Origin of the sequence: Simiduia aestuariiviva (genome assembly GCF_014192475.1) — a bacterium.
Taxonomy (GTDB): Bacteria; Pseudomonadota; Gammaproteobacteria; order Pseudomonadales; family Cellvibrionaceae; genus Simiduia; species Simiduia aestuariiviva.
The window spans coordinates 44,152-101,822 of record NZ_JACHXZ010000002.1 but is presented as its reverse complement, the minus strand read 5'-3'; the positions used below and the strand labels follow the sequence as shown (position 1 = coordinate 101,822).

General features: G+C 53.4%; 36 protein-coding genes and 4 tRNA genes (1 of these 40 running past the window's edge). 12 read left to right on the top strand and 28 right to left on the bottom strand.

Annotated features, from left to right (window positions below):
- From FHS30_RS06000 to FHS30_RS05975, 6 genes are all read right to left on the bottom strand, one after another.
- A protein-coding gene (locus FHS30_RS06000; protein ID WP_343048929.1) for a transglycosylase SLT domain-containing protein crosses the window boundary here: on the bottom strand, positions 1-192 show its 5' end (the start). The gene continues 432 nt to the left of window position 1, outside the view; only the first 192 of its 624 coding nucleotides appear in the window; its start codon is at positions 190-192; the stop codon falls past the left edge of the window.
- The gene (ligA, locus tag FHS30_RS05995) at positions 189-2,222 is read right to left on the bottom strand and encodes an NAD-dependent DNA ligase LigA (protein WP_183909431.1); all 2,034 of its coding nucleotides are present in this window, start codon (positions 2,220-2,222) and stop codon (positions 189-191) included. The genes FHS30_RS06000 and ligA overlap by 4 nt, the downstream gene beginning before the upstream one ends.
- An 86-nt stretch (positions 2,223-2,308) precedes the next feature.
- Positions 2,309-3,355, bottom strand: a complete 1,047-nt coding sequence (gene zipA / locus FHS30_RS05990) for a cell division protein ZipA (protein WP_183909429.1) — start codon at positions 3,353-3,355, stop codon at positions 2,309-2,311.
- Between the two features lie 85 nt (positions 3,356-3,440).
- Positions 3,441-6,950 carry a chromosome segregation protein SMC gene (gene smc / locus FHS30_RS05985; protein ID WP_183909427.1) on the bottom strand — a complete coding sequence of 1,170 codons (3,510 nt, stop codon included), beginning with the start codon at positions 6,948-6,950 and terminating at the stop codon, positions 3,441-3,443.
- Positions 6,951-7,130: 180 nt separating this feature from the next.
- On the bottom strand, positions 7,131-8,342 hold the full coding sequence (gene ccmI / locus FHS30_RS05980) for a c-type cytochrome biogenesis protein CcmI (RefSeq protein ID WP_183909425.1): 1,212 nt from the start codon (positions 8,340-8,342) through the stop codon (positions 7,131-7,133).
- A gap of 3 nt (positions 8,343-8,345) precedes the next feature.
- On the bottom strand, positions 8,346-8,813 hold the full coding sequence (locus tag FHS30_RS05975; RefSeq protein ID WP_343048928.1) for a cytochrome c-type biogenesis protein: 468 nt from the start codon (positions 8,811-8,813) through the stop codon (positions 8,346-8,348).
- Positions 8,814-8,991: 178 nt separating this feature from the next.
- On the opposite strand from FHS30_RS05975, the gene FHS30_RS05970 reads away from it, so the two are divergent.
- The 4 genes from FHS30_RS05970 to FHS30_RS05955 all read left to right on the top strand — a co-directional run bounded on the left by FHS30_RS05970 (position 8,992) and on the right by FHS30_RS05955 (position 10,649).
- Positions 8,992-9,067: transfer RNA gene (locus tag FHS30_RS05970), tRNA-Val, on the top strand.
- 46 nt (positions 9,068-9,113) lie between these two features.
- Positions 9,114-9,190: transfer RNA gene (locus FHS30_RS05965), tRNA-Asp, on the top strand.
- A gap of 404 nt (positions 9,191-9,594) precedes the next feature.
- Entirely contained in the window at positions 9,595-10,086 is a 492-nt protein-coding gene (locus FHS30_RS05960; RefSeq protein WP_183909423.1) for a Spy/CpxP family protein refolding chaperone, read from the top strand.
- A gap of 107 nt (positions 10,087-10,193) precedes the next feature.
- Entirely contained in the window at positions 10,194-10,649 is a 456-nt protein-coding gene (locus FHS30_RS05955; protein WP_183909420.1) for a DUF6491 family protein, read from the top strand.
- 363 nt (positions 10,650-11,012) lie between these two features.
- Here FHS30_RS05955 and FHS30_RS05950 read toward each other — a convergent pair whose 3' ends face one another.
- The 6 genes from FHS30_RS05950 to FHS30_RS05925 all read right to left on the bottom strand — a co-directional run bounded on the left by FHS30_RS05950 (position 11,013) and on the right by FHS30_RS05925 (position 21,132).
- Complete coding sequence (locus FHS30_RS05950; RefSeq protein ID WP_183909418.1) at positions 11,013-11,633, bottom strand: PEP-CTERM sorting domain-containing protein; 621 nt, start codon at positions 11,631-11,633, stop codon at positions 11,013-11,015.
- Positions 11,634-12,021: 388 nt separating this feature from the next.
- Complete coding sequence (locus FHS30_RS05945) at positions 12,022-12,780, bottom strand: PP2C family protein-serine/threonine phosphatase (RefSeq protein WP_183909416.1); 759 nt, start codon at positions 12,778-12,780, stop codon at positions 12,022-12,024.
- A gap of 1 nt (position 12,781) precedes the next feature.
- Complete coding sequence (locus tag FHS30_RS05940) at positions 12,782-14,314, bottom strand: Hsp70 family protein (protein WP_183909414.1); 1,533 nt, start codon at positions 14,312-14,314, stop codon at positions 12,782-12,784.
- A 273-nt stretch (positions 14,315-14,587) separates the two neighbouring features.
- Positions 14,588-17,416, bottom strand: coding sequence for a bifunctional serine/threonine-protein kinase/formylglycine-generating enzyme family protein (locus FHS30_RS05935; RefSeq protein WP_183909412.1), 2,829 nt, complete (start codon positions 17,414-17,416; stop codon positions 14,588-14,590).
- Between the two features lie 143 nt (positions 17,417-17,559).
- Positions 17,560-19,539 (bottom strand): bifunctional serine/threonine-protein kinase/formylglycine-generating enzyme family protein, encoded by a 1,980-nt coding sequence (locus FHS30_RS05930; RefSeq protein WP_183909410.1) that lies wholly within the window; start codon positions 19,537-19,539, stop codon positions 17,560-17,562.
- 15 nt (positions 19,540-19,554) lie between these two features.
- The gene (locus FHS30_RS05925) at positions 19,555-21,132 is read right to left on the bottom strand and encodes a hypothetical protein (protein WP_183909403.1); all 1,578 of its coding nucleotides are present in this window, start codon (positions 21,130-21,132) and stop codon (positions 19,555-19,557) included.
- Between the two features lie 111 nt (positions 21,133-21,243).
- On the opposite strand from FHS30_RS05925, the gene FHS30_RS05920 reads away from it, so the two are divergent.
- The 3 genes from FHS30_RS05920 to FHS30_RS05910 all read left to right on the top strand — a co-directional run bounded on the left by FHS30_RS05920 (position 21,244) and on the right by FHS30_RS05910 (position 23,632).
- Positions 21,244-22,119 (top strand): hypothetical protein, encoded by an 876-nt coding sequence (locus tag FHS30_RS05920; RefSeq protein ID WP_183909401.1) that lies wholly within the window; start codon positions 21,244-21,246, stop codon positions 22,117-22,119.
- Positions 22,116-22,967, top strand: a complete 852-nt coding sequence (locus FHS30_RS05915; protein ID WP_183909399.1) for a hypothetical protein — start codon at positions 22,116-22,118, stop codon at positions 22,965-22,967. Before FHS30_RS05920 ends, FHS30_RS05915 begins: the two co-directional genes overlap by 4 nt.
- Before the next feature lie 101 nt (positions 22,968-23,068).
- Positions 23,069-23,632, top strand: coding sequence for an LPP20 family lipoprotein (locus FHS30_RS05910; RefSeq protein WP_183909397.1), 564 nt, complete (start codon positions 23,069-23,071; stop codon positions 23,630-23,632).
- Positions 23,633-24,014: 382 nt separating this feature from the next.
- On the opposite strand, the gene FHS30_RS05905 is transcribed toward FHS30_RS05910, so the two are convergent.
- Positions 24,015-27,239 (bottom strand): bifunctional serine/threonine-protein kinase/formylglycine-generating enzyme family protein, encoded by a 3,225-nt coding sequence (locus FHS30_RS05905; RefSeq protein ID WP_183909395.1) that lies wholly within the window; start codon positions 27,237-27,239, stop codon positions 24,015-24,017.
- Between the two features lie 193 nt (positions 27,240-27,432).
- Here FHS30_RS05905 and FHS30_RS05900 point away from each other — a divergent pair, with 193 nt between their 5' ends.
- Together FHS30_RS05900 and FHS30_RS05895 are read left to right on the top strand one after the other, a co-directional pair.
- Positions 27,433-29,304 (top strand): coiled-coil domain-containing protein, encoded by a 1,872-nt coding sequence (locus FHS30_RS05900; RefSeq protein WP_183909386.1) that lies wholly within the window; start codon positions 27,433-27,435, stop codon positions 29,302-29,304.
- An 83-nt stretch (positions 29,305-29,387) separates the two neighbouring features.
- Positions 29,388-30,512 carry an LPP20 family lipoprotein gene (locus tag FHS30_RS05895; RefSeq protein ID WP_183909384.1) on the top strand — a complete coding sequence of 375 codons (1,125 nt, stop codon included), beginning with the start codon at positions 29,388-29,390 and terminating at the stop codon, positions 30,510-30,512.
- 26 nt (positions 30,513-30,538) lie between these two features.
- Here the strand turns inward: FHS30_RS05895 and FHS30_RS05890 are convergent, their stop codons facing one another.
- The 5 genes from FHS30_RS05890 to gltX all read right to left on the bottom strand — a co-directional run bounded on the left by FHS30_RS05890 (position 30,539) and on the right by gltX (position 38,568).
- Complete coding sequence (locus tag FHS30_RS05890; RefSeq protein WP_183909382.1) at positions 30,539-31,555, bottom strand: toxin-antitoxin system YwqK family antitoxin; 1,017 nt, start codon at positions 31,553-31,555, stop codon at positions 30,539-30,541.
- 195 nt (positions 31,556-31,750) lie between these two features.
- The gene (locus tag FHS30_RS05885) at positions 31,751-34,381 is read right to left on the bottom strand and encodes a bifunctional serine/threonine-protein kinase/formylglycine-generating enzyme family protein (RefSeq protein ID WP_183909380.1); all 2,631 of its coding nucleotides are present in this window, start codon (positions 34,379-34,381) and stop codon (positions 31,751-31,753) included.
- Between the two features lie 66 nt (positions 34,382-34,447).
- The gene (locus FHS30_RS05880; RefSeq protein WP_183909372.1) at positions 34,448-36,358 is read right to left on the bottom strand and encodes a hypothetical protein; all 1,911 of its coding nucleotides are present in this window, start codon (positions 36,356-36,358) and stop codon (positions 34,448-34,450) included.
- A 515-nt stretch (positions 36,359-36,873) separates the two neighbouring features.
- Positions 36,874-36,949: transfer RNA gene (locus tag FHS30_RS05875), tRNA-Ala, on the bottom strand.
- 119 nt (positions 36,950-37,068) lie between these two features.
- Complete coding sequence (gltX, locus tag FHS30_RS05870; RefSeq protein ID WP_183909370.1) at positions 37,069-38,568, bottom strand: glutamate--tRNA ligase; 1,500 nt, start codon at positions 38,566-38,568, stop codon at positions 37,069-37,071.
- Between the two features lie 351 nt (positions 38,569-38,919).
- Here gltX and FHS30_RS05865 point away from each other — a divergent pair, with 351 nt between their 5' ends.
- Together FHS30_RS05865 and FHS30_RS05860 are read left to right on the top strand one after the other, a co-directional pair.
- The gene (locus tag FHS30_RS05865; protein ID WP_183909368.1) at positions 38,920-40,131 is read left to right on the top strand and encodes a porin; all 1,212 of its coding nucleotides are present in this window, start codon (positions 38,920-38,922) and stop codon (positions 40,129-40,131) included.
- Between the two features lie 12 nt (positions 40,132-40,143).
- A complete protein-coding gene (locus FHS30_RS05860) occupies positions 40,144-40,578 on the top strand; it encodes a type 2 periplasmic-binding domain-containing protein (RefSeq protein ID WP_183909366.1) in 435 nt (144 codons plus the stop codon).
- Positions 40,579-40,806: 228 nt separating this feature from the next.
- On the opposite strand, the gene FHS30_RS17360 is transcribed toward FHS30_RS05860, so the two are convergent.
- Complete coding sequence (locus tag FHS30_RS17360; RefSeq protein WP_183909364.1) at positions 40,807-42,159, bottom strand: ATP-binding protein; 1,353 nt, start codon at positions 42,157-42,159, stop codon at positions 40,807-40,809.
- 113 nt (positions 42,160-42,272) lie between these two features.
- Here FHS30_RS17360 and FHS30_RS05850 point away from each other — a divergent pair, with 113 nt between their 5' ends.
- On the top strand, positions 42,273-43,112 hold the full coding sequence (locus tag FHS30_RS05850; protein ID WP_183909362.1) for a 6-carboxytetrahydropterin synthase: 840 nt from the start codon (positions 42,273-42,275) through the stop codon (positions 43,110-43,112).
- 45 nt (positions 43,113-43,157) lie between these two features.
- On the opposite strand, the gene FHS30_RS05845 is transcribed toward FHS30_RS05850, so the two are convergent.
- The 9 genes from FHS30_RS05845 to FHS30_RS05805 form a co-directional block, all read right to left on the bottom strand.
- Positions 43,158-44,405: a dicarboxylate/amino acid:cation symporter gene (locus FHS30_RS05845; RefSeq protein ID WP_183909360.1), complete on the bottom strand. Its 1,248-nt coding sequence runs from the start codon at positions 44,403-44,405 to the stop codon at positions 43,158-43,160.
- Between the two features lie 1,119 nt (positions 44,406-45,524).
- Positions 45,525-45,615: transfer RNA gene (locus FHS30_RS05840), tRNA-Ser, on the bottom strand.
- Between the two features lie 144 nt (positions 45,616-45,759).
- Positions 45,760-45,942, bottom strand: a complete 183-nt coding sequence (csrA, locus tag FHS30_RS05835; RefSeq protein WP_183909358.1) for a carbon storage regulator CsrA — start codon at positions 45,940-45,942, stop codon at positions 45,760-45,762.
- 223 nt (positions 45,943-46,165) lie between these two features.
- Positions 46,166-47,407: an aspartate kinase gene (locus FHS30_RS05830; protein ID WP_183909356.1), complete on the bottom strand. Its 1,242-nt coding sequence runs from the start codon at positions 47,405-47,407 to the stop codon at positions 46,166-46,168.
- Between the two features lie 135 nt (positions 47,408-47,542).
- Positions 47,543-50,170, bottom strand: coding sequence for an alanine--tRNA ligase (gene alaS / locus FHS30_RS05825; protein WP_183909354.1), 2,628 nt, complete (start codon positions 50,168-50,170; stop codon positions 47,543-47,545).
- Positions 50,171-50,227: 57 nt separating this feature from the next.
- The gene (locus tag FHS30_RS05820; RefSeq protein WP_183909352.1) at positions 50,228-50,578 is read right to left on the bottom strand and encodes a histidine triad nucleotide-binding protein; all 351 of its coding nucleotides are present in this window, start codon (positions 50,576-50,578) and stop codon (positions 50,228-50,230) included.
- 20 nt (positions 50,579-50,598) lie between these two features.
- Positions 50,599-50,793 (bottom strand): Trm112 family protein, encoded by a 195-nt coding sequence (locus tag FHS30_RS05815; protein WP_183909351.1) that lies wholly within the window; start codon positions 50,791-50,793, stop codon positions 50,599-50,601.
- Between the two features lie 92 nt (positions 50,794-50,885).
- Positions 50,886-51,743 (bottom strand): M23 family metallopeptidase, encoded by an 858-nt coding sequence (locus FHS30_RS05810; protein WP_246341205.1) that lies wholly within the window; start codon positions 51,741-51,743, stop codon positions 50,886-50,888.
- 125 nt (positions 51,744-51,868) lie between these two features.
- On the bottom strand, positions 51,869-57,670 hold the full coding sequence (locus FHS30_RS05805) for a VCBS domain-containing protein (RefSeq protein WP_281368212.1): 5,802 nt from the start codon (positions 57,668-57,670) through the stop codon (positions 51,869-51,871).
- Between the last annotated feature and the right edge of the window lies 1 nt (position 57,671).

The following is a 57,671-nucleotide window of genomic DNA, read 5'->3' as shown; positions in this document are numbered from 1 at the left end:
CAAGGTGGGAATGGGCGATCGCCAACGCTTTTCTGCCGACTTCGCCTCGTCGTACCAGTCGTCTTTTTCGTAAAAAATATCACACAGGTTATCTGGATTTCTTGGCGGCGATGTCGTGCACCCGACTAGCAGCAGCAATAGGCCGAGCGTCAATGCCCTGCCCGTCACAGCCAGATGTTGTTTGCATTTCACTCAGCTTCTCCCCACGCCGCCAATTGAACTAAAAACTCCGACTCATTCAACACCGGAATATCCAGTGACTGGGCTTTCGCAAGTTTTGACCCCGCGCCTGGGCCCGCCACAACACAATGCGTTTTAGCTGAGACACTGCCTGACACTTTGGCCCCGAGTGCCAACAATTTTTCTTTCGCTTCGTCTCGAGTCATCTGCTCGAGTGTGCCGGTGAGCACCCAGGTTTGCCCCTGTAGCGGCAATGCGCTCTGCAGTGCGGGCTCCTGTTCCGGCCAGTGCATACCAGCACGCTGCAAATCTTCTATTAACGAGGTATTGCGAGGCTCTGCAAAAAATTGCGCGATACTGGCCGCAGACACCGGGCCGATATCATTTAGCGCGAGCAAATCCGCCTCTGTGGCCTGCACTAATGCAGTCAACTTGCCAAAATGACTGGCCAGCGCCCTCGCCGTTGTTTCGCCCACTTCGCGAATACCTAAGCCAAACAAAAATTTTGCCAAGGTGGTGGATTTGCTCGCCTCAATTGACTCCAATAAATTGTCAGCAGATTTTTCACCCATTCGCTCGAGCGCCAACAGGGCTTCGCGTTTTTCTGACAACCTATAGAGGTCAGCAATGGAGGCCACCAATCCTTCATCAACCAATTGCTCGACCAATTTATCGCCCAGCCCATCGATATCGACGGCTTTGCGCGATACAAAATGCTTAATGCCTTCCTTCACCTGAGCCGGACACAAAAGCCCACCAGTACAACGTACTGCGGCCTCCCCCTCAGCCTGCATCACTGGTGACTCGCAGACCGGACAACTATCGGGAAATGCCACGTCACGCGCATCATCCGGGCGACGATTTGCAATCACCGATACTATTTGCGGGATCACATCACCCGCGCGCCTGACGATAACCGTGTCGCCAATTTTTACCCCCAAGCGCTGAATTTCATCGCGATTATGCAGGGTGGCGTTCGATACCGTGACTCCGCCCACAAAGACCGGCTCCAAGCGCGCCACCGGCGTAATAGCGCCAGTACGGCCTACTTGAAACTCAACATCGAGCAGGCGAGTCATTTCTTCTTGCGCAGGGAATTTGTGGGCGATGGCCCAGCGCGGCGCCCGCGCAACGAAGCCCAAGGTGTTTTGCAGCGCGCGGCTATTGACTTTGAAAACGATACCATCGATGTCATAAGGCAATTGACTGCGCTTTTCGCCCAGTGCTGAGAAATAATCCAGGCATGCGTCAATTCCCGTCACCGCACGCATTTCAGGGTTGATCAAAAAGCCCCACTCACGCAACGCAAACAACACATCGGTATGCCGATCTGGCAGCGCGCCCTCAACCTGGCCAACGTTATAACAACAAAATTCCAGTGGGCGCGACGCGGTAATCTTAGGGTCCAGTTGGCGCAAGCTGCCCGCTGCGGCATTGCGTGGATTGACGAAGAGTTTTTCATCCCTACTGCGGGCCAGATCATTCAGTCGCTCGAATCCCACCTTGGGCATGTAAATTTCTCCACGCACCTCGAGCAGCGGGGGATATTGTTCGCCCAACAATTTTAACGGTACCGAACCGATGGTGCGCACGTTGGCGGTAATGTCCTCGCCAGTGGCGCCGTCACCGCGCGTCGCGGCCTGAACCAACACACCGTCGCGGTACAGGATACTCACGGCGATGCCATCCAGCTTTGGCTCGCAGGCAAATTCAATGGGTGCATCTGATTTCAAACGGTCTTGCAAGCGCCTATAAAAATCGCGCATATCCTGCGCATCAAAGGCGTTATCCAAGCTCAGCATGGGTAATGCATGAGTCACTTGGGCAAAAGCGCTCATGGGCTTGGCGCCCACTCGTTGCGAGGGGGAGTCTGGCGTAACCCATGTTGGATTGGCCGCTTCGATGTCCTGCAGCTTGCGCATCAAGCGATCGTATTCTGCATCGGGCAGCGCGGGATCATCTAAGACGTAGTAGCGGTAATTGTGATAATTCAGTTGGGACTTTAAGGCTTCGTAGTCCGCAAATAACTTGTCAGAGGCCATAGTGCTCTTGTCATTGTTGTGGGCGTGAGCAAAACCGCACCGCCGGTGCGGCTGCTGTCATCGTAACCGGGTGCGCGCAAAGCGCATTATGACCGCGCGCGCTCCAATTGCCGCTTGCGCTCAAATTCTGCAACGCGTGCGCGATTGTGTTCGATAGTCTGCTGCGTAAGGGTACTGAGCTGATCGTCGCGCAACTCGCCGCCCAATTCCTGCGACAGCTTACGCGCGGTTTTCACCATGGCCTCGTAGGCTGGCAAGCTATCAGCATCGCTCGGAAGCGTCATGAACAGACTTAACCCGGGGGTATCGGTGTCATCCATTCGGTGTAAATCGAAAACGCCAGGCTGCACCATATTGACCAAACTAAACTGGATGGGCCCCTCCCCAGCGGCGTCCTGATGCATGTGAAAAATCTTCCTTGAACCAAAGCGCATGCCGGCACCCAAAATCGCCTCTTTTATGGCTTTGCCCACAAACACTTCGCCTTTCGGCGCCATCACCCGCACCACAAAAACCTCTTCAGGTTCGTCGGCATCTTTAACTGTCGGCTCGCGCGGATCGCGCGACACTGACTCAGGGCGGCCGGAAAACAGCACGCGATCGTAGGCGTCGTCATCAATGTCGCCATCGCCGGCCAGCTCCTCGGTGACGGCTCCCAACTGAGGCTCACGACGCTCCGTGACATCGTCTGACGTCAAGTCACTGTGGTCGTCGGCGGGCACCGACTGAAAATCTTGCTCAGAAATATCAGCGCTTGACTTTGCACTTGGCGCCTCATCCACATCCATCAACAAGGGCACTTGCTGATTCAAATCCAACTCTTCCTGTTTGGCCGGTACAACCTTCGCCGACTTAACGGGGGCTGATTTTGGCGGCGCCTTGGCGACTGTTGCGCGCGGCTCAGCTTTTGGCTTGCTCACCTTGGCGCTGGCAACGTCACGCTTACTCACCACGCGCGCCCCACCATTGGGCAACTCACTGCCGTAGGCTTCTAGATCGTCTTTCTGTATGCCTTTGTGCATAGACAATGACATACGCATATCATTGCGTTTAGCCGCGCGCATACGGCGCAGGCCGTCGAGTAGCACACCTATTATCAAGCAGGCAATAATGACTGTTAACCATTCACGCATAGCGAAATTCCTTCCTCGCGTTGGCAGTGAGTGTAAGCATACTGGCTGTCATTCAATTCACCAAACCCGCACCTATAGTCCGACATTAAGACGCCGCCAATTCTGCAGCTTCTTCGACGTCCACCGTTACCAAGCGAGATACACCGGGCTCATGCATGGTCACGCCCAACAGCTGATGAGCCATCTCCATCGCAATTTTGTTGTGGGTAATATAGATAAATTGCACGTGTGCCGACATCTCTTCAACCATGCGGGCGTAGCGGCCCACGTTGGCGTCATCGAGTGGCGCATCAACCTCGTCCAGCATACAAAATGGTGCTGGATTAAGGCGGAAGATGGAGAATACCAAGGCAATCGCCGTAAGCGCCTTTTCACCCCCACTGAGCAGGTGAATCGTACTGTTTCGTTTGCCCGGTGGTCGCGCCATGATGGCAATACCGGTGTCTAAGAGATCTTCGCCCGTCAGCTCCAAGTAGGCATGACCGCCGCCAAAAACTTTGGGGAACAACTCTTGTAAACCGCTATTGACCTGATCAAAGGTTTCTTTAAAGCGAGTACGCGTTTCACGATCAATTTTGCGGATGGCATTTTCGAGGGTCTCGAGGGCCTCCATGAGATCGCCGTTCTGGGCATCCAAATAGTTTTTGCGCTCAGACTCGGTTTTGTATTCATCGATGGCCGCCAAGTTGATTGGACCAAGGCGCGTAATACGATTGCCAATTGTTTCCAACTGAGCCACCATCGGCGCCTCTTCTGCATCACTTGGCAGCTCGGCCAGCAGCGTTTCTAAATCAAAGTCTTCTTCTTTCAGCTGGTTTTCAAAGCCTTGTTTTTGCACTTCCAGCGTTTGCGCCTGAATGCGCTCCTGCTCCAAGTTTCCACGCACTTTCTGCACATCCTGCTCGGCGCGATTGCGCTGCTGCTCCACTTCGCGCAGTGAATGCTCCACCGTTTCAACGGCTTTGCGCGCATCACCTAACTCAGCTTCGATGGTTACGCGCTTTTCAAGCAACGCTTCCAATTCGAGTTTGTATTCTTCTATGGGGTCGTGGTTGTCGGCAAGCGCGGCTTCCAATTGCTCACGGCGCTCAACCAATCGAGCAGACTGTTCCTGCAGACGCCCCATACCCGCCTGAATCGCACTCAACTGGGTGCGTAAACTTTGCACGCGCATGGCCAACTCATGGCTGCGGTCTTTATCGTGCCGGGCTTTTTGACGCGCTTCATCAAGGCGGGCTCGAATGGCGTCGCGGCGCGTCATCAACTCTTCGCGCTTGCCGGTGTCGCGCTCCATGGCATCGATGGCCTCTTCCAAGGTCATACGCGCCTCGGACAAATGCTCGGCCTCTAGCTCCATTTGTTCGCGGGCTTCAGCCACTTCGCCAGCAATGCGTTTTTTGCGCTCGAGAATTTGCTCAACGCGCACCTGTTTCGCCGACAACTGGGCCTTTAATTCACTGAACTTGCGGCTGTGCTCGTCCAAGCTGCGGCGCAATTGTTCGCGCGTTTGCTCTAGTTCTTTTAACCGCTCTCGCCCAAGTTGCTGCTGCTCGGCCTCAGTGGAGACGGCAGTTTCCAGCGCTTCGATATCGGCCGCCAGGGTTTCTAGCTCTTGCTTGCGAGCGATCACACCGGCTGTGGCGTCGTTATCGCGCACCACACGCAACCAATTGGGGCCAATCCAGATGGCATCTTTAGTAATTACCGACTCGCTGGCAGACAAGCTAGCGCGCAACGACAACGCCTCAGCCAAGGTCTCTACGGCGTAAACCTGCCCAACCAATGAGGCGATAGACACTTCGGCTTCGATAAAGCTGTCGAGCGAGACAGCTTTATCGCCCGATACTGGCTGCACCTTGGCACCGCTATCCACTAGCAGCAGCTGCCCCTGTGTTAAACCATCCAGCACCTCGGCCACGGAATCCAGGCCTTGCGCGCACACAGCCTGTAAATTGTTGCCCAGCACGGTTTCGACGGCTTTGTCCCAACCGTCTCGCACGCGCAGACCTTCCGCCAAACGCGGCTTGTCTGCCAAGTCGTGATTTTCGAGCCAGCGGGTCACGGCTTTATTCTGCTCACCCAAGGCTGCCTGCTGCAGCGCCTCTAGTGAGGCGTGGCGACCGCGCAGGGTTTGCAGCTTGCTCTTCTTTTCATCCAAGCTGTTATTGAGCTGGTTACTGGTCTCGCGCAAGCTGTTGATGTCTTCGCTGACCTGCTCATTGCGATCGCGCGCCTCTTCACCTTGCAATTCGAGTTCGGCCAACTGCTCGGTTAAGGTTTCAATCTCTTCTTCTACATCACCGGCTGTGAGCTGTGACTTTTCATCTTCCAGCTTGCGGATGCGTTCCAACAGCCGGGTCTGCACCTGCTCTAAATGTTGGATGCGCGACTGCTGAACCTCTGCGCGCTGGCGTGGCTCAGACGCCTTGTGGTTAAACTCATCCCACTCCATTTGCCATTGCTGCATCTGCTCTTCGGCTTCCATCAGCATTTCACTGGAGTTGTCGCCCGCAGATTGAACCAAGTCTAATTCGGGTTCGATTTCCAGCAGCTCGGCCTGCCAGCCCTCGGCCTTTTCCGCATCCAAGCGCAAGTGCTCTTCTGCTTCTTTGCAGTCGCGGCGGGTTTGATCCAGATCCACGGTGAGTTGACGCACCCGATCTTGGGCGTGACTGATGCTCTGCTCAATGCGGGCAATATCGGAGCCGATCGCATAGTAACGGCCCTGCACTTCGTTGAACTTATCGCCCAGCTCAGTGTATTGAGCGCGGTATTTTTCAATTTGGGTGTCTTTGTTGACCTGCTCGGAAACAAAGGCTTCAACCTGAACTTCTAACTCTCGAATAGCGCTGCGTTTGACGGTGACTTGCTCCGCCAACACGCGATAGCGCAACGCCTGCAGCTGGGCTTTGAGTTCGCGCTCTTCCTTTTTGAATTCCCCGTATTTTTCCGCCGCTTGGGCCTGGCGTTCAAGGCGTGCGATCTGGCGCTCTAGCTCATCGCGAATATCGGTCAAACGTTCGAGGTTTTCATGGGTCCGGCGAATCCGGTTCTCGGTATCGCGTCGACGCTCTTTGTACTTAGAGATACCCGCCGCCTCTTCGATGAAGATCCGCAAGTCCTCTGGGCGCGCTTCAATCAAGCGCGAAATCATACCCTGCTCGATAATGGCGTAAGAGCGAGGCCCTAAACCGGTGCCTAAAAAGATGTCGGTGATGTCGCGACGGCGGCACTTGTTGCCATTGAGGTAATAGAAGTTTTGCCCTTCGCGGGTCACTTTACGGCGAATTGAGATTTCAGCGTAACTCGCGTACTCCCCCACCAACTTGCCTTCAGAGTTATCGAATACCAGCTCAATGGAGGCCTGCCCAACAGGCTTGCGGCCACCAGAGCCGTTAAAGATGACATCGGTCATGTTCTCGCCGCGCAGATTCTTCGCGGAGGACTCGCCCATTACCCAGCGCACGGCATCAATAATGTTGGATTTACCGCAGCCATTGGGGCCCACGACGGCACCGAGATTCGATGGGAAGTTAACGGTGGTTGGGTCTACAAAGGATTTAAACCCAGCCAGCTTGATACATTTGAGCCGCATGCAACAGTTTCACTCTTGGTCTCAGTGTCAGTAAGTCACTGATTTTTTTAATATTTATGAACGCTTCACCGGTGGAGCCCAGGCGCGCTTGAGGCGTGTAAGTGGCGCTCCCTGCCGGTCGTATGTGACGCCCGAAGATGGGGCGATTCTACACAGATGTAGGCCCCTTTTCACCCTGCCTTAGCGGACTTGCTCACGCACCGTAAGCGCCAATGACACAGGCCCCTCGGAAAGTGAAACCGGCCCCTCTGCTACCTGCCAGTCACCCGCGCTGGCCACGGGATTGCCCGATGCAGAAACCCGCACGACCACCTCTAGCTGACCGGCTTTGGCGAGCGAAGTACCGGCCATCATCGCCTTGCTGTCATCGAGCACCACCGAAGTAGGCAGCTGATCGATGCTCAGCCGCTCAATGGCCAGCGGCATCTTGGCCCCCTGCCATGCGCGCACATACACAAACACGGTTTGTCCCTGTCTGGGAACAGCATCCGCGAGCGCCACACTTACCTTAATAGATTCGGGCCCAGCGGCTTGCTCGGCAGCATCTGTCGTCGCAGGCGCCGATTCACCCAGCGCCGCACGAGCCCGCTCAACGCCGCCCTGCAACGCCTGATACCCAGGGCTCTCTGGCTGAGTCGCCGCCAGCGCCAGCTGCCAATGGTCAATGGCAGCCTGATATTGCCGCTGTTCAAAGGCCGCGATACCGGCCAAGCCCAACGCGGTGGTATTGTTGGGTGCCAAGCTGAGGGCTCGCTCCGTTATTCGCTGCACCTCGGGTGTCATTTGATTGTTTGACGCCAAAAACAAAGCCTGCGCCATTTCGGCAATCACTGAGCCGGCTTCGGGTTCGCGGTTAACCACTTCCAAATAGGCCATAGTGGCATCGGCATAGCGGCCCATATCCATATAGAGGCGCGCCAAGGTAAACCAATTTTGAGCGTTGTCTGGCTTCTCATCCAACCTGGCCCTCAGTAAATCGGCTACCGCCTGCGCATCTTCAGGGCCCTGCATGGCCTGCATCTGGTCGCGCAACAGGACATCCTGACTGGCCCCCTGCGACCAGTACCAAGCACCTCCCACCAACGGCACTAACACCGCGCAAACTAACAGCAGCCGCTGTCCACCAGGGACAGTGGTAGCCTGGAGCGCGTCACCGTCGGTATCGCTCAGCAGGGACAATTTCAATTCGTCTTGCATTGCGCGATGCGCCTCGACGTCCAGCTCACCGGCCTGTAACTGAGCATCCAATTCCGCCATGCGCTCGTTAAAAATATCGATATTCGTGGCACCGCGGGCACGGCCCATATCGGCGCGATGTACCCAAAGAGGCCAGAGCACGCACCCTGCAGCCACCAACGCCAAACCTGTGGCGGCAATCCATAAACCTGTCATTGACTACTTTTCCTGATTAGAATCGTGAATGAGTGCATCCAAGCGCGCGCGCTCTTCATCACTGAGGGCGACCGTTTTGCGGCTACTTCCGCGGGCAATTAAAATCACAATGATTGCACCGAGCAGCAATAACCCGATAGGTGCGAGCCACAACAACAAGGTGCTGCGCTGCATGCGGGGCTTATAGAGAATAAAATCGCCATAGCGCTCCACCATAAACGCCACCACTTCGTCATCGGTTTTACCTTCCTGCAACAGACGGTGTAGCTCCCGCCGAAGGTCGGTGGCAATTAGCGAGTCTGAACCCGCTAAATTTTGATTTTGACACTTGGGGCAACGCATTTCTTCGACAAATGTTTGATAGCGCGCACGCAACTGCTCGTCTTCAAACTCATAAACGTCAATCGCCGCCTGCGCAGAGCACATAAATATCAACCCGAAGGTCAATACCTGAACCACCTTATTAATCACGTCAACGCCTCTATTGGATCGCAGTGGGCGGGGAGTATAACAACGCCCCCGCCACGCGCCTACGCCTGCTGCGGACATTACAACAGGCACGCAGCAAGCCGTTACCCTGCCCGAAAAAGCTTCAGAATGTAGTTGACCGACCCAAAATTATCAGTAGAATACGCGGCTCTTGAACACCGGGTGGTTAGCTCAGTTGGTAGAGCGGCGCCCTTACAAGGCGTAGGTCACAGGTTCGACCCCTGTACCACCCACCATATTTGGCAGTGCTTAACGCCGTTAATCACGCCACACCGGTTATGCGGACCGGTAGTTCAGTTGGTTAGAATGCCGGCCTGTCACGCCGGAGGTCGCGGGTTCGAGTCCCGTCCGGTCCGCCACTAAATAAAATAGCCTCGACCTTGTCGGGGCTTTTTTATGCCTGCAAAAAAACACGCTGAGGACGGGCGAGAACCCGCGTACGGGGTCGACCAATTTGCCTGGAGCAAATTTGGGCAACGGCTATGCCGTTGGGGCGCAGCCCCGAGGGCAGGATGCCCGAGTCAGTCCCGTCCGGTCCGCCACTAAATAAAAAAGCCTCGACCTTGTCGGGGCTTTTTTATGCCTGCAGAAAGCACACTGAGGAGGGGCGAGAACCCGCGCACACCTCACCCCTCACCCCTCACCCGTACAACACACCCTGACTGACACTCCCGCTAAATCAAATTCTTTCCGTATACTGTCAACCAATCGCAGCCTACACCGTTGTATATAAGTTACCCCTTGATCGCCGGAGACAATAACAATGCAAAACGCTTATCGCTGGATACTGGTCGGATTAACCGCCCTGTGCTTTAGCCACGCCAATCTGGCCCAACCCGCAGATGATGCCGACATCGAATTTCTTGAGTTTTTAGCCATGGGCATGGCCTCACCTCAAGATGAAGCGAGAGACAAACTCAACAGGTTTGGCGAGCGACTAAGCATTCGACCAGATCAACAAGGCGCCTGGGATGCGTTCACCCAGCACGTATTAACGACGCAAGCCGCCAAGGCCGAACGCCAGCGACAACGGCAGGATGCCATGCGCGCACGCACCTCGCCGATTACCGCCGTTGAAATCGCTGAGGCACACATCGACAACTTACAACAACAACTTGCCGATGCTGAGGCCAACCACAAGGCGCTGACACAAATCACCGCCGCATTGGATAGCGATCAACAGGCACTGTTCAACGAAGCCATGCGCGCGATGGTAGGCAAGAAACTTCAAGCCTTAAAATCCCTCAGGCAATAGTGGTCCATTCGCGAGGCGGGCGGGAACCATTCGCCCGCCCGGAGGTCGAATGACAGAGGAAAACAGCTCACTTACACCGATCCCTATTAATCACTCGAGGCTCAACCATGAACACGCTGACACGCCTGCTAACCATCGCTCTCCTGCTCTGCGCAAGTGGCAGTTTGTGGGCACAAGGGCCTGTTGATTACACCTACCCAGACCTCAAAGAAGTGCGCGACTTTCGAAAAGCCAGTATTAATGGTTGGTCGCAGATAAATGATCAAGTGCTGTTAGTGAGCGCGGGCGCCAGCCGGCAATACCTTTTAGTACTGAGCCGCCCAGACCGCGACCTCACCTACAGCCATGCGCTTGGCTTCACCGATAGCAACGGCCGCGTCAGCGCCAAATTTGACAAAGTGTACGCCACCAACAACCACACCATGATGCCCAATCCCATCAAACGCATCTATGAAGTGAAAGGCAAAGAACAAGCAAAAGCCGCTCGCCAATGGACGCTCGAACAAGCCTGCGCGCAACAATCCGACGAAAGTCGAGCCTGTAAAAAACTGCACAAGCAATAACCGCCCACACTCAAGATTTAGATCACACAAACAAAAAAGCCCTCGTACATTCACATGAGGGCTTTTATAGGGTGTTGCCAATATGAAGGCGAAAACTGCCACCCCATGTTGTTTTGCGGAGGCATCCAACTACTGAAGATAAAATACGTAATCGCGCCATAGAGCCATCTTTGGCTGTGTGAGCAATATCGTTAAGGACTTAGTTGATTTGGCTTCGATTTTATGGTGCTTGACCCCGTAAACCTGATGCTTTGATATCGAAAAATAAATATCCAACTAACTTTCAATTTAAAATTGAGATAAGAAATTTAGGTGACCGCTTTTGCTTAGTAGCTAGCTAACCACCTAAACCAAGCACAATAATTAACGGCGCCTAAGCATAGAAACACCGAACAAACCAAGTACAAAAAGCAAGATTGATGCAGGCTCTGGAACACTATGTGCGCGGAAGTTTGGACCAAAAACGCCAGGCTCTACCAGACCATAGGCACCCGGCATCGAAAAGCTTGCAGAGTTTGATGCCAAGGAATCCAAATAATTGACGCCAGCCATTGTCGTGAGACCCGTTACAGAAGCCATTACAACATCAGGGTCACTGTCAGTATAAAAAGCACCTATTACATAATTACCAGCGACCAAAGTAATCGCGGTAATATCTTCAAATAGCCAATTACCTAATCCAGATGCGGACGCTGTGGCAACACTTGCATTAGTAACTGTAGTTTGGGTTAACAAAGTGCCCCCTGCATCCCACAAACCCACTTGATGTCCTGCCGCCAACCCATTGCCATGTCGGTCGAAGATACCAAGACCATCAACCGCGATGGTTGAGGTCACTTCGAATGACCAGCCAATATTATTAAAACTACCAGAACCATAAGTATCGCCACCGGTGAAATCTGCGCCGATGACTGTTGCCTGCGCGGCAGAACCAAGCCCAAGCATGAAACTAAATACAATTACCTTTAAATTAAGAAACTTCATAATCCCGTCGCTCCTTGAGAAGATAAGTAAAATAAAAACCATGATGGCCTATAAATGCAAAACCAATACCACAAATTCAAAGTCATGATTTTATTGACGTTTATTTACTTATACAGATAGAAAACTAGATACATGTAAAAGATATCGACATATAGAAAATGTCCGTGAAACCGTAGCAGATCCAATACGACCACTGGCGCGGTGTCCTCGCATAATCCTGTGGCGCTATGCCCTAGAAGATTCACCCGGCGAACGGGGCGCCCGTAACGCCGAGGAGAGGTTGAGCACCTAGATCTGGAAAAAGGCTCTTCCGTGGCCTATGCGGCCAAAATTATAGACAGGGTGAGCCCATTGCCCTAAATTTTGAGTCTGATTGATTAGGTCCAAATTAGCGATTTATGAAATGGCTCTTCAATCGCTTTAACCAACGAGCCAACGGTCCCGGCTGAGCACGCAACAAAATAAAGCTGAAGTTGTCACTGGCATCGGTGGCCAGTACGGCGCGGTGTAATGCCTCTGCACAATTGGCTAAATCGGCATTACTGCCTAAACATTGGGCAATCTCAGCGTCACTTAAAAAATCATGTATGCCATCGGTACAGAGCAGCAGCAGGTCATCTGCGTTGGCCTTATGAGTCTGTTCGCCAACACGCAACCGGTGCAAATTTGCTTGCCCCAGCGCCTGATTCACTAAATTCTTTTTGGGGTGTACTCGCGCCTCCTCGGCACTCAAGACTCCTCGGTCTACCATATCTTGCACAAAAGAATGATCGCGGCTGAGCTGGCCTAGCTGGCCATTGCGCCATAGGTATACGCGGCTATCGCCTACCCAGGCTATTTCCAACTGCCGGCCCACCGCTTGCGCTGCAACAACCGTAGACCCCATGCCATGCAACATGGGTTCCGATTGAGCTTTCGCTCGCACGGCGTCATGAGCGCGCACCACCGCGCGTGCAAGTGGCTCACCCTCCGTGCATAACGCCGCAATAGTCTCGCATACCAGCGCACTGGCAACATCGCCACCGGCATGGCCACCCATGCCATCGGCCACTATCCATAAGCCTTGGTTATCTGTGGCGAGCACAGCATCTTCATTGCGTTGGCGCACAAGGCCTGCGTGGCTGCGATGAACACTGACCCACGACATACTATTGATTGATACTCAGGGCGTTAATCCAAGCCTGCTGATCGAGCAGCGCGCGATCCATGGCTTCAGTATCTTTATCCATCACCTGTTGTATCTGTTTTTGGGTTTCGGGGTCACGTGCAGTAATCACCACGCAGCCTTCCAAGTCATAGGCCAACTCAATTTCAACAGGGTATTGAGCGCGCGGGTTGTCGATGGCAAAGGCGAAAAAGCCAAGGCTGTTTTCCTCTATGCCCTGTTCACCTTCGCGCTGTTGCACCGCCTCAATGATCAAGCGGGCTTGATCGGCACGGTTGGTATAAAAAGTAGTGCGTGCGGCGGCGGGCACCGGCGTATTTTTACTCACCAATACTTTTACTGTGGGCTGGCCGTTAGGCCCCATCACGCGAATGCCCAAATCGTAAGCGCAAATCGTCTGTAATTTTTTAGCGCCGCCGGTGCCGGCAAATTGCTGTGCCGCCAAAATGGCGGCGCCATAGGCCACAGCCTGATGAGGTTGCTTACACACCAACTGATCCTTAGGCCTACCACTGGCGCGGGCCAATTTTTCTGGCACCAATGGCAATAGCGACGAGCCACCGGTGAGCAAAAGCGTATCGATAAAACTCCACTCCAATCCCGCCGCCTGCAAACAGCGCTCGCACACGGCAATGGTTTCATCCACAAAGGCACTGATCATTTGATTGAATAAATCGCGCGTCAGCACAAAATCCAGTGTGCGACCAGCCAAAACAAGGGTTTTGCTAATGCGGGTTTTGCCCGGCTTTACTAAGGTCAATTTGGCTTCGTGAGCAAAGCGCCGCAAGATCATGAGCGTAGCTTCATCGGCGGGCCGCTCGCCGTGTTGGCGCTGATATTCATCGAGAATAAAGTCCATAATGAACTCATCCACGCGCATACCACCGTGCTGGTTACTGCCTTCTGTCGCTAAAGAATACAGACCATCATCACCCACTTGCAGCACCGTGGCATCAAAGGTGCCACCACCCAAGTCATAAACAAACAACGTCTGCTCGCCACCCTTGCGGTTAAAGCCGTAAAAGGTAGCTGCCGCAACGGGCTCATCCAATAATTTTACCCGCGCAAGGCCCGCCAACTGCGCAGCTTCACGGGTAGCCCTGCGCTGCGCATCGTTAAAGTTAGCGGGCACTGTAATTAACGCACCACCCACTTCGTCATGGGCAAAGGCCTCAACATCATTGAGCAATTTTTTTAACACCAAGGCCGACAAACTTTGCGGCCACCAATTGCGCTGCCGATGATCGCTGTACACGCCTTTTGGCTCACCCATGGCCAACTTAAAAAAGCGCGCCTGGGAAAGTTCCGGTTCGTCATCCAGAATTTCTTCTAACGCCGACCCCACGAAACAGCCTTCATCGCCAATGTGCACAACAGATGGCGTGCGAAATTCATTGGCGTCGTGAAAATCCGGGAACAGCGTTGGCTGACCATGATCATTCATATACGCCACCAATGAATAGGTGGTGCCTAAATCTATGCCGAGGTATAGCAAAAAAATCTCCTTTACAGCCATGACATTGCACGTAGACCGATCAGATTCGACCTATTCACAACCTACGACACTACCGCCTAATAAATCTAATATTTCCTAGGCTTTTTGCTTATGGATACGTGTCACTTTTTATTTACCGATCAGCACAGCAAGATAGGCGCAAACAAAAATGCCATATCACAACGCAGGATGTGATTAATGATAGCGTAATCCACCTTTTAAATATCATTTGAGCCAACCGTTTCGTTATCGGCGCAATACGCGCTGCCAGTGTACGCGCTACAAAAAATACCCTTACAAATCCTGGACTAGCCGGAAGCCAAAATCAATTGAGCGAGAGGAAGCGGCGCCCGCGTTACGGTTAGCTGAGCGCACTCCGTCCGAATCACTGTATAAAGAGCCACCACGTAGCCCCCGCATATTGCAATTGCCGCCAGGCCAAACGTCGCCAGTTTTCGGTGCACCTTGGTAGCTCTTATGCCAACAATCTGCCACCCATTCCCAGACATTGCCGTGCATGTCGTACAAACCAAATTCGTTCGGTGCAAAGCTTTTTACCGGTTTGGGATTGGTACTCCAATCATCACCACAACCTTTACACTTGGCGCGGTTCGAGCCCACTGAGTTCCCCCATGGATAATCCGTTGTAGAACCTGCTCGTGCTGCGTATTCCCACTCCGCTTCACTCGGCAACCTAAAACGCTGACCTGTGGTTTTGTTTAACCACGGAATATAGTGGTTAACAATATCTACATAGCTGACGTTTATTATTGGCGAATTAGCTTCACCCCAACCATTGTCTCCGCCATCACGCCTGTTATCTGAGCAAGCACCGGCATCAATACACGGCTGGTATTGCGCCCAAGTCACCTCGTGCGCTTGCATCTTAAAAGCGCGAATGCTTACTGTCCGCACAGGCCTTTCTTCGGCTTCACCGTTCCCCGTTAGATCGCCCATGCGAAAGCTACCCGCCGGGATGGTAACCAGCTCCCCTACAACTGTTGCAACGAGGCGCGCTTGCTCTGCTGCTGCAGCCGCAGCGGCGGCGCGAGCACGCTCTGCAGCCTTCTCGGCGGCACGTGCACGTGCTGCAGCGGCGGCCCTCGTGCGCTCTGCCTCTGCCGCCACTCGCTGTCTTTCTATTCTTGCAACATTTTCGCGCTCATTGTTGATTGCCTGTTGCCATTGCTGCGCAGCTTGTTGGTATTTTCCCATTGCGGCACTTAATAAACCCCTGATCGACTGCTGCACGGCGTTGTCTTCTAGGCTTTTCGCCGTGATGACTGCGGCATTATCAGTCAAGCTGTATTTGCGTTTTATGGCTTGCCATTCGGCTTTTACCGCGGCTGCGGCTTTGCGCTCTTCTTCGGTGCGCTTTATTTCTCGCAGTGCAGACTGATAGTGGCCTATGGCACCTATTATCGCGTTCCGCTGTCGCGTGAATTGGCCGGCCTGCCCCGTTTCAAGGGCAATTTGTGTTTGCTCTTCTGCAGATTGTACAAATTGACCTGCGCCGTATTGACCAGCACGGGCCGCAGACTGCCAATTAGATTTGGCGAACTGCAACTGGGTGTGATACGCGTAAGTCGATTCTGCCGCGGTAAATTCCTGCCACAGTGCTTTGTAGCCTTCGCTCACGGCAGCAATGGTCGCTTGCGCTTGCTCAAAGGCATTTTCGCGCAGCAGGGTTTCGGCCATGCTGAGCTGGCCTTCTAACTCGGTGATTTGATTGCCACCAAAAATGGCGCGCTCGGTAATATCCTGCCAGTGTTGCAGGGCGACCAGATTTTTATCGCTATTGCGCTGGGCGTCGCGCACGTCGCTATCTAATTGCCGGCGGCCGCTTTCTAAGCGTTGTTTGTAGACTTTAATTTCGCCTTGGGCTTTGGCCACGTTGGCTTTTTGCGCGGCAATTTCTTCTTTGCTTTTCGGTAGCAGTGAGGCCCAATCTACCGAGCCGGAACTTAGTAGGCCGCCTACGCCTAACAGTGCAATCAATACGCCGGCGGCTAGGCCGATGTTTTTCCAGGGTAAAGCGGGCAAAAAGGCGCCACCTTTATTGCCGAGTACCACTAAAAATTGTTCTATATCGGCAAAGCGACTATCGGGCTTTGACGCCAATCCTTGATGAATGGCGGCCACCATTTTCTTTGGCACATCTTTGCGGTGTTGGTTGAGGGGTTCAATCATGCCAGCAGGCACTTCGCCGCTTAACAATTCATACAACATTACCGCCAAGGCATATTGATCGGCGCGCCCATCAATATCTTTTTGGCCTTTCAGTTGTTCGGGCGCCATGTAGTAGGCGGTGCCCATGGCGGCGCCGGTTTTGGTGCGCTGGCTGGCGGATTGCACTTGGGCAATGCCAAAGTCCATGAGCTTGTAGTCACCGTCTTCAGTGAGCCAAACATTTTCTGGTTTTAAATCGCGGTGAACCGTGAATTTGTGGGCATAGGTCAGTGCAGCACCGATGGCAGCGGCGATTTCCTGAACTTCTTCCACAGTGAAGGGCTGGCGTGCCAGCGCGCGATTTTCCATCACTTGGCGTAGGTCTTGGCCTTCTAGCAACTCCATGGTGAGAAAATAAAGCTCACCGTCGTTTTGCACATCGAATACGTTAACGATATTGGGGTGACTTAACTGCTGCGAGATGCGCGCTTCATTTAAAAATCGCGCTCGTGCCGACTCGTTTTTAAATAATTCTGGCAACAACACCTTTAAGGCAATGTCGCGCCCCATGGATTGATCAAAGGCGCGATACACCGCCCCCATACCACCGGCGCCAATGTGCGCTTTGATTTGGTAGCGGCCGGCCAGTGTTTGGCCTTCGGATAACAGCGCGCGACCTTCTGTAGCGGCGCCCATGCCCGGCAAATCGGCGAGTTTTGTTTGGCTTAAAGGTGATGGATTCTTTGATACTGGCTCGTCGATAGTTCTAAGCAGCGCCTCGGCCTCATCCAATTGCGTCAGCATTTGCGAAAATTTTTCCTTTAATGCATCGGTGGGTGCAGCATCGTATTTTTGTTGAATTTGCGTACGTTTTGCGGCCAAAGCGCTTTTGATGTCTTCAGCGTTGGCATTGGGTTCGATGCTCAACATTGCCAGAGCTTGCTGCTTATCCATAGATATCGATCTCTTTTTTATTAACCATTGCCACTCAAAACGTAGAGTGGATTAACGCCAGCGTAATCCACCAATTACAATTTCATTAAATTCGCCAAACCCATTTCGGTGCAACACGCATTGCTATTGCAACCTAAAGGCTTTTAATCGTGCACAAGCCTAAACCCTAGATTTGTACGTCCCATATCGCCAAACGTTTCACGTTTGGCTGAGCGAAGATCACTCGGTTTTGCATCCCAAGATCCTCCACGCACAACATATAAGCTAAAGTTCGATTTTGTTATCCAAGCACTGCCATCAATTGGTGCACCTATATAGCTATCGTGCCAACTATCTTGCGTATACTCCCATACGTTTCCATGCATGTCATACAGCCCGTACGCGTTGGGTGCAAAGCTTTTTACAGGGAGTGTACCTTCAGGCTCATCACCACACTCACCCCCGCTTCGATACCCATAGCGAGCCTGATCACAGTTAATCGTGCTACCCCACGTGTAATTTAAACGGCTACCCGCGCGCGCTGCATATTCCCACTCTGCCTCTGTTGGCAACCTAAATCTTTTTTTACTTACCATACTCAACCAAGAAATATAGGACCTGATATCCCTAGCACTCACTTTGATGACTGGCCGATTGCCCTTGCCCCAACCATTGTCACCGTCACGAATAGCGCTGCAGCGGTTTGCTTCAATACAAAGTTGATACTGCGCCCAAGTGACTTCATGCTCTTGCATCCAAAAGGCGTTAATATTCACCCGATGCGAGGGTTTTTCGTTACTCTCGTCGCTGCCCGTTAAATCGCCCATAACAAAGCTTCCTGCAGGCACTTTTACCAAAACTCCCGTTGGATTCTTGCGCGCTGCCTCAACCGCTGCAGACTCCTCAGCATCAGTCGCTGCCTTATCAGCATCATATGAATATATTGCGAAGCCCATCACCCCAAAAACAAGCGTCGCCACCAAAACGCCTGCTGCTATTGCTACTTTTTCCCACGATACCGCGGGTAATGAATCGCCGCCTTTATTCCACGCCCCCGCTGGTATCGAATTGCTACCTTTTTCTTCAAGCGCAGCTAATAATGCATCAGCATTGGCAAAGCGCTCATCGGGATTAGATTGCAGGCATTGCATTACTGCGTTGGAAAATGACTTTGATACATGGGGGCAGCGTTCGCGCAGGGGTTTGATTACGCCGGCAGGCACTTCGCCAGCGGCCATTTCGTATAACAGTACGCCAATAGCATAGAGGTCGGCGCGGCCATCTAAATTTTTAGCGCCGCGAATTTGTTCTGGCGCCATGTAGTAGGCGGTGCCCATGGCCGCACCGGTTTGGGTGCGCTGACTTGTGGATTGCACGCGGGCAATACCGAAATCCATCAACTTGTACTCACCCTCTTCCGTAAGCCAAATGTTTTCCGGCTTAATATCGCGATGCACGGTGTATTGGTGGGCATACCGCAAGGCGGCACATAATTGCTTGGCCACATCGAGCAGCTCGGCTTGGGAGAATACTTGCCGCACTAACGCGCGGTTATTCATCATTTGGCGCAGGTCTTGGCCCTCTAACAACTCCATCACAATAAACCAGGTGTCACCGTCTTTTTGAATGTCGTAAACATTGACAATGCCTGGGTGGGACAGCTGCTGTGATAGCCGAGCCTCGTCGAGAAAACGCTCTAGCGCTTGCGGATTGCGCGTTAAGCCTGGCAGCAACAGCTTTAACGCCACCGGCTTGCGGGTATTGGTATCAAAGGCTTGATAAACCGCGCCCATACCACCACTGCCCAACAACGCACCCACCTGATACCGGCCAGCCAATTCCGTGCCCGGCTCGATTATGAGACTTTCACTGGCATCAGGCCCCATACCCGGCAAATCTGCCAATTTAGTTTGACTTAAGGGTGATGGATTTTTTGAGGCAGGTGCGGCAGTTGATGAGAGCAGCGCCCCGGCCTCATCCACTTGCGCCAGCAACTGCGCGAACTTTGCCTTTAATGCATCCGTGGGTGCGGCGTCGTGTTTTTGTTGGATTTGCGTGCGCTTGGCGGCAACGGCCCGGGCAATGTCGGCGGCGGTTGCGCCTTCGGTTAACCCCAATAAGGCGAGTGCTTGTGGTGCGTCCATGAGTTGCCTCTTTTTTTATTTGATAATCAGTTGGCCGGTGCCCGCGGCGTAGCGGCTCATCTGTTGCCCAAGGCCCGCCCCTAAATAGGTGGGGTCTGCCAGTAGGTAATGGGCTTGATTGTGGCTGAATTGTGTACTTCCGTCCAAGCTTTCTGAATCGAGCCCGAGTGCCGCTGTGGACAGCGCTGTGGCGACATGGCCGGGGTAGCGCACGCCAAGCACTTGGGCCCGTAGTAGCGACTTTACCAATGCGGCGTAAAAGAAGCTGCGGTCTTCGCAATCGGCAGCGGGAAAGGCCAGCAATTGCTCTGGCATCAAGTAGTTTTCACGACCAAATTGCTGCTCGTCAGTTAAGTAAGGTAAGCCCTGCACCAGTGCGAGCAAAGTAGCGGCCTGCTGAAGGGGAGATTTGTTTTGCAGGTGTGGCGCTAGGGCGCTTTGAGCGCTGCGCACTAGGTCTGGCGCAAGCGGTGCATTGAAATAGTGAACCAATTCGATTTGGGGATAGCTATTAAAAAAGTGGGCGCGCTCGGCGCTATAGGCCAAGGCCAATTGTTGCGTTTGCGCACCTTCCCGCCATTGCAATGCGCGCACGGCCGAGGAACCCGCAGGCGCCAATGAGTGGGTGAAGGCTAAATCCACGGGCCGACGATGATAGGTAGCGGGCGGATTAAATCCACCGGGGTAAGTGAGTAGTGAACCGGTGCCCGTACCGCGCTCTACTAAGGGATAGTAGTCGTCGCCGGCCACGCGATAAAAAGGCTCAGCAAACACTTGCTGCACGGGGTGATACAACAGTATCAAACGGGGCGCAGCGCCCATGTGCGCAATGTGTACTCCGCCCCGCACGCTCAGGCCCAGCTTGTCGGCCAGAAACCACGCCATAAACGTTTGTTGCTGTGGGTCTTGGGGGGCTAATTTAGCCGCGTAGTTACGCACCAATTGCAGCAGCGCCCAATCGCCACATGCCGCCTGTTTGCAGGCTTGCTTCACATTGGCCAGTACAGGTGGGTAGGCACTTTTCGCCATCGCGGCCCACGCACTCGCAATGGTGGGCGGCGTAAGATCTGTCATGACTGGCAAAATTATTGGCCAACGCGACAACGCCAGCGCGTGGCCGTAAAACGAAATGCTAATAGCATTAACTGGCAGCGCCTTCGTATTGGCAGGCAGCGCCTTCGCATTAGCTGGCAGCGCCTTCGCATCAACCGGCGATGGCGGCGTGACAGCCACTGGCTGGCGGGCTAGTGCGGCCACCGCCGGCGCGGGCTTGGCCGCTGCGGTAATTTCTGGGGCTGATTGTGCGGCCGGTTGCTCGGCAGGCTTTGGGGCTGGGTCGCGCACGCGGGCGGCCACTTGGCGGTACTCTTGCCACGCTTGGCCCAGCCAGCGCACAAATTCGGCATCTGCGGCATCTACAAAACCTTGGTAGTTTTGCGCGCTTTGTTGGCTAAAGTCGTTAAAGCCCTGTTGCTCTTGTTTTAGCCACTGGTCAAAGTCATTAGAAGCAGGCGTGTCTTGTGCCAGCACCGCCACCGAGCTCAACAGGGCAGCACTCAGAGCGCAAACAGGGCCGAAGCGAAAATCAAACATGGCAAAACTCTTGTCAGCGGGTTTTTCTGATAGAGGGACAAATAAGCGACTGGAACAGAATAGCCGCAAACCCTATGATAGTGCGATTAAAAAATAAGCGCTTATGACACAATGACAGATCACACTCCCGACTGGGCCAGCTTGGTTTTTGACCCCACTTTTCTAGCGCGGGTAGATAAACTGGCGCTCAAGCGTTTTGGCCAGCCCGGCCTTGCGGAGGAAGCCGCGAGCTTTGTACTAGAGGGCCTAAGCCAAAATCAATGGGCGGCCTGCACCCATTACAGCGGCCGCGCCAAGCCCCTCACCTACCTACTAACCTTGGTCAACAATTTACTAGAGGCCTTTTCACGCCAACGCTTTGGCCGCCCACGGCCACCCGAATGGCTCAAGCGCGAGGGTGATTTATGGGTACAGCTGTGGGCCAAAGTCTGCCTAGAACGGCAATTGATCCCCAGCGTGATTGATGCCTACAGCAGCTTGCGCGAGCCCGATTTTATTCGTGACATTATCCGCACCATTAAGGCCCGTCTGCCGTGGTGCGGTGAAAGCCAACGCGAAATACCCGCCGATTGTTTTCAGTGCGGCACTGAAGACCCGCACAGCCCAGACATAGAAGACGCCAGCATTGCCCAGCGCTTGGACGAACAGGCACTGGAAGTCACTCTGGCCCATTTACACGCTGTGTTCTTTTCGGCCGATTGTCCCTCTGATGCCAATATGACCAACGCCAATATCGACCCAACCACACCGCGCAACGCCAATTGGCAGGCATTGCGCGCGCAACTAGATTTAACTGCACAAGAACACTTGTTGCTGAAGCTGGTGCACCAAGAGGGTGTAAAACTGAATCAGGTGGCCAAAATACTAGCGATGCCCAGCTACCAACCGGGGCGCTTGCTTAAGGCCCTGTACGCGCGCATTGCTGGCGCGCTAGCGGCGTGCAACATCACCATAGACCACACTCAACTGGGGGGGCCAGACGCATGAAAACGCCACTGCCCCAACCACCCAACACCCCACTTCACGACCACGCCAACACGCTGCTCGCCTTACAGGCATTACAGGGGCTTACCACACCCGAAGGCCCCGGCCCCAGCGCTGAAGAATTGGCGCAGCTCGCCGACGGCGATAGCCAATTGGACGTCAATCGCCGCAATGCCATTTACCAGCACCTCAATGCGGATCCTGCCCTACTTCGTCAATGGTTGGCGCTGACTGAAGCCAGCCAGACACCACAGGCAAGCGCGTCCACACCGTACCCAGATGCCAGCGTGTGGGCGCGCCTTAGCCAGTGGTTTAGCCAACATACGCAATCGCTGCACACCACCGGGCGCTGGCTGACAGCGGGCGCCACTGCAGCCGCATTACTCATTGCTGTACTGCTTTTCAAACCCACCGCCAATGGGCCCGACGCCACCGGCGGCGTGCACCCGCAGCCCCAATACGCATCACTGGATGTAAGCCTACGGCTAAACGCTGCACGGCAAGGCGCCTGGGCCGCACTGGCAACGCTCACCCCGGCTCAAAAATCGATGCTGGCGAAAACCGTACCAGCGGTGTTAACCGCATCAGCAGACTTAGACGAGCAACCACAAGATTTAACTTTGTCGGCAGAACGCGTGTGGGGCCAGCAATTGGTGGCGGCAGTGCTAACCTGCCAAGAAGGGCAATGGGCTCAAGGCGACAAGGCCACACGCTATCTGCGCGCAGAAGCCGATGCCAACCTGACCGCACACTTGGGCGCCGGCGCAATCGCCAACGCACAGGCTGGCAATGCCTGTGCGCGAGCTCCGGCACTGCTCACAGCACTGCTCGCAACAGCCTCACAGGAATAAATGGGGGCCATGGGTGTGCACAAGCCGTTACTTTTTTTCGTTTGGCCCTCTAAACACTGCAGAGACTCAACAACACCGTGATGAATGAAAAGGGAATAACCATGAACCTACTAAAATGCCTAAGCATTGGCCTTGTGATTGCCAGCCTCGCCGCCTGTAGCAGCAACCCTAACAAAAGCACCACCAACACCAAGCTGCCCGACTGGGTCACCATGCCCAATATTGAAGATGGTCTGGCAGAATCCGCCTGCGTGCCCTTTTCCGGTCAATTCACCATCGACCGCGATCAAGCCACGGCCCTTGCCCGCAACAACTTGGTGCAGCAAATAGAAATTAAAGCCGCCAGCCTCACCAAAACCTTCGCCCACAAAACCGACACCAAAGACGGCTCCAACGTTGGTGCCAACTTTGAAACTAGCGCCCGTCAAATCGCCGAGGCCACACTGCGCGGCACCAAGGCCGAACGCGCCGATATTTTTGAACTGAACAAACAGCAACAACTGTGCGTACTTGTCACACTCAGAGATCAAAGCCTGGATATCATCGCCGATCAAATTGCCACCCAATCGGGCGCCACCTTAAGCAGTGACGACAAGCGCGTGATTGCAGAGGAGTTGAAAGCGAAAAAAGGCCAGCAGGAATTGCAACGCGCCATCGACAATTAAGTAATTTGTAATTCAAATACAGTGCAACATCGTAGGGTGGATTAGCGACAGCGCAATCCACCTTTTTTCAACTGCAACGATGCGACTTAGGCTTTATCGGTGTAACACGCCTTGCTATTGCACCCAAGGGTTCTATCCACTTATGTTTGATATCCTACAAAATGAACCCACCCGCCCTGCGGGCGGGAAACCTAATACGCTTAGCCTCTTGTCACCGCACTGCCATTTTGCTGCAGGGTCCCCTAAGGAACTTTTGAACACTTCTGCGCATTTATGCGCCCGTGTCAGACCGTTTACCTTGAACATAAAAGGGTAACGGCCATGGATGGCCCGAATGCCGTTTTTGCAGCTGCAATAAACGGTAAAAGTAAAAAGGGTAAAGTTAATTTTCCTGAACAAGCCGGAAGCCGCCGTCATTGAGGCGATTAGACGCGGGAAGCCCAAGCCGGTAGGGCGAACGCAAGTGCTTCGGACCACTGCCCCAAGAGCCGCCACGTAGCACACGCCTACTGCAATTGCCACTTAACCAAGCGCTGCCGTCTGTGGGCGCACCACTGTAACTGTCATGCCAACAGTCTTGCACCCACTCCCATACATTGCCGTGCATGTCGTATAAACCAAACCCATTGGGTTGATAGGATTTTACCGGTACTGTTTTCAGGTCATTTCCACAATCACCATCCTGATTACGGTAACGTGCTTGCGAGCAACTGATGCTATTGCCCCATGGGTAATCGGTACTGCTGCCCGCCCGCGCGGCATACTCCCATTCGGCTTCCGTCGGCAACCGAAAGCGTTGGCCGGCAGCTTTGTTTAACCAGGGAATAAACTGACTGGTAATTTCTTCGTAGCTCACGTTTATCATCGGCCGACTACCGCGACCCCAGCCTTCATCCTCAGACTTATAACTACACCCTTTAGCCGCTACACACGCATCCCACTGCGCCCAAGTGACTTCATGCACCTGCATCTTAAATGCCTTTATCGTGACGCTGTGTGCGGGCTTTTCATCATTCGCATCCAAAAAGCCAGAGGAACCCATGCGAAAGCTACCTGCGGGGATAGCCACTAACTGGCCTACCGCCAGTGCCACCCAAGCCCTAACACGTTCCGCCTCCATCTTGGCTTGATACTCTGTTTCGGCAGATTGAACACGTTTGAGTGCTGCGCCATACGTCTGTACAGCGGCAGCGTAACTCGCCTTGGCTTCTGACCAATGATTACTTTCTAATTGCTGATCAGCACTGGCCTGCTGTTTTCTGGCGATATCAGCATCGGGGTTTTCTGTTAACCGGTTAAATGCTTGTTGCGCTTTTTGGTAGGCCACTTGAGCTTTTATTGCCTGCTGTTGTGCTGCGCGCGCCGCATCAATTGCCAATCGCTCTTTAGCTTCTTGCTGTTGCGCTTGTTCAAAGATTTGTTTGGCTTCCACAAAGCCCTTTCCAGCGGCAACCCAATTTTTGCTTTGCAAATCGGTGCGGGCTTTCATGAAAATCTCTGCCGCTTTAGTGGCCATAGCATTGACGGGAAATGGATAACCTTGGCGAGATTTTTTAAACGCGGCCTGAGCAGATTGTGCGGACTTTTCGGCTTGCGCGAGATTTTGAACCGATGCAGTAAGTGACTGATAGGTTTCGATTTGCCCTTTTAAACCCTGCATGGCTTGCGTTATTGCAACCAAATCAGCCGCTGCTGCCAGTGCGCTTCGGTGTGTCTTTTCTTCGGTTTGCAGACTGATAATTTCTGGTACATTGACAAGCTGTTTACTATTAGCCAATTTTTTCCAGTCGGTCTGCGCCTGATGCAAAGCGTTGTTGATACTGCCCATATCATCATTGGCTGCTAACAACGCGCGGTAGCCCTTACCCAGTTGTTCAAGCAGCGGCTGGGCACTGTGTAGCTGACCACTTGATTCATGCTGTTGCGCTTTCTGATAAAGTGCTTCCGTATTTTGGGATACCGGCCAGGTTTTGCTGTTGGGTTTGCTTTGCCATTCCCTTCGCAACCCAGCAACAATGGGTGAGAGTATTGATACCTGCTCGCCTGCCACAAAGTTATCCCAGAGTTGTTGATAGCCATCGCGCACTTTATCCACACTAACCTGGGCTTGCGCCAATGCACTTTCCCGCAGCAGGCTTTCTGCCATGCTGAGCTCACCTTCCAATTCGGTGATGTGATTACCGCCAAAAATAACGCTTTCGGTAAGCTGTTGCCACTGGCTCAATGCCGTTAGATTTTTATCTTTATTGCGCTCAGCATCGCGTATATCGCTATCCAGTGTGCGGCGGCCGTTTTCCAGCCGCTGCTTTAAAACCTTAATTTCGCCTTGCACTCTGGCCACTTGTGCTTTTTGTTCTGCAATAACTTCTTTGCTTACCGGCAGTAGTTTTTTTACATCCTCAACTGTGACTAGGCCGGTGCCAAACAAACCGCCACCCAATACTAACAAGGCAACCACACCTGTAATCATCGGCCAGTTTGATTGCGCGCTAGCGGTTGAATAATTTTTTGATTTAGTTTTACTTGCCTTAGGCGCTTTGGCTTGGGTTATTGCGGCGACAAATTCAGCCACGCTGGCAAAACGGTTTTCTGGCCGTGCCGCCAGTCCTTTATCCACAATGGCAGAAATTGCTTTGGGAATGGTTTTATCTATGTCACACAAGGGTTCAATGCGTCCTGCCGGCACTTCGCCAGACAGCAGCTCGTACATCAACACCGCCAGCGCGTATTGATCGGCGCGGCCGTCAATGTCTTTTTGCCCTTTGAGTTGCTCGGGCGCCATGTAATAGGCCGTGCCCATGGCGGCACCGGTTTGGGTGCGCTGGCTGGTGGATTGTACTTGGGCAATGCCGAAGTCCATGAGCTTGTAGTCACCCTCTTCGGTCAGCCAAATATTTTCCGGTTTTAAATCGCGATGGATTGTGAATTTGTGGGCGTAGGTTAAGGCCGCACCGATGGCGGTGGCGATCTCTTGCACCTCTGCCACAGTAAAAGGTTGACGGGTGAGCTTGCGATTTTCCATGAGCTGACGCAGGTCTTGGCCCTCTAGCAGCTCCATGGTTAGGAAAAAGACATCCCCCTCATTTTGCACATCAAACACATTGACGATATTAGGGTGACTCAATTGCTGCGAGATGCGCGCTTCATTTAAAAACCGTTCGCGGGCGTGTTCGTTTTTAAACAATTCTGGCAGCAACACTTTTAAGGCAATATCGCGCCCCATGGATTGATCAAAGGCGCGATACACCGCTCCCATGCCACCGGCGCCAATGTGCGCTTTGATTTGGTAGCGGCCGGCCAGTGTTTGGCCTTCGGTTAACAACGCGTGATTTTCGGCAGCGGCACCCATGCCCGGCAAATCTGCGAGTTTTGTTTGGCTTAAGGGCGAGGGTTTTTTGGGTTTAGGGGTCGCGGGTGATGTGAGCAGCGCCTCCGCTTCATTCAATTGCGCCAGCATTTGCGCAAATTTTGCCTTTAACGCATCAGTAGGCGCAGCATCGTGTTTTTGTTGAATCTGGCTGCGTTTGGTGCTGATGGCCTGATCTATGGTGGCCTGATCGGCACTGGCATCTAGGCCTAAAGCTTGGAGCGCGTGTTCCCGGTTCATGCGATATCCCTATTGTTATTTGCCTGAATCATAGAATTTATAGCCCTTACCGCCAACTACGTTGTTCATTTTTGTGGTTTGTCCACCTAAGTGATTGAAGCTTGGCCAATAGGCCTGACTTCACTACACTCAGCTATTGGTCTTAGAAGGACCTAAGCGGAATTCAAACAAACGGACTCTAGTGGGGGTACCCATGCCAGCGAAAGAACAGAACACCACACGTGACGATTTGCAATCTCAACTAGCTGCAGCCCGCGCCGAGGCTGAAAAAGCCCAGCAAGCAGCGCAGCAAGCAGAGCTGGATAAGCAGCGCGCCGAGGGTGAAGCTGCACTGGCGCAACAACAGGCCAGTGCCAGCACCGAGGCCATGAGCGTTGCCCAGCAACAAGCGCAAGCCGCCACCGAGGCCTTTTCGCAGGCCGCCACCGGCGCCCAGCAAGCCCACACGTCCGCCCAACAATCATCCAGTTCTGCCAGCGACTCCCAGCACGCCAATAGCAGCGCTGCCGAAGCCGCCATGCAAGCCCAACGCATGGCCAGCCAAGCCGAGCGCTCGGCTAATCAAGCCGACAGCGAAGCCGACATGGCCCGCACCGCCAGCCGCCAAGCTGACGGCGCCGCCAGTGACGCGCAGCAAAATGCCCAACAGGCTGGCAGTGCCGCCAGTGAGGCCATGCAGCAATCAGCCACCGCCGGCAGTGCCGCCAGTGAGGCCCTGAACCAAGCAGCCGTGGCAGGCACTGGCGCCAGCGCAGCCAACACCAGCGCCGCAGATGCCAGCTCTCAGGCCAATGCGGCCGGTGCCGCGGCCAATGAATCGCAAACCCAGGCCTCACACGCTGGCCAAGCAGCCGGTGAAGCACAACAGCAAGCTGGCACCGCAGGCACTGCAGCCGGTGAAGCGCAAACCCAAGCGGGTCAGGCCACCACCGCAGCAGGCGACGCACAAATGCAGGCCTCGGCCGCCGGCACCTCTGCGGCCGAGGCCTCAGAGCAAGCGCAAGATGCGCACAGCCAAGCCCAAACTGCAGCCGAAGCAGCACAGCAAGCCGCCCAATCTGAAGCAGACGCCCAGCAAGCGGAACAAGACGCGCTAGCCGCCAAAGCCGCCGCCGAACAGGCGCAAGCCGAGGCAGATGCAGCCAGTGACGCCGCCAAGCAGCAGGAGCAAGCGGCCACGGCCAGCTCTCAAGATGCAGAAAGGGAGGCACGTGAAGCGGCCGCTGCCACAGATTTAGCCGAAAAAGAAGCACAGGAAGCTGCTGCCGCATCTGCACGCGCCGATCAAGAGGCCCAAGAGGCCACCGCCGCCTCCGCGCGGGCAGACAGCGATGCCCAGCAAGCCTCTGCTGCATCGAGCACGGCCCAGCAAGAAGCCAATGAAGCCTCGCAGGCCTCGGGTATGGCGGCCAGTGCCGCAAGCGCCGCCGCCGGCGCGCAATCTCAGGCCCAAGGGGCTGCCAGCACCGCAGAATCTGCCTCTGGCACGGCACAGAGTAGCGCTGCCACCGCGCAATCTTCTGCCGGTGATGCACAAACCGCCGCCAGCGATGCGCAGTCGGCTGCGGGCAATGCCCAGTCGCAGGCGAGCGTGGCCGCCAACTCTGCCAACGACGCCCAATCGGCAGCTAATGACGCCGAACGCGCCGCACAACAGGCGGAACAAGCAGCGCAAAAAGCCGAGCAAGCGGCTAACCAAGCATTGCAAGAGGCGCAGGCGCTGATCGCGCAACTGCAAAGTGCGCTGGCCGACGCGCAAGCCTTGGTGCAACAAACCGAAAGCTCTAAATCACACGCCGAAGATTTAACCCAAGGCATCATGAATTTGAACCGTATGAGCGTGGATTCCAACGGCCAAATTGCAGTGATGGAACGCGACAGCCATCAAATGACTGACCGAATCAAAGCCGCACTGGGCGATGCCGAAAATGGTGCGCAACAAATTCAGCGGTTTCACTCGTCCGCGGCTGACGCATTGGCCAGCACGCAAACGAGTGAGCGCCAAGCCGAGGCCAGTGCCGACGCCGCCGCCAGTGCCGCAGCGCGAGCAGACCGCTTCGCATAACGCTGTTATTGCACCACCGCCTTTCGCGGGTGGTGGTGCTTTTCCCTTCGGTCTATAACAACCTTAAAAATACGGCCAACCCCATGCACAAACCCACAGTCAGGTTGCAAATCGTACCCCTGCTCGCGTTGAGCGCAATCTTAGCGGCCTGTACCTCTACGCCCACACAGCCACCCGCACAAATCAGCACGCAGCAACGGCCTCAATCACCCTGCTTACAAGCCACGACCCAATCATCGGGCGATCAAATGTTTGGCTACGGTGAAGGCGGCAGTTTGGCTGAGGCGAAACAACACGCCTACGCCGATTTGAGCGAGCAACTGGGCGTGGCGGTTACCAGCCAGTCCACTGCCACCACCCAAAAAAACGATACTCAAGTAACAACCGGCTATCACCAAACGGTGTCGAGCCGGGCGCAGGCACAACTGCAAGATTTAGAGATTGCCTGTTTAGACCAACAAACCCAGCCCGGCCGAGTGCATATTGCATTGCGTCTCGATCGCCGCCCACTTGCACAAAAAATTGCCGCCTCGCTGGCAAAGCACTACGGCAATCAAACAGCGAATTTTATTTGGGATGCAACGCCGGCCTTAGCTGAAAGCTCACTGCTTAGCGCCGTTGACGATTACTGGCGCAGCCACTTTTCTGTTGTGCACAACGCGCTGGCAAACACGCAACTTGCCGTCACCTTGTTTCACCTGCCTAACGAGCAGCAATGGCAACTGCGCATTGGCAACCAGCCCTTTGTGCTATCTGCCGAACAATTGCAGCTCGCGGTGAATTGGCCAACATTGCATCGCGGAAGCGCACAATTAGCGGCAATTACGCTGGATGGCCAGTTGATCAACCGCCCCATCGCCAATGAAGCTGAATACCGGCTGGTGGCAAAGCACCCGCGCGGCGGCTACGCCCATGTGATTGGCATTTATGAAAACGGTGAGCTGGATGTTTTGCGCAGTAATGTGGCGCTTGCCCCCAACCGTGCCTACACCATTCCAGAAACCGGCGGAGTATTTGAAGCCGGCGCACTGGAAGACCAAGCAATAACCACCGACACACTGGTGTTGTTGGTTACAAAAAACCCATTAAGCAGCGATACATTATTGCCCGTGTACCGCCGTGGCGACACCCAGCGCCTGCAACAACTGTTGCACACGCTGAATACCATTGACGCAGACGTCACTGTGCTGCCGTTGATTATTCAATAGCGTTTTCGCCACGGGCGGCGCGTGATTTAATCCCCACCAGATTGCTCGGGCTGCTGCCCGAGCCGAATGCGCTTACAAGAAACTACGCCGTGGGGAAAATCACACATCTCAGAAAAACGCATGGGCTGTAAATTGGTTTCGGGTAATGTGGCATCACTGGGTACTGGCTTGGTTGTGGGCTGCGCCATGACGCCAGGCACCACCGGCAACGTGGGCACCGCGATGTTAGAAAAGCCCACGCGGCGGGAAGATTCTACATTCGTGCGCTCACCCGCTGTGGTTGCCCCCCAAATTAATGCGTCATCAATGGTTGAACTGCCGGCCTGCGATGAATGCCATTGGCCGTTAGCGGCGAGCACCTCCTGATTTTTCAGCACGCCCAAAACGTAATAGGCACGCTCAACCTGTTTGCCCAGATGAAAACGATAAAACCAACCGTCGCGCACATCGCCCTTCATCGCGCCGCTCCAGCCGTGCTTCTGACCGTTCACATAATCTTCAAAGCTCCAGTCATTTCTGTCGCCTACATAAATTTGCCGACCATGTTTTTTATTATCAACAAAATGATTAAACCAGCCGCCGGGGTGCCCCTGTTCCCAGTTTCCTGCCCAACGCCGCTGGCCGTGTTCATAGCCTTCAACGCTGAGGGTTGCGCCAGAAAAGTAGTGTTGCAAGCCGTGCTTCTTGCCCTGCTGAAAAACACTAAACCAGCCATCGGGCTTGCCGTTGCGATAACTGGCAGTGGACTGCCTTTCACCCTGCCAAAAATATTCAACACTGGTATTTTGATTGGCCACATAGTATTGCAAGCCGTGCTTTTTCTTGTTGTCGTGCTGGTCATTCCAGCCCTGTTGCAAACTGGTGGTGTTGGGGGCGCTAGCCACCAAATAATCGCGATTGGGAATGCCGTGGCGCGCATTAGTAACCACCTCCCAGGATTCCACAAAACGTCCCTGCAGCGGATCAACCGCGGCAATCACCTTCGGTACCGCGAGGGGAGTGAATGCCAGAAAAACAAACGCCATGATCTTTCGAGCTTGCATTAGGTGTTTCTCCCGCGTCTTCTTTGATGGCCATGTTAAAGGTATTGAAGTGGCCGAGCCGCTTGTGGCGCAAACATCAATACCACTTCAAAACGTAGAGTGGATTAACGGTGGCGCAATCCACCTTTTTCAATTGCATTAAAAACGGTTGAATTACTTTTGGTGCAATACGGTACGCTATTGCTATCGACGGGCTTACAAATCCTGAACAAGCCGAAAGCCCCTGTTAGTGCTGACAAAAGACCGGTCCATCCCATAACGGCTGCTCGAACGCAAGAAGTCCACAGGAAAGCCCCAATCGCCGCCACGTATCACACGCTCTCTGCAATCGCCACTTAACCAAGCACTGCCGTTTGTGGGCGCGCCTTGGTAATTATCATTCCAACAATCTTGCACGTACTCAAACACATTACCGTGCATGTCGTACAAACCCCAAGCATTTGGCGCAAAGCTTTTTACCGGCGCAGTATTCAACCATTGATCTTTTCCGCTGGCGTACCCATCACAGCATTCATCGTCACCGTAATTGGCATACGTACGACTGAGGGTATTACCCCAAGGGTAATCAGTGCTGCTGCCCGCTCGCGCGGCATATTCCCACTCCGCTTCGGTCGGCAACCGAAAGCGCTGGCCAGACGCCTTGTTTAACCACGGAATGTAGTGCTGTGTAATGTCATTCCAACTTACCAATATCACCGGCCGGCTACCTTTGCCCCAGCCATAGTCTCCACCTTTACTCTTGTTATCTGGGCAGGCACCGGCATCAATACACGGCTGATACTGCGCCCAAGTCACTTCGTGCGCCAGCATCTTAAAGGCGCGAATGTTTACTGTGCGCACGGGCATTTCATTGCTGCTGCCATTTCCCGTTAGATCGCCCATGCGAAAGCTACCCGCCGGGATGGTAACCCACTGGCCAACATAGGCCGCAACCGCACGTCTTTGGTATTCTTCAACTTCGGCTTGACGACGCTCTTTTCTCTTCTTTTCCTCAGCTCGTCTACGCGCACTTTTCTCTGCAGCCAACTTTTCCGCCGCATACTTACGCATTTGCTTCACCCCTGCCACTTCCGCAGCAACCGACTCAAACGCACGTTGCCAATGCTGTTGTGCGCTGTGGTAATGGCTTTTGGCTTGGCTAAATTCGCCGCTGCGCTCTGCGGTTTTGGCGCTTTGTTCTGCGGCCGTTGCGGCACTGGTTTGTCTGGGGGCAAAGACTTCATAATCTGCTGAGTGGTTTTGCCATTGTTCATTCATTGCGGCAGTTTTTTGTGCGGCCTCAAATAACTCTTCAGCGGCGCTGAAGTCTTCCCATAATTTTTCATACCCAGCACTCACCTTATCCATGCTTGCTTGTGCCGCCTCAAAGGCATTTTCCCGCAGCAGGGTTTCGGCCATGCTGAGCTGGCCTTCTAACTCGGTGACTTGATTGCCACCAAAAATGGCGCGCTCGGTAATATCTTGCCAGTGTTGCAGCGCAGCCAGATTTTTCTCGTTATTGCGCTGGGCATCGCGCAGGTCACTCGCCAATTGCCGGCGGCCGTTTTCCAATCGCTGCTTGTACACTTTAATTTCGCCCTGTGCTTTTGCCACCACGGCTTTTTGTGCAGCAATTTCTGCTTTGCTTTTGGGTAGCAGCGAGGCCCAATCTACCGAGACAGAACTTAATAGACCGCCTACACCGATAGCGGCGACTAATACGCCGGCGGCAATGCCGAGTTTTTTCCACGGTAGGCTGGGCAATGCAACGCCGCCCTTTTTGGTTAACGCGGCTTTAAATTCTGTGATGTTGGCGAAGCGGTTTTCGGCTTTGGGGGCCAGCGCGGTATCTACGGTGCGGGCTAGGCTTGCGGGCACGTCTTTGCGGATTTTATGCAAGCTTTCGATGCGCCCGGTGGGCACATCGCCGGCCAACATTTCATACAGCAAGACGCCCAGTGCGTATTGATCGGCACGGCCGTCGATATCGCCGCGGCCTTTGATTTGCTCGGGCGCCATGTAGTAGGCGGTGCCCATGGCAGCGCCGGTTTGGGTGCGCTGGCTGTTGGACATTAAGCGCGCGATGCCGAAATCCATCAGCTTGACGGTGCCGTCTTCACACAGAAAAATATTTTCAGGCTTGATGTCGCGGTGCACGGTTTTGCCGTGGGCGTGCGCTAGGGCATCACACAGTGTGCTGACAATATCTAGCGTTTCTTCCACCTCTATGGGCGTGCGTGTAGCCTCATGACTAGCGATGTAACTGCGCAGGCTCTGGCCCTCTAGTAATTCCATAGTGATAAACCAGTTATCGCCATCGTTTTGCACATCAAACACATTGATGATGTTGGGGTGACTGAGCTCGCTTGAGAGCCGCGCCTCGTCTAAAAAACGCTCGCGGGCGCGCTCGCTGCTGGTGAGTGCGGGCAGCAACACTTTTATGGCGATGTTTTTATTGCGGGTGCGATCAAAGGCGCAGTAAACCGCACCCATACCACCTGCGCCAATTTGCTCCTTGACCTCGTAGCGGCTGGCCAACAGCTGCCCCTCACTGAGTTGCACGGTGGGCGCGGCGGCCTCGCCCATGCCGGGCAAATCGGCCAGTTTGGTTTGGCTTAAGGGTGAGTGCGATGGGGGTTGAAGCTGTGCTGAAGCAGCTGCCACTTCGGCTTCTGCTGCCTGCAACTGAGCCAGCATGGTTTGAAACTTAGTTTTGAGGGCATCGGTGGGCGCTGCCGCGAGTTTTTGTTGCAACTGTGCTTTTTTACTGGCGATCGCAGCAGCTATTTCCTGTGGGGTGGCCGTTTCATCTAAGCCCAAACTGTTTTTTAGTTGCGATAGCGCCATCGTCGCCTTCCGTATTTTTCGTTTATTAAAATGCCCCAAGGGGCGCTGCTGCTGGTACGCAATGTGTTATGCCGAAACGCTTTTAAGGTAGCGCAGCATTTTGTCGTGCAACTGTTGCACATTGGTGATCAGCCGCTGCACTGTTAACCGGTAGTTTTGCCATTCGCTTAGCTGGGTGTCGATGGCGCCGATGCGGGTGCGTGCCCGGTGAGCAATTTGATCGCGCTCTGCCTGGGTGCGAGCACTGACATCTTTGGCGGTTTGCTCTAGCTGTAACGACCACTGCTTTTTGAGGGCATCGGTATATTCGGCGAGTTTGGTTTGCTTGAGGCGGCTAATTTCTGCGCTTAACCGGCGACTAGACGCCAACAATTCTTCACGCACGCGGCTGAGTTCCTTATCGACGCGGTGCGCTTCGTCTTTTTTAAAGCTAATAAACGTGTAGATAATCGTGCCAATAAACACGGGGACCAAAACCATCCCTAACCAGCCAGAGGTACGCAGGTCTACCCCAATATAGCCCAGCAACATCACGCTCATCATCAGCGCCATGGCGCCCTTGCGGCCTTCGCTGAGGCGATCGATAAAGCCGCGTTTGGGCAACTCGCCTTGGTAGCGCAGCTCTAGACCAATCATTTCTACCATGTCTTGCCAGAGTGATTTTTCATCCGGCGCGGGTACCGCCAAGACGGGTTTGTAACCCAGCTGCTGGGCGCACTTTTCAGCGAGGCGATCGGCGGCAGCCTGCAATGCGCTTTGCAGGCTTTGCAGGTCTTGCTGGAGGGCTTGCTTACTGTTGTGCTGCAAGAAGCGCATCAGCTCTGACTGGTATTGCTTGCCAAGCGTGAGCTTGACGGTTTTGTAGCCATCTTCGCGCTCTAGGTCGTCGATGGTTAGGCTGTCTGTGTGCTGTTTGAGCTGTGCATTGCCGGTGCTACTGCCTAACTCACGCTTGCGACTAGCCTCTTGCAACGCGCGCGTGGCGGCTTGGCACTCATCGTTGATTTCTGTGCGTAGTTGGCTCCAAAAGGTCAGATCGGGCGCTTGCGATTGATCTTGGCTACTTTTACGTGCTTCACGCTTTTTGCGGCTTTGCAGCTGCTTGAGCTCCTGCTCATAACGGTCTGACAGGGCGTCGGTGGCGGACACCTGGCGCTTTACCTGTAAGGCTAACTGCATCGCCATGCGAAGCTCATCGCGCACTTCAGCCAAATGTGCGGGAATGGCAGCATCAATATGGGTGGTGAGCAAGGTAGGCGGCAAGGTGATAATACTGTGCCACTGGGTCCACCAACCCTTTTCGGGAATGGCTAAATCCTCTGAGAGTTCATCCACTGGCAGCAAGGGCCAAAAGGCCACCATGTCCTCTTGCAGGTGTTTGATGACTTGCTTGTCCACCTCTGTGAGCTGGTAATCGGGGGCCGCGGCGACCATTAATAGGTTGGACTCTGTGAGTAAACGCGTAAGCAGCGCCGGTGACTCCGCCACAAAGGCGCTATTTTCAGGCATGAGCACTTGCAGATTGCGCACCCCCGTGGGGGCTTCCGTGCCAATCTTAAGGGCCCCTTTCGCACCACTGGCTGCGGCGTTCGCGCTCTTTTCAAACAACTCGGCCGCACCGATGGCAGCCATAAAGTCATCCCAGGAATCAAACTCCTGACGCTCGCCCGTGCTCTTTTCCAAGGAATAGCCGCGCTCCTTCAGATGCACCTCTAGCAGCCCGATTTGCTGACAGACCTCTAGAGAAAACACCGCAAAATTATGGCCATACAACCACTTGAGCGCCGCACTGCGGGCATCCTCTGACAAACCCAATAACGTAATGCCCAAGGGCTTATTGGAAGCACCTCGCTGAAGCTGCTCAAACAGATCACCCAAGGGGGTATTCGCTTGGCCCCGCTCGATAAACTGGCATACCGACAGGCCCTGCTGAGTACAACTTTGAAATTCTTCCGTTAACTGAGGCAATGTGTTCATTGTAAAAAATGGCCTTTCACGCTTATTGTTCTTGGGGGTCTTAGACCGTTAGAAGGACATGGCCCGAGTGTAAACAGGTTTTGGCGCCTAGAATAACCAAAATAGCCCGGTGCAGAAAGCGCGGTGGGGAGAAAGCACGGTGGGGAGAAAGGCGGGGCGCACCTGCTCCGCACCGGCTAGCACAACAGGTAGCCGCCAATGAAGCTTAAACTTTTTAATGGTAGAACCAATAAAAGACGCGGATTACGGCAAGATAGGGAACAATGGGTGCGGGATGGATTTGCGCCCATGGGGACCGGCCATCAATCATAGATGGATGGCGTTCAGCTGCGCACAAAGCAGCGCTTTGTATTTACTTGCTTCACCCCTTTGCTCGGGGCTGCGGCCTGTTGGCTGAAATGCGCCATTACCAAAATCTGACGGGATCAGCGTTGTGAACCGAGACTAAGAACAACCCCGCAGCCTTGCTGCGCCCATAAAAAACCCCTCGTGCATTCACACGAAGGGTTTTTATATGGTGGAGCTAAGCGGGATCGAACCGCTGACCTCAACACTGCCAGTGTTGCGCTCTCCCAGCTGAGCTATAGCCCCAAATTCTGGGTTTCAGTGAATAGGCTTAGCCCGTCCGTCTGAAGTGGGGCGCATTCTACCACTGCGCCCTGCCCTGTCAAGCGTTTAAAATCAAAAACTTACCGCAGTTTTGGATTTAATCACTCAGCGGATTTACCGAGCGCTTCGTAGGCCTTTTCGAGCTTTTTAGCCTGCTTCTTCCCGATCTCGCCAAACACGCTGTTGAGGGCGTGGCGGATGCGGGCGCGGCTCATGTCGGGGCCCAGCAGGGCCATGGAATCCATCACAGAGAAAGACGCGGTAGTACCGGCAATGGCGATGAACATGGGGGCCAAGAAATCCTTGACCTTGATGTCCATTTGGCCGGCCAGCGTTTTCAGCTCATTGAAAATGCTGTCGCGATCCCAGGTGCGCAGGGCCTCTAGGCGCCAAAGGGCAAATTGGAGGGCCGCTTTGAGCTGGTCTTCGTCCATTTTGACTTCGGCAAAGCTTGCTGCCGTCAGCGGTAATTGGCCGGCCGCCATGAACGCCATCAGTGGCGCGAAGTCGGTGAGCTTGTTCATGCGCGTTTGGGCGTGTGGCAACAAGGCCATTAACTTTTCTTGGTTGAAGGCCCAGTCGTGCAGTCGTTTAGCCAGCTCTTCGTGACTCAGGCTCTCACGTATCCACATACCATTTAACCAATCCAGCTTTTCCACATCAAAGATGGGACCGCCGAGCGATACACGTGTGATATCGAAATGTTCGATCATTTCGGCCAAGGTGAACTTTTCGCGCTCATCCGGCATGGACCAACCCATGCGGCCCAAATAATTGAGCAACCCTTCAGGCAGGTAGCCCATATCTTTGTAATAAAGGATGCTGGTGGGGTTTTTGCGCTTGCTGAGCTTGGATTTGTCGGGGTTGCGCAGCAGCGGCAGGTGGCACAGCACCGGCATGTCCCAACCGAAGTATTCATACAGCAGCTTATGCTTCGGTGCCGAGTTGATCCATTCCTCGCCACGCAGTACGTGGGTAATACCCATGAGGTGGTCGTCCACCACATTGGCGAGATGATATGTGGGTAAACCGTCGGATTTCAGCAGCACCTGAGCGTCCACTTGGCCCCAGTCTAATTCTATGGTGCCACGCAGCATGTCCTCTACCGGGCACGGGCCTTCACCCTCAGGTACGTACATGCGGATCACAAACGGCATGCCCGCGGCCTCCCGCGTGGCCACTTCATCGTCAGGCAAGCACAGCTCGCTGGGCTTCAAGGCGGCAAAGCCACCCTGTGCACGACGCGCTTCACGCAACTCGTCGAGCTCTTCCGGCGTGCGATAGCATCGAAACGCATGGCCTTTTTCAATTAGCTCATCACAATAGCGTTGGTAGATGTCACTGCGCTCACTCTGGCGATAAGGCCCGTGTGGCCCGCCTACGTCCGGCCCCTCATCCCAATCCAAACCGAGCCAACGCAGGCTATCTAGAATGGCTTGCTCTGATTCTGGTGTGCTGCGCACTTGGTCTGTGTCTTCAATGCGCAACAGGAACTCGCCGCCCTGGCTTTTGGCAAAGCAGTAGTTAAATAAGGCGATATAGGCGGTGCCCACATGCGGGTCACCGGTGGGCGACGGCGCAATTCGAGTGCGTACTGTCATGGCAAAATTCCAGAGAAATCGTTGAGTAAGAGTCTATTAGGCAAAGTAGGCAAAGCCCCTACGCCAGCGGGTAGCCAGCGCAGGCGGCATTATACGCAAATTATCCAGCCATTCGACACCGATTGAAGAACCTGACAATGGGGGCTTTTTTGACTAGGAGTGCCGCCTGAAATAAGTATCGACGCCCAAAATTTGGCGCGTAAAGCGGCTAATTTTGGCCTGCGTGCATCGATCAAAGCATGCCACACCCGGCTACAAACCATTGAAATTCGCAAACCGACTCATTTTTTAGGCAAACCTTACATTTGTAATCTAACCTGATGGTTATCTATAACCCGAGAGAGAGAGACTATGAAAAGAGCCTTACTCGCAACCGCTGTTGCTTGCATGGCACCAGCCTTGGCGGTCAACGTTAACGCAGCAGACATTCGCTGGAATGGATTCGCGTCTATCACGGGAGGTGTCAGTACCGGTGAAGGGACTCGTCCAGATGGCGAAGAACTCCGTTTGTATGGCTATGACGATGACTTTAACTTTCGACCAGAATCTAAACTCGCGCTGCAAGCCAGTAGCAATCTAGGCAACGGCCTATCAGTTACCGCACAAGCCATTGCACGCGGTTCAGATGACTTTAATGTAGAAATGGAATGGGCCTTTGTGTCCTACGATTTCGGCGAGTCTTCGCGCATAAACGTAGGTAAGCTTCGCATACCATTCTACCAGTACTCGGACTTTCTAGATGTGGGCTACGCCTACGCTTGGATCCGTCCGCCAGAGTCTGTATACGACCTCTTTTTCTCGACAATGGAAGGGGCAAATCTGCAATTTAATGGTGCCATCGGCAGCTGGGATTCAGGCTTGCAATTAGTCGCGGGTCGCACAGCCAATGAACTGGACATATTTGGCACGCCCTCAGACGCCAACCTCAAAAACCTTTGGGGCGGCGCGTGGAACCTCGGCAACGATTGGCTGACCTTCCGGGCAGCGTACTTTCAAGCTGACACCACCCTGACCAACAGCGGCCTAGAACAGCTAAGCGCCGGACTTGCGGGCGTTGCCGCAAACCCAGCGTTGGCGCCCTTCAACATACCGGATCGATCTGAAGACCTTGCAGCGGGTGACGACAAGGGATCGTTTGTTGGCTTCGGCTTCAAGGCAGACAAGAATGATTGGTTGTTTGGCGGTGAAATTACGCAGATTCAAGTAGCCGATTCCTTTGTTGCAGACCAGGATTCCGCCTATGTCACCATCGGCCGACGATTCAATGATCTCGTTTTTCATGTGACCTATGAAGAACAAGAAAATAAGGTCAAAGAAGGTATATTGGATGGAATCCCCACAGGCATAGACCCGGCTATTGACGGGCTGCTAGCGTCGGCGACTGGCGTGATAGTAGGGGGCGAACAAACCAGTACTACGGTCACCGTGGGCATGCGTTATAACTTTCACCCATCAGCTTCATTCAAAATCGACTACTCTCAGCGCGACTACGATTCATCGGCAACGATGGACGTTGATGGCGCCGCAAGTGTGGTTCGGTTTTCTATTGATGCAATCTTCTAAGGGAGGACTATCATGAGTCAGTTTTTCAGTAAGAAAATCGCCTCCCGACTGGTCTTTGCAGCCACTGTGTTGCTGAGCTGTGCCGCGTGGTCTGGCGTGGCGGTGGTGGTACACCCCGCAAACCCCAACGCCATGGATGAAAACGATATTTCTCGCGTATTTTTAGGCAAGAAAAAATCGTTTCCCGATGGCTCCGAGGCCATCCCGGTGGATCAGGCCGACGGTTCTGCTAATCGCAGTGCCTTTGTTTCGACCATCCTGAAAAAGAACGAACAGCAAATTAAAGCCTATTGGGCCCAGCTGCTGTTTACAGGTAAAGGGACACCGCCAAAAGAAGTGGGCTCTAGTGCTGATGTGAAAAAACTCATCGCACAGAACCCCTCGCTTATTGGCTACATCGATACCGCGGATGTAGATGCCAGCGTAAAGGTACTCTACGAGTTCTAAGGGTACTGAAATGAATCAAGGGCAGCTTTGCTGCCCTTTTTTTATGCCGTATTGCACAGCCATAATTGACAACTTTACACGTGACCCGTCATTACAATTCATAAGTCACTGCCAGCATCAACACGACACTTGCACAGTTTTAATTACACGCGCCGTGCACCTAGCTCTAGGTTTATTGGCTTAGTTGATAACTGGTTTAGTTGATAATTGGTTTAGTGATTTAGTTGTTTAATGATCTGGTTCAAGCAATTCACGCGGTAGGTATAAGGTGAACTCGCTCCCGGTGCCTTTTTGCGTGGTTAAATCGATATAACCACCTAATTGTCTGGCCCACTGCTGGCTCAACGCCAACCCCAAACCAGTGCCCGCCTTGTGGTTATTTGCCACTCCGCGCGTGTATGGCTCGAACAAGAAAGGCAGCTCTTCATCGGGTATACCTGGCCCAGTATCTGATACGGAAATAGCCAACCACGTTTTGCCTTTTGCCGGCGCGTTTTGCACACTGACCGTGACAGTGCCCTCGTCCGTATACTTCAACGCGTTACCTACTAAATTTATCAATATACGCCGCAGTACAGGCATACAGGCGTGCACCTTCATACTGCCGCTACAGTGATTGATCAACGCTACGCGATCGCTGACCAAACTGGATAAGTCACTAACTACCTCGCTAACTAGGTGCACCAGATCAAAGTCCAGCTTGTTTTCTTCCACCTCGCCTTTGCTGGACTTGCTAATCACCAATAAATTTTTTACCAAACTTAATAGATCTTGCCCATTAGACAATACCCGCTGAAGTGCATCCAAGCCACGCTCATCGATGCGGCCGTTTTTAGCCTGCTTAATCGCCATGCGAGTAAATCCCGTAATGGCGTTCAGCGGAGTTTTTAATTCATGGCTCATAGATGTGAAAAATTCCGCTTTCTTTTTCTCCGCCTGAACCGCTTTTTGCTCGGCAAAGAGCCGCGACGCCACCTCGTCGTTGAGCGTATCGATGGTCTTGCTCATAGCCAACTCAGACAACTCCACCTGACCAATCAGGCCGTTTAGCATCATGGCCACCGCAATCACCTGCATACACAGTTGAATTACATCTTGGCGATAGGCAAATTCTGGCGGGGTTAAATTAGGCATGGGCATGCCGTTGATATCGAGCAACAAAAAAACAAGAATCATCAAGCCGGACACATAGACCCAAATCTTTGCGATTCGGCTCCCCCCCATGACACCCCCTAGCAGCGGCAAATACACTATCCACGCACTTGCCATGCTACCCAGACCACCATTGGTAGCGCATCCAACAATGGCCGCAAGGGTAGTTCCGATCATAGTGCCGACGATTGACCACGTCCGGTATTGAGGTTGGCACACGATGACCGCCACTAAACAACAGCACCACGCGATACTCAAACCCAACATGCGAGGTGCGATTTGCTGCCGGTATGCCATGACCGCAAAAACGCCAATCACTAGTAACATCAACCACTGGCAATAGCGCCACAAACGATATTGCCGTGCCTCTACAGGTGATAAGTGGCTCGGGTCCCCCCCGCCATACATGGCCCAACGTTTGAAGTTCACGCTTTCCCCTAGCATATGAAGCACTTTGAGTTTAGCCTAAGGATTAACCGTTGGTGGTGCTCTCGGCCCCGCAGCGGTATGATGCCTGCCCTTTTTTTAATCGCACTAACGCTATGTTGTTATTTGTAGACAATCTCATCAACGTTGATTTCAGCTACCTGCATCCCGAGCGCGGCATGCTGGGTGAAACGTGGCTGGCCAGTACCGCACTCGATGGGGCATTGGATGCACAGGGTATGGTGTGTGATTTTGGCGATGTGAAAAAGCGGATTCGGCACTTCCTCGATACCAGCATCGATCACTGCCTGCTGGTACCCGCCCTCTCGGCCAATCTCACCCTTATTGAACAGGGCGAAGATATTGAGCTGACCTGGCATTACAGCAATGGGCGCACCTTGCGTTGTCGCTCGCCCAAGCAGGCCATCATATTGATTGATACCACCGAAATTACCCGCGACAGCGTGGCTCGCTGGTGCGTTGATCAACTCAAACCGCAATTTGCTGCGAGCATTGCCAGCTTGACCCTATCCTTTGCAGAAGAGTCTATCGACGGCGCCTTCTACCATTACTCCCACGGCCTGAAAAAGCACGGTGGCAATTGTCAGCGCATTGCCCACGGCCACCGGTCGCGTATTGGCATTTGGCGCAACGGCGCGCGCGATCACGCGCTTGAACAAAATTGGGCAAACCGCTGGCAGGATATTTACTTGGGTAGCGATGAGGATTTAGTGGCAGAGGGTGAGCTATTGAAATTCAAATATCGTTCACAGCAGGGCGACTTTGAATTGGATATGCCGGCCAGCCAATGCTACATGCTCGACACAGATACCACAGTGGAATGGCTGGCTACACACATTGCCAATACCCTTGCGCATGAGTGTCCTGGCGACACCATCAAAGTGCAAGCCTTTGAGGGCTTGCACAAAGGCGCAATTGTTGAATCAAAGGTGTAACTGTTCACAGCTTTGACCGATACGGCCCCTTAGGGGCCGCTCACCTTACTTTGCCAAATCGCCGCTTACTGGCTGCTCTGGCTGACTGACTTGATCCACAATCACCGCACACGCCGCATCGCCCGTGATATTCAGTGCGGTGCGAATCATGTCGAAAATTCGATCTAGTGCGAACAACAAGGGTAAGCCTTCGATGGGAATGCCCGCCGCCAACAATACCGCAACAACCAAAAACGACGGACCTGGCACACCGGCCTGACCAATGGCGCCCAGTGTTGATGTGAAGATAATGGCCAGATAGGCCGGCAAGCCTAAATCGACATTAAAGACCTGCGCAAAAAACACCGCCACCAAACCATAGTAAATAGCGTTGCCGCTCATATTAATGGTTGCACCCAAGGGCAGTACAAATGCGGCTGTGGGCTTAGACACTTTCAGCTCTTCTTCCACCACTTCCAATGTGACTGGCAGCGTTGCCATGGACGATGAAGTAGACAGAGCCACAGCTTGCGCCTTCTTCATTTTGGATAGAAATTCCCAAGGCGATTGCGACGACAAGAGCTTGACCAATAGCGGGTACACCACAAAGCCAAACACGAGAATGGCCATCACGTACACCACAAATAGGTTCATTACCAAATTCAACATGGCAAACCCGAACGTACCAACGGCATCGGCCATCAAGCCGAACACGCCCAGAGGGGCCAACCACATGACTACATTGATCATCCAAATAAAGGCGTTTACCAAGGTATCCAAGCCCGACAGCAAGGGCTGACGCTGAGCGGCTGGCTGCCGCGAAATGGCTACGCCAAGAAACAAACAAAACACCATAATTTGCAAAATATTGGCGTCATTGAGTGCTTGGAACACATTGACGGGAATCATCCCCAAAATTGTTTCCACAAAGCCCGGCACATGCCCCTTATCGGCCAGCTCACTGGAAAACAGATGTTCGGCACTGCTCAAGTCCACCCCTGCGCCCGGCTGAAACAGCTCGCCCGCTGCCAAGGCTAAGGCCACAGCCAACGCGGACGTCCCCAGGAAAAAGCCGAAGGTTGCCAATCCCAATTTACCGGCAGATGAACTGCCCCCCAAATTGGCGGCGCCTGCCACGATGGCTATGGCGATCAGCGGAATCACCAACATTTTAATGAGATTGATGAACAAATGACCGAGAGGGGCGAAAACCGATGCTGATTCGCCCATCATGGCGCCGGTAATAGTACCCACCACCATTGCGATGACTACCTGAACGCCCACATTTCCCAACGCAGATTTAAACTTATCCATGAGTGCCTCTAATTTTTATGACTGCTTATGGGACGAATAACGAGCACAGGCGCTCAGAGAAAACCGCCCCCTATCACAAAAGAGCCGGCTAATTAGGTGTACCTAAGAAGCCATCGGTAACGCCGCTGAAATTTTGCAATGCTTAAACCCGCGGCACTTGACGCATGGTTATTTTTCAATCAGTGACGCGCTGATAATACGCCTCACCCCTGCGGGGCGCCTGCACTAACATTTCGACGTCCCAAATCCGCAAAAGGCGCGAACTTGGTCGAACCCGCGAGGGTTCTTGCAATGCAGAGATGCATAAATGCAGCGGGCGCATGGATGCGCTGGAACTGCCACCCGACCATTGCTCCGCACAAATAAAAAGCCCCGGTCAAGCGAGCGAGGTTTTTTATTTGTATGGCGGAGAGGGGGGGGATTAGCGGCGCTGCGCTTGCTGATCTTCGCGCTGCGCACTACGGCTCGAACTGGGTTCTCATCCTATTTCACTTCAACACCATACAAAAAACCCCCGCCTTTTCGGGCGGGGGTTATGTGGAGGGCTGTGCACGGGGGGATTGATTCGCCGCCTTGTCGAACCCGAGGGAGTTCGATCTGCCGGGCCGGACGCCCCAATGCAGCGAGCGCAGGACGCGCTGGAGCTGCCACCCGACCATTGGTCCGCACAAATAAAAAAACCCCGCCTTTTCGGGCGGGGGTTATGTGGATGTCTGTGCACGGGGGGATTGATTCGCCGCAAAGCGGCTCACCCCTTCGGGGCGCCTCCGCTTCGCTGCGGCGTCCCAAATCCGCAAAAGACGCGAATTTGGTCGAACCCGCGAGGGTTCTTGCAATGCAGGGATGCATAAATGCAGTGGGCGCATGGATGCGCTGGAACTGCCACCCGCCCATTGCTCCGCACAAATAAAAAAGCCCCGCTCTAGCGAGCGGGGCTTTTGTGGAGGGCTGTGCACGGGGGGATTGATTCGCCGCAAAGCGGCTCACCCCTTCGGGGCGCCTCCGCTTCGCTGCGGCGTCCGGCGGCTATTCGCCGCCTTGTCGAACCCGAGGGAGTTCGATCCAACCCTTCTGCGCCATACAAAAAACCCCCGCCTAAACAGGCGAGGGTTTTGTGTATGGCGGAGAGGGGGGGATTCGAACCCCCGATACCGGATTAGGGTATACGCCCTTAGCAGGGGCGCGCCTTCGGCCACTCGGCCACCTCTCCAACAGGTGCGGCATAATACCACATCCATTAATAAATCAAAGGGTTATGTGCGTTTTTCTTATCTGAAAATTAGCCCAAAAAATGATCGCCAGAAACGAAAACGGCGGCCTAAAGGCCGCCGTTTGTGGTGCAATTCGCTAGGCTTTATTCTTCGCCGTCCTGCTTTTCTCGCTGAATGCGCTGGTAAATTTCTTCTCGATGCACGGCCACTTCTTTTGGTGCGTTGACACCAATGCGAACCTGGTTACCTTTAACACCAAGTACTGTGACAGTTACCTCGTCGCCTACCATAAGCGTCTCACCTATGCGACGTGTCAAAATCAACATCACGATTCTCCTTAAAATCATCCTGTTGTACAACGGTACCACAAATGTATGGATTACTGCCGTTGTTGGTTGTCACTAACCCACTTCCTGTTCTGCCCAGAGTCGCTCCAGCGAGCAGCTCCTTAAGTAAAGCCCAATATCGACAAAAAAGAAAACAAACCAGCAATTGTGGGGTAAAGAAGGGTTAGACGTAGCAAACCCTGTATACCCCAAGCTTTGAAGGCTATAAATTCAGCTCTTGGGGCTCTTTGTCCATTTCGAACGCAGCATGCAGTGCGCGCACAGCCAGTTCAAGGTATTTTTCATCAATTATCACAGAAATTTTAATTTCCGAGGTGGTGATCATCTGGATATTGATATTATCTTCGGCCAGCGCCTTAAACATGGTAGCTGCTACCCCTGCATGTGAGCGCATGCCCACACCTACGAGCGACACTTTAGCTACCTTGCCGTCGCAGATCACTTCGCGGGCACCGATTTCCTGGGCCACTGTTTCCAGGACGCTACGAGCCTTTTCCATGTCATTTTTATGGACGGTAAAGGTCAAATCAGTGGTTTTATCCGACGCCACGTTTTGTACAATTACATCGACTTCGATGTTCGCTTCACCCACTGGGGCTAGAATACGAGACGCCACACCCGGTAAATCGGGCACGCCGGCCAGAGTGACTTTAGCTTCGTCGCGATTAAAGGCGATGCCTGATACTACGGGTTGTTCCATGGTGTCGAGTTCCTCATCGAGGGTGATCAAAGTGCCGGGGCCATCCTGAAAGCTGTGCAATACACGCAATGGGACATTGTATTTGCCCGCAAACTCTACGGCGCGGATTTGCAATACTTTGGAGCCGAGGCTCGCCATCTCCAGCATTTCTTCAAATGTGATGCGATCTAAGCGGCGTGCGCTCGCCACTACCCGTGGATCGGTGGTGTAGACGCCATCCACATCCGTATAAATTTGGCATTCATCGGCCTTGAGCGCCGCCGCCAGCGCCACGCCCGTGGTGTCCGAGCCGCCGCGACCCAAGGTTGTGATGTTGCCCTGGTCGTCTACCCCTTGGAAGCCCGCCACGACCACTACCCGGCCCTGGCGCAGGTCATTGCGAATACGGGCATCGTCGATTTGCTGAATACGGGCTTTGTTATGGGCGTCGTCGGTCACGATACGCACCTGCCCACCCGTGTAAGAACGGGCATCGTAGCCACGCTTCTTAAGGGCCATACACAAGAGCGCAATGGTGACCTGCTCGCCCGTGGAAACCAACACGTCCATTTCACGTGGGTCGGGCGTGGGTTGAATCTGATGGGCCAAGTCAATCAGACGGTTGGTCTCTCCACTCATTGCGGAGACAACCACCACCATATCGTGACCCTGATCTCGGAATTTGCCGACTTTTTCGGCAACGGCCTCTATGCGCTCGATGCTTCCCACCGAGGTACCGCCGTATTTCTGTACCAACAGGCTCATGAAGAAGCCTTCCCCTATTCCTGAATATGTTTACTTAATTTCCCGCCGCACGCGGACGCGCAACTAAAGCACAATTTAACAACAAAGTTAAGATTTAGTTGCGCGCAACCCACAAAAACCGGAAAAAATTGCGGGCTAGCGTAATTGCTGCGCCAGCCACTCGGGGATACTGGCCAACATGGCTGGCAGGGCCGCCACATCACTGCCACCACCCTGCGCCATATCGGGACGGCCACCGCCTTTACCACCCAACAGGCCAGCGGCGTGGCGCATCAAGTCACCGGCCTTGACGCGGGCTGTCGCATCTTTTGTGACACCCGCGACGAGCGCCACCTTGTCGCCTTCTACGGTGGCTAGCAGCACCACCGCTGTACCGAGCTTATTCTTGAGCTGGTCAACGGTATCGCGCAGCGATTTACTGTCGACGCCTTCCAGCTGCACCGCCAATAGTTTTAATCCTTGCACATCGACGGCTTGAGAAATCAAGTCGCCGCTGGCTAGGGTCGCCAGCTTCGCCTTGGCTGCCGCCAACTCCTTTTCGAGGGTTTTATGGCTATTCAGCAATTGCTCGGTTTTTTCCTGCACCTGATCGGCACCGGTTTTGAGGAGACCAGCGAGGTTTACAATTAAATCCGTTTGGTGCTCAACTTGCGCCAAGGCCGCAGCGCCGGTTACCGCCTCTATTCGTCGCACGCCGGAGGCGATCCCTGTTTCTGCCACGATTCTAAATAAACCTATCTCACCAGTGCGCTGAACGTGGGTGCCGCCGCACAATTCAACGGAGAAGCCCGCGCCCATGGTCAAAACGCGAACACTATCGCCATACTTTTCACCAAACAGCGCCATGGCACCCTTGGCTTTGGCCGTCTCCATGTCGCACACGTCGGTAGTGACATCCGAATTTAAACGCACCTGTGCATTCACTAATTGTTCGATGATTTTTAGCTGAGCAGGCTGAACCGCTTCCGGGTGGCTAAAATCGAAACGCAGCCGCTCTGCATCCACCAAAGACCCCTTTTGCGTCACGTGCTCACCCAGCACTTGGCGCAATGCCGCGTGTAATAAATGGGTCGCTGAGTGATTGAGTGCCGTGGCCTGTCGCACATCCGGATCTACTTCACCGTGCAAATTATCTCCAACGCTAACGGAGCCCTCATGCAGCACGCCAATATGCAGGTGGTGACCACCCTGCTTGGTACAATCTTGAACTTCAAAGGTCATACCCGGCGCACGCAAGTAACCCGTATCGCCAACCTGCCCACCGGATTCCGCATAAAAAGGCGTTTGCTCGAGCACAATTACAGCGCGGTCGCCTGCACTTAACTGATTGACACTTTCACCCTCTTTCAAGAGCGCCACGACGCGGCAGTTACTCTGTAAATCGCGATAGCCCGTAAATTCTGTCTGGCCATCGAGTTGCAAGCTGGCAGAGTAATCCACCTTAAAGCTACCGGCCGCGCGCGCTCTTTGGCGCTGTGCGTCCATGGCTGATTCGTAACCGTCCATATCTAACTGCAAGCCGCGCTCGCGTGCGATGTCCGCCGTTAGATCGACGGGGAAACCGTAGGTGTCGTACAAAGTAAATACGGTATCGCCGTCAATGGTATCGCCCGCCATAGATTCCAACGCGGACTCTAGTACGGATAAGCCCTTATCCAACGTTTTAGCGAATTGCTCTTCTTCTGCCAAAATCGCCTTGGTAATTTGTGCGCCTTTGGCGCGCAATTCTGGATAGGCGTCACCCATCTCATCGGCCAGCGCGGCGGCAAGCTTGTGAAAGAACGGTTTTTGCTGACCCAGTTTATTGCCGTGACGAATGGCGCGTCGCATGATGCGGCGCAGCACATAGCCACGACCTTCGTTAGAAGGCATGACACCGTCAATAATCAAAAATGCGCAGGATCGAATATGGTCGGCAATCACACGCAGCGATTGGTTTGCCATATCGCTGCACTGGGTTACGTCGGCAGTGGCCTTTAACAGCGATTGAAATAGGTCAATTTCGTAATTGGAATGCACTTGCTGCATGACCGCAGAAATGCGCTCTAGCCCCATACCGGTATCGACCGAGGGCTTGGGCAGGGCTTTCATTGTGCCATCGGCCATGCGGTTAAACTGCATGAACACCAGATTCCAAATTTCGATATAACGATCGCCGTCCTCTTCCGGAGTGCCGGGCAAACCGCCGGCCACATCGGCGCCGTGATCGTAAAATATTTCGGAACTAGGACCACAGGGGCCAGTATCACCCATCGCCCAGAAATTATCTGAATTGTACTTGCCGCCCTTGTTGTCTCCAATCCGAATTATGCGCTCGGAAGCTAGGCCCACCTCTTTGTGCCAAATATCGAACGCCTCATCATCCTCGGCATAGATAGTCACCCACAACTTTTCCGTGGGAATGTTGAGACTGTGTGGCGCCGTCAAAAACTCCCACGCGAATAATATGGCGTCGCGCTTAAAGTAATCACCGAAGCTAAAATTGCCCAGCATTTCAAAAAATGTGTGGTGGCGCGCGGTGTAACCCACGTTCTCGAGATCGTTGTGCTTGCCGCCGGCGCGCACGCAACGCTGTGAACTTACGGCGCGGCTGTAGGGGCGCTTTTCATCGCCCAAGAATACATCCTTAAAGGGCACCATTCCCGCATTCGTGAACAACAAAGTGGGGTCGTTACCGGGAATCAGTGAACTTGAGGGCACAATGGTGTGCCCTTTTGATTCAAAAAACTTCAGAAAGGCGTCGCGAATTTCAGCGCTTTTCATAATGTACTTCCAATTTTCGTAAGTGTGCGCAGTGCGCGTGAACGTTGTAAAGACGGGCTACATGCCCAGTCCTGATTCCGAGTAGTGCTTATTGCCCAGTATGTGTAAGTGCAGGTGGAATACCGTTTGGCCGGCTTGCTCACCGTTATTAACAACAAGGCGGAAGGCCTCGCCACAACCCGCTTTGCGAGCGATTTCACCCGCTTTAACCATCAAGTGCCCCAACAGCGCTTGATCTTCTACCGAGGCATCGACTAAGCGTGGGATCGGTTTGCGTGGAATGACCAGCAAGTGTACCGGTGCCTGCGGATTGATATCGTTAATACATACGCAGTGCTCGTCTTCATAGACAAACGCCGTGGGGATATCGCCGCGAATAATTTTGCTAAAAATGGTGTCTTCACTCATGGCCTAGTACTCCGTTGCAGTTAGCGAGCGTGTGCGTCCTTTTCCTCTTGGGTCAGCGCGCGGGCTTCCGTTTCTAACATCACTGGAATGCCGTCGCGAATAGGATAGGCCAAGCCACTGGCCCAGCACACGAGCTCTTGCTTATCAGCAACATAGTCCAAAGGTGCTTTACTAACTGGGCACACCAAAATGCTGAGCAATTTTTGATCAATCATGATGAATCCTAGCGGGGCAAAGGGGCGATATAGTACAACGCCGACGGCTAACTGTCTTGGGATCGACGCGGTTTTATCAGATTTGTCGCGGCTTAATGCTGTGGCATGGGCCCAACTAGCGTTTGGGGATCTACACGCTCCGTAAACCAGTTCATACGCCAGTCTAAATGAGGCCCAGTAGCGCGGCCCGTGGCACCTACTTTGGCAATGGGGTCACCCTGTGCCACCCGCTGCCCCTGCGTCACCAATATGTCTGACAGATGAATGAAGGTGGAAGTTAGGCCGTGGCCATGATCAATGATTAAGGTCCCGCCTGAAAAGAACATGTCTTTGTGTGCCAAACGCACGTCTCCACCCGCGGGCGCAACCACCACTGTCCCCTTGGGGCGCGCGATATCGACGCCATAATGGGGGTTCTTCGGAACGCCATTGTAGATTCTCTGGCTGCCGTAGACCCCCGATATGGGGCCCGTCAAAGGCCACTGAAACGCTTGGTTGAAATCCACTAGGTCGCTATTAATATCCCGAGCAGCCCAGGTGAGCGCAGACTCCTTTCTTATCCGTTCAAGCTGCTCTGCTGGCGGCGTCACCGTCTTGCTTGGCACGCCGTTAACGCGCTGGAGATTGTATTGGCGGGGCACGATGGCGAGCGACAAATTGTGTACGGTTTGATCTTGGGTAATGGCTTTGAGGTCGACCTTGGTGGCGTCACGTCCTATGCCAAACACAAATTCACCGTTTGGCCCTAAACGCAACTGGCGCTCACCAACGTACAGCGTAAATTCCGGTGGACAGACACCACGTACGACTGATCCCTGTGTGTAGCTCGCGGCCAAATTAAAATCTGCTAACCGAGGGCTTGTGGCTGCAAAACTCAAAGGGCTGATTGCCAATAACACAATACTTAAAACCCAATACCTAACCTGCTGCGCCATATCTACTCCATGCATGTGGTCACTTAGTTAATTGCAATTTTCCTTTACTTGAGGCCATACAATACCAGTAAGCTTTGGGCAAAAGAAAATCCCGGAGCCAAAATGGCAACGGGATTCTCGAGGTTGCGCACGCCTGAACCTTAGCTATCGATGGTTAGATTGCCACCACTAAGCAGGCTGTCGACAATTTGCTGCGTGGTCAAGGTGTTGCCGGCAGTAATATCCACACCTTGCAGCACGATTATCTGACTGACATCAAAAGTAGCGCCGGCGTCGGTATCGATGCTGATGTAGGTATTACCGTTATTGAAATTGAATTGCAGGTAATCTTCGATGTTGCCGCTTTCTTCGCCGATTAACAGGTCTGCCAAATTCAAGATATCGCCATCGGCCTGATTGAAGTCAGTGACTACATCGGTGCCAATATTGCCATTGACCCACGCAAAAGTATCGCTCCCATTGCCGCCGGTTAGCGTGTCGTCGCCGCGCCCACCAAAGAGCGTGTCATTACCTTCGCCGCCAATCAGGGTATCCTGATCTTCACCGCCGTAGAGGATGTCATCACCGGTGCCGCCATTCAGTAAGTCATCGCCGGCTTCGCCCACTAACAGGTCGTTGCCGGAGCCGCCGTAAAGCTGATCGTTACCTTCACCGCCATACAGCTTGTCGTCATCGGCACCACCAAATAAAAGGTCGTTGCCATCACCACCGATCAAAATGTCGTTGCCTATACCGCCATCCATAAGATCGGCACCGCCATCACCCGCGAGATGATCGTCTCCCTCTTCGCCGTACAGCTCGTCGTTGTCAGCACCGCCGGCGAGGTAATCGTTGCCGGTTCCACCGCGGATAATGTCCTGTCCGGCACCGCCGGAGATACTGTCGTGTCCCGCACCACCTGTTAGCGTGTCGTTTCCAGCAGCACCGACAATGGCGTCATTGAGATCCCCGCCAATGATGTTGTCATTACCGGCCGTGCCTTGGATGCGATTGTCGATTGTGTACAGCGCCAACTGTGCTGTATCTGACTGCCCGTCGTTGTCGGTGAGGGTGTATTCAACCAATTGAGGGGCAATTGCGGTCGCAATAGGCGCAGGTGCTGTTGGTGTGAAATCCACTCGCTGGATACTGTAATCCCCATTTCCTGCCGTCGTCAGCTCGATGCGACGAACACCGGAAAGATTACTAAAGGTTTGTGAGTCTGCACCGGTCAACGCAACGGTAGTGATGACATTATTTGCATCATCGTAAAAAGTGACCGACCCTTGGCCCGCATCGTAGCCAAAGTACAATGTGATATCTTCCACACCCTCTGCATAGCGAGCGCTATCGAAGGTCAGAATAATATTGTCACCGCCATCGGCGCTATCATCCCATTGATCGTTGTTACTATTAACGCCGATACCGTTGGCGCCGTTATAGGTAATCACAGGGCTACCATTAGCAGTGGTTGACGCGGTTACACCTTGATCAGCACTACCATCGGTAAAGGATTCAGAAACGGGCGTCAAATCAACGGATGCGTCGGGCGTATACTGATAGAATCCATTGCTGCGCATTACAAACGTTGATCCGTCGTTCGCATCAGTTACAGTTACTTCGTTGACTTGATTTCCTTCTAGATCAAAATCTACATCGTATACCCAACTCAAACCGCTTCCATTGGAGCCCGAAGGCTCTGATGCTGAAGGCATTACAGGGTCGTAAGCAATATTTTGTAACGTGAATCCATTACCTGCAGTCGAGCTTATTTCTATGCGTGCTACGCCCTCGTAGGCACTAAGATCCAACAAATCATTGGTGCCAAACTGTGTAAATGGACTGCCACCCAACTCCACGCCATCGGCGTCGAACAACCTGACCTGCGCGCGATCAGAGTTGCCAAAATTATTACCCATAGCCAATTGCAGCCCGGTGACACCGTAGGGCAATGCTGACTGATCCCAGGTAATAACCATCACCTCATTGGCATCAATTTCATCATCTGTATCACCCGTCACACCTACACCGCGATCACCACCACCGGTATCGAAAGTCAGTGTTGCCGGACTACCATTTCGAGTGGCGGTGATGGCGAAATTTGAATTATTAATACTTGCCTGTGACGTTACCGTGACGCTTTCGGATTGGCCAGTCACTTGTTGCACTGGTGCTAGATCTAACGTCAGATCCAAACCTTTATAAGAGAAGGAAGTTACCTTGGCATCATCTACTACTTTATCAACACCACCGCCCTGCGCGGCAAAAGGCGTAAATCCTGCACCCAATGACGGGCCACCATCGGTACCTAAACCGGTGACGACGTTACCCGCCATGGTTTCATAATGCCCTGCGGTATGCAGATCATCACGCGCATCCGGCTTGTCATCAACGATGTTAAATTTGGCTGTTGCAGATGCGGTGTCGCCATCGCCATCGAGCACGGTGTAATCGAACTGGAAACTCACTTCCGCAGTGCCATTAGGTGCAATAAACAGGTAGGAGCCGGTGGCGAAATCCATGGTGAAGGTGCCGTAGGCAAATCCATCATCGGCATTGAGCGTCACTTTAGTGCCATCGACTTCCAAACTACCGGGCAATGCAGGGGACACTGTAAAGTTAGTGCCATCATAATTGATGGTATGTAACACCGCCGGATCGCCTAGCAAAATTTCGATAGACGACACATAACCACCATCGGCGCCCATTGAAACCTTGGTAATGGTTCCCTCTTGGGTAATATTGCCACCGAACGCCGTGGGCACAGTGCTCAGCAATTCCGACTCGAGTTGAGTCAAATCGGGAACATGCAACGCAGAATCCACGTGACCATGACCTTGGCCGAGCGAATCGATATTGTGAATATAGTTAAGTGCATCCAAGTTGCTCGGTAGACTAGAGCCTATACCCACAGCGTAGGATTGAACGGAATTTGAATTTACGAATTCTAAATAGCCACTACCTTCCGGTGACGTGCCCGCATTCGGTTCACCATCTGAGATAAAGTACGAAATATTTTGTACATTATCGGCAGGATTCTGGGCATCAATATCCGCCTGAAGTTGGTTCTGTATTTCGGTAGTTGCATTAACGTAGTTAGTGCCGCCATTCGCATTTACAGTATTCAAGCCCGCAGTAAAGTCTGCCAAACTTGTGTAAGTACCAACGACATTCGCAGCATTAGCAAATGAAATCAGTGTAACTGTTACCTGCGTAGACTGATTAAAGTACTCTGCCGCCAACGCGTTTAATGCCTCTTTTGCCAAGAACATACGCGTTGGTTCACCAGCATCTGGCGGATTATTACCCGTTGTAGCACCCCACGCCATACTGCCGGAGGCATCCAAGGTCAGCATCAGGTTAAATATTTTTTCCTCTGACTCGGGAATCGTTTGCGCTACATTCGACGCAATCGGCACGTCATCCACAATGGTTATAGTAAGGACATCAGAGAGCGCAGCACCGCTGGTAAAGTTATAGGTAAATTGCTCTTGAACATCGCTGCCGGTGTTGTCTGCGCTATTCAACTGGTATGAGTATTCACCTGTATTTGCATCAACAGTCAGCGTGCCAAGTGGTGTCGTAACAGTAATGACACCGCCAACAGCCGTGTAAGGGGTGCCATTGAAATCGATACTATCGATGAGGCCACCGCCGGATCCGTCATTATCAAACAGGTTGCCGGTGGCAACTGCAGACTGGCCCGCAACACCACTGCCGTTTGATAATCCACTTTCATAAACCGTATTAAAGTCGGGCTGTGTTGAACCCACGGTCAAGGTCGTAGTACCCACAGTCGTCAGTTCACCATCATCAACTGTATAGGTGAATGCATCGATGGCTTCAGTACTGCCCGCTTGGAATAACAATGTGGTCAATTGCGCCATGGTTAGCACATCACCCACATTCACCGCTGTTACACCATCGGAATAGGTGACAACGCCTGTGGTCGCACCAGGTATGCCCGTCACCGTAATTAATAAATTGGCATCGTCAGAATCAACATCGGTCGGCGCTTGAATATTCATTGGCGCACCGGCTGTGCCCTCCACAACAAATCGGTCGTTGTCGAATACTGTAGGTGCATCGTTAACTGGGTCTACGGTTAACGCCATTGAATCGCTGCCAAATATGTTGGCATAACTTTCATCGAATGCCTCAACGGTAACTGTACGCGTTGACGCCGATGGATTTTCAGAGCTATTTAGATAGGTAATAGTCTCCAACACCGTGATGTATTCACCGATATCGGCACCGCCGGAGAGCGTTAGTTCCCATGTGGTACCAGTTTGACTTACCACTGCATTGACGTTAGTGCCCGCCGTCAAATAATTCATGACATCTTGGCTATTCAAAAAGCCATCAATCGTAACGACTACGGATGACAGATTTGAACTGTCAGCATCTGCAATTGAAATACCATTGAACAAATTGTAAGCCGCGGCATTTTCTTGATAGGTAGCATCAGCCAAACCAGAAACGACTGGCGCTTCTACGACTGTGTTAGACACATCAATGGTTACTGTTGCGGTATCGAATTCACCATCGGCATCAGTCAGGGTATAGGTAAATGTATCCGTACCTACATATCCAGCGGCAGGGGTATAGGTAAACGTGCCGTCGTTGTTATACACCACTGTGCCGCCGTTGGGCGTGGTGGTCTGATAACCAGAAATGGCGGCGCCATCTACCAAGGTATCATTGGCAAGGACATTACCTGTCACTAACGGTTGGTCTTCGCTGGTGATATAGGTGTCATCCTCGGCAATAGGCGCACCGTTATTGGCACCAATGGTACCAATTGCTTGTACACCGTCTGCGGTTAGATGTGAGCCTGGAGCAAAGTTAACAGTCTGGTTAAAATTCGACAGATTTAGATAGAAATCTTCATCGCCTTCAAACACGTTACTGTCACTATTTACCGTAATTGTGACAGTTGTGGACGTACTGCCCGCAGCGATAGTTGCGGTCAAAGGTCCAGCAGTGACGTAATCACTTCCGCCGGTGGCCGTTCCACTCACCGTTTCATAGGTAAAGGTCAAATCTGAGGCGGGCGGCGTATCGATATTGATCGTAAATGTCAGTGTAGTAGTGCCGGACTGTGGCTCCTGTACAGAGACATCAGCGACAGAAACCGTTGGTACCAATACCATTGCGATTGTTGTGTGTGCGGTATTACTCCAATCCGTACCGTCAAACACTGATACTTGAATATCTTTGTCAGCACCACTCGCGGAGCCATCATTGCTGTATTGAACAGCGCGAATTGCTTGTTGGTAATTCGCTAACGACGCATTGCCGGATAAGGTTATCAATCCGGTTGAGGGGTCGTAAGCACTTGCAGTGATGCCTGCAGGTAACGCACCGATTGTTAACAAATCACCCGCTTCTACATTGCTAATTTGGATTCGGGCGCTGGTTAGGGTTGTGTGGTCTGGATCACTAATTGATACATCAATGTCAGCAATGCGAACAGCTGAGCCACCTTCTGTATACGTTGTTTGGTAGTCGGAACCTGTAGCCCCACTTGAATTATTACCGTCTAGATCAATAGTCGACACGTCGTTCGCGCCGGTGATCGTGATCGTCTGGGTTTCGGTCGTGCCGTCATCACTGGTGAAGGTGATGGTGTCGGTCATCGTCTCACCCGCCGCCAGCGCCTGCACCGCCGCGTTGCTGTTGTCCAGCGCGTAGGTCCAGTTGCCACTGCCGTCCACGGTCACGCTGCCGTAGGTCGCCGTGCTGCTCGCCAGGCTCCCTTCGCCGGTATCCGCATCGGTAATGCTCACGGTGCCGCTCGCGGTGTTGTTGCCCGCGTCATCTTCGGTCACCGCGGTGTCGGTGGCCGTCACCGTGATCGCCGCCGCGTCGTTCGCGCCGGTGATCGTGATCGTCTGGGTTTCGGTCGTGCCGTCATCACTGGTGAAGGTGATGGTGTCGGTCATCGTCTCACCCGCCGCCAGC

What these genes read in the sequence shown, in the direction of transcription:
- ligA (WP_183909431.1), bottom strand. Translation starts at nt 2,222, where the DNA reads ATGGCCTCTGACAAGTTATTTGCGGACTACGAAGCCTTAAAGTCCCAA.
- zipA (WP_183909429.1), bottom strand. Translation starts at nt 3,355, where the DNA reads ATGCGTGAATGGTTAACAGTCATTATTGCCTGCTTGATAATAGGTGTG.
- smc (WP_183909427.1), bottom strand. Translation starts at nt 6,950, where the DNA reads ATGCGGCTCAAATGTATCAAGCTGGCTGGGTTTAAATCCTTTGTAGAC.
- ccmI (WP_183909425.1), bottom strand. Translation starts at nt 8,342, where the DNA reads ATGACAGGTTTATGGATTGCCGCCACAGGTTTGGCGTTGGTGGCTGCA.
- FHS30_RS05960 (WP_183909423.1), top strand. Translation starts at nt 9,595, where the DNA reads ATGCAAAACGCTTATCGCTGGATACTGGTCGGATTAACCGCCCTGTGC.
- FHS30_RS05955 (WP_183909420.1), top strand. Translation starts at nt 10,194, where the DNA reads ATGAACACGCTGACACGCCTGCTAACCATCGCTCTCCTGCTCTGCGCA.
- FHS30_RS05950 (WP_183909418.1), bottom strand. Translation starts at nt 11,633, where the DNA reads ATGAAGTTTCTTAATTTAAAGGTAATTGTATTTAGTTTCATGCTTGGG.
- FHS30_RS05945 (WP_183909416.1), bottom strand. Translation starts at nt 12,780, where the DNA reads ATGTCGTGGGTCAGTGTTCATCGCAGCCACGCAGGCCTTGTGCGCCAA.
- FHS30_RS05940 (WP_183909414.1), bottom strand. Translation starts at nt 14,314, where the DNA reads ATGGCTGTAAAGGAGATTTTTTTGCTATACCTCGGCATAGATTTAGGC.
- FHS30_RS05935 (WP_183909412.1), bottom strand. Translation starts at nt 17,416, where the DNA reads ATGGATAAGCAGCAAGCTCTGGCAATGTTGAGCATCGAACCCAATGCC.
- FHS30_RS05930 (WP_183909410.1), bottom strand. Translation starts at nt 19,539, where the DNA reads ATGGACGCACCACAAGCACTCGCCTTATTGGGGTTAACCGAAGGCGCA.
- FHS30_RS05925 (WP_183909403.1), bottom strand. Translation starts at nt 21,132, where the DNA reads ATGTTTGATTTTCGCTTCGGCCCTGTTTGCGCTCTGAGTGCTGCCCTG.
- FHS30_RS05920 (WP_183909401.1), top strand. Translation starts at nt 21,244, where the DNA reads ATGACAGATCACACTCCCGACTGGGCCAGCTTGGTTTTTGACCCCACT.
- FHS30_RS05915 (WP_183909399.1), top strand. Translation starts at nt 22,116, where the DNA reads ATGAAAACGCCACTGCCCCAACCACCCAACACCCCACTTCACGACCAC.
- FHS30_RS05910 (WP_183909397.1), top strand. Translation starts at nt 23,069, where the DNA reads ATGAACCTACTAAAATGCCTAAGCATTGGCCTTGTGATTGCCAGCCTC.
- FHS30_RS05905 (WP_183909395.1), bottom strand. Translation starts at nt 27,239, where the DNA reads ATGAACCGGGAACACGCGCTCCAAGCTTTAGGCCTAGATGCCAGTGCC.
- FHS30_RS05900 (WP_183909386.1), top strand. Translation starts at nt 27,433, where the DNA reads ATGCCAGCGAAAGAACAGAACACCACACGTGACGATTTGCAATCTCAA.
- FHS30_RS05895 (WP_183909384.1), top strand. Translation starts at nt 29,388, where the DNA reads ATGCACAAACCCACAGTCAGGTTGCAAATCGTACCCCTGCTCGCGTTG.
- FHS30_RS05890 (WP_183909382.1), bottom strand. Translation starts at nt 31,555, where the DNA reads ATGCAAGCTCGAAAGATCATGGCGTTTGTTTTTCTGGCATTCACTCCC.
- FHS30_RS05885 (WP_183909380.1), bottom strand. Translation starts at nt 34,381, where the DNA reads ATGGCGCTATCGCAACTAAAAAACAGTTTGGGCTTAGATGAAACGGCC.
- FHS30_RS05880 (WP_183909372.1), bottom strand. Translation starts at nt 36,358, where the DNA reads ATGAACACATTGCCTCAGTTAACGGAAGAATTTCAAAGTTGTACTCAG.
- gltX (WP_183909370.1), bottom strand. Translation starts at nt 38,568, where the DNA reads ATGACAGTACGCACTCGAATTGCGCCGTCGCCCACCGGTGACCCGCAT.
- FHS30_RS05865 (WP_183909368.1), top strand. Translation starts at nt 38,920, where the DNA reads ATGAAAAGAGCCTTACTCGCAACCGCTGTTGCTTGCATGGCACCAGCC.
- FHS30_RS05860 (WP_183909366.1), top strand. Translation starts at nt 40,144, where the DNA reads ATGAGTCAGTTTTTCAGTAAGAAAATCGCCTCCCGACTGGTCTTTGCA.
- FHS30_RS05850 (WP_183909362.1), top strand. Translation starts at nt 42,273, where the DNA reads ATGTTGTTATTTGTAGACAATCTCATCAACGTTGATTTCAGCTACCTG.
- FHS30_RS05845 (WP_183909360.1), bottom strand. Translation starts at nt 44,405, where the DNA reads ATGGATAAGTTTAAATCTGCGTTGGGAAATGTGGGCGTTCAGGTAGTC.
- csrA (WP_183909358.1), bottom strand. Translation starts at nt 45,942, where the DNA reads ATGTTGATTTTGACACGTCGCATAGGTGAGACGCTTATGGTAGGCGAC.
- FHS30_RS05830 (WP_183909356.1), bottom strand. Translation starts at nt 47,407, where the DNA reads ATGAGCCTGTTGGTACAGAAATACGGCGGTACCTCGGTGGGAAGCATC.
- alaS (WP_183909354.1), bottom strand. Translation starts at nt 50,170, where the DNA reads ATGAAAAGCGCTGAAATTCGCGACGCCTTTCTGAAGTTTTTTGAATCA.
- FHS30_RS05820 (WP_183909352.1), bottom strand. Translation starts at nt 50,578, where the DNA reads ATGAGTGAAGACACCATTTTTAGCAAAATTATTCGCGGCGATATCCCC.
- FHS30_RS05815 (WP_183909351.1), bottom strand. Translation starts at nt 50,793, where the DNA reads ATGATTGATCAAAAATTGCTCAGCATTTTGGTGTGCCCAGTTAGTAAA.
- FHS30_RS05810 (WP_246341205.1), bottom strand. Translation starts at nt 51,743, where the DNA reads ATGCATGGAGTAGATATGGCGCAGCAGGTTAGGTATTGGGTTTTAAGT.